The following is a 56,452-nucleotide window of genomic DNA, read 5'->3' as shown; positions in this document are numbered from 1 at the left end:
TCCGCAAGGAGCTGCGCGAGCTGAACGGCGACGGCGGCGACGGCGGCGAGGAGTCCGACGACTACCGGGCCCGGGTGGAGGCCGCCGACCTGCCCGAGCACGTGCGCACGGCCGCCCTCAAGGAGGTCGACAAGCTGGAGCGCTCCTCCGACCAGTCGCCCGAGGGCTCCTGGATCCGCACCTGGCTCGACACCGTCCTCGAACTGCCCTGGAACGAGCGGACCGAGGACGCGTACGACATCCAGGGCGCCCGCGCCGTCCTGGACGCCGAGCACGCGGGCCTCGCGGACGTGAAGGAACGCATCACCGAGTACCTGGCCGTGCGCAAGCGCCGCGGCGAACGCGGACTCGGCGTGATCGGCGGCCGCCGCGGCGGCGCGGTCCTGGCCCTCGTGGGCCCTCCCGGGGTCGGCAAGACCTCGCTCGGCGAATCGGTCGCGCACGCCATGGGCCGCAAGTTCGTCCGCGTCGCCCTCGGCGGTGTCCGCGACGAGGCGGAGATCCGCGGTCACCGGCGCACCTACGTCGGCGCGCTGCCCGGCCGGATCGTGCGGGCCGTCAAGGAGGCCGGGTCGATGAACCCGGTGGTCCTGCTCGACGAGATCGACAAGGTCGGCTCCGACTTCCGCGGCGACCCGGCCGCGGCCCTGCTCGAAGTCCTCGACCCGGCCCAGAACCACACCTTCCGCGACCACTACCTGGAGGTCGAACTCGACCTGTCGGACGTGGTGTTCCTGGCCACCGCCAACGTCCTCGAAGCCATCCCGGAAGCCCTCCTCGACCGGATGGAACTGGTCCGCCTGGACGGCTACACCGAGGACGAGAAGGTCGTCATCGCCCGCGACCACCTGCTCCCGCGCCAGCTGGAGCGGGCCGGGCTCGCCGATGACGAGGTGACCCTGGAGGAGAGCGCGCTGCGCAGGCTGGCGGGCGAGTACACCCGCGAGGCGGGCGTGCGCACCCTGGAGCGGTCGATCGCCCGGCTGCTGCGCAAGATCGCCGCCCAGCACGAACTGGGCGAGCGCGAACTGCCGTTCACCGTCACCGACGGCGAGCTGCGCGGGCTCATCGGGCGCCCGCACCACGTGCCGGAGTCCGCCCAGGACCCGGCCGAGCGGCGCACCGCGGTGCCCGGCGTGGCCACCGGCCTCGCGGTGACCGGGGCGGGCGGCGACGTGCTCTTCGTGGAGGCGTCCCTGGCCGACCCGGAGACCGGCGCGGCCGGGCTGACCCTGACCGGACAGCTCGGCGACGTGATGAAGGAGTCGGCGCGGATCGCGCTGAGCTTCCTGCGCTCGCACGGCGCCGAACTGGAGCTGCCGGTGGGCGACTTGAAGGACCGGGGCGTGCACATCCACTTCCCGGCGGGCGCGGTCCCCAAGGACGGCCCGAGCGCGGGCGTCACCATGACGACGGCCCTCGCGTCGCTGCTCTCCGGGCGGCTGGTGCGCACGGACGTGGCGATGACCGGCGAGGTCTCGCTGACCGGCCGGGTGCTGCCGATCGGCGGGGTCAAGCAGAAGCTGCTCGCCGCCCAGCGCGCCGGCGTCACCACGGTGATCATCCCCAAGCGCAACGAGGCCGACCTGGACGACGTCCCGGCGGAGGTGCTGGAGAAGCTGGACGTGCACACCGTCACCGACGTCCGCCAGGTCCTGGAGCTGGCGCTCGCACCGGCCAGGAACGGCGCGGCGCCCGGGGTTCCGGCGGCGGCGTGACGGACGCCGGCGGAGAGGAGGAGGCCCCGGCTCCCGGACGGGAGACCCGGGGCCTCCCCGCGTCCCGGGCCGCGTTCACCGCGCCTTGAGAGGCGGGCCGGGCGGCGTCCGTCAGCCGTTGGCCAGCGCGACGACCCGGTCGAGGGCGCCGTTGAACCTGTCGTGGTCGCCGACGGTCGGTCCTGACGACGTGTACTGCCACATCGTGTGGAAGGACCAGCCGGACGGCAGCGTGCCCGGGTCGGAGGCGTAGCGGGCGATCCAGAGCGGGTTGGTGTTCGCGAAACCCGCGTAGTCGCCCGTGCACTGGCTCCACCAGCTCGTGGCCGTGTAGATCACCGCGTCCCGGCCGGTGCGCGAGCGGTAGGCGGAGAGGAAGTCGGCGATCCAGGCGACCATCGCGCTCGCCGACTTGCCGTAGCAGGCGTCGCCGTAGGGGTTCCACTCGATGTCGAGGACCCCGGGCAGCGTCTTGCCGTCCTTCGACCAGCCGCCGCCGTTCGCGACGAAGTAGGCGGCTTGGGTGGCGCCGGTCGTGGTGTCCGGGGTGGCGAAGTGGTAGGCGCCGCGGATCATGCCGACGCCGTAGGAGCCGTTGTACTGCTGGGCGAAGTAGGGGTTCGTGTAGTACGTGCCCTCCGACGCCTTGGTGTAGGCCCAGCGCACCCCGCTGCTCCACAGCGTGGACCAGGCGACGTTGCCCTGGTAGCCGGAGACGTCGACGCCCTCGGTCTGTGCGGCCTCGCGGGTGGTGGGGCCGCCCGCGCTGCCGTCGTGGGCGAGGACGCCCATGCCGAGGTACGCGGAGCCGCGGGCGGGCGTGTCCGCGGCCGAGGCCGGGACCGCGCAGGTCAGACAGAGGGCGGTGAGCAGGGCCGCGCCGAGAAGACGGCGGGCGGGCCGGGGCGGACCGGGTCTGCGCAGGGGCATGGCATGCCTCCGGGGCTGGTGGTGCACGGTGGGGGAGTGTGCTGCGGGGAGCGGGTGCGCGCGTGGCGGGACACGTGCGCTGATGGCGTGCGCATGCCAGTGGGTGCCTGCCGACGACGCTACGCACGTAGACCGGCCACTGGGAAGAGGGGCCGGACGACGCCGTTGGTCTACGCCTGCGAAATACTTGCCGAGCTGCGGCGATGACGGCGCCCGGCGGAAACTTTCAGGACCGGGAAACCGGACCGGGGCACCGGCCGGGACGACCTAGGCAGGGGCTGACGTGCACGGAAGCGGAAGCGGAAACGACGACGACGGGGCCGGAGCGGGGGGCGGGGCGGTGGCGCCCGGCGCCGACCAGGAGTACCTGTCCCTCGAACGCGAGCTGACCGTCCTGCTGCGGCGCGCCCGCGCCAACCAGGGCGAGATGGCCCGCGAGGTCCACCCCGACCTGGAGCCCGCCGCCTACGGCCTGCTCGTCCGCCTCGACGAGTACGGCCGCCAGCGCGCCACCGAACTGGCCGGATACATCGGCGTCGGCAAGGCCACCATGTCCCGGCAGCTCCGCGCCCTGGAGGACCTCGGCCTGGTCGCCCGCGAACCCGACCCGGCGGACGGCCGCGCCTGGCTCGTCCACCTCACCGACGAGGGCCGCACCCGGGTCGGCCTGGTCCGCGAGGCGCGCCGCGCCCGCTACGTCAGCCAGCTCAACCACTGGGACCGCCGCGAGGTCGCCGAACTCGCCCGCCTGCTCGCCCAGTTGAACGGCGTCATGGAACGCTGACGCCCTCCCGTGCGGCGCCCGCACGGCACCGCGGGGATCGGCCCGCACGGCACCGCGGGGACCGGCACCGCGCCGCCGCGTCCCGCCTCCGTGCCCCGCGTCCGCGCCCGTGAGCGCCGCCGCGCGGGCCGCTCACAGCTCCGCCCAGACCACCGTCGCGTCGTCGTGCGTCTTGCTCCGCCGCAGGAACACCCGCTCCGTGTCCGCGCGTTCCAGCTCCCGCACCCGCTCCACCAGCGCGCCCGCGCCCTCCTTGCGGACCACCGCGAGGCACTGCGTCCAGTCGCCCTCGCCGAACTTCTCCACCCAGCGCGTCGCCCCGTCCGTCAGCGCCGCCAGCGACCGCACCGCGGACCTCGGCAGCGTCCCCGTCACCGCGCGTGCGGCCACCGCGGGGTCGGCCGCCGCCGTGAAGAACCCGCCCTCCCGGTTGCGCAGAAGGGCGTCGACCGCCGCCTCGTCGGCCAGCGCCGTGCGGGGCAGCCGGTCCAGCCGGTCGTCGAGCACCGGCGTGACCGTCCCGTCGGGGGCCTCCACCAGCAGCACCGAGTCGGACAGGACCAGGTATTCGACGGTGTCGGACTGCCAGCGCGCCAGCACCACCGTGGCCTGCGGGGTGCGCGGGTGAGAAAGGTCACAGGTGTCCGCGTGGTCCGCCGCCGTCCGTCCGATGGCGCGGGTCAGTGCCTCGGCCAGGGGCATGTCCGGGCGGGAAACGGTCAGTTCGGTCAGCGCCCCGCCGAGCCGCGCGGTGAACCAGGGGACCGGATGCAGACACCCCGTCCCGCCCCTCGGCGGGGTGACCCCGTCCAGGACGACGACCGTGCCGCCCCGGCCGGACGCGGGCAGCAGGACTCCGGCGAAGTCCTCGTTGGGGCGGGCGGGGTCGCCGGGCTCCGACACCAGTTCCGTACGCATCCGGCCAGTCTGCACGATGCCCCCACCAGCGCGTTCGACGGCCGGCACCGCGGCGCGGATCGGCGTACCCGCGCAGGTCGGGCGCCGTTTCGGCGCGGTGGACCACCGGCACCGCCCGGCGCGGCGGCACATAGTGCCATCGCCCGCCGCAGACGTCCAACCCGCCCACCGGCGGCGCCTGTCGGGCCGCGTCAGAAGACTTGCCCGCCAACTCCCCTCCGATGTTCACTCCTTCGGGTGGCGGAGCGGATGATGCGCGGCCACCGCCCACCGGCGCTGGGAAGGTCGGGGCCCGGTGGAGACAGCCCCCGCCCGCCACCACGCCGGGCACCTGGGGGAAGGTGTACGCGGTCGGCATCGTGTGACGCGATGTCACGCGGGTGATGGGTTTCACGAGTCAGGAATGCGAGCACCGGTGCAGAAGACGCGGCCTCGTCGCACAGGCAGGCAGACGGATCCCGCGGTGGGCGCGGAGCGCGTCCCCGAGACCGGCGGACCCGTCATCGGGAAGGGCCGCCCCACCCACGTGCGCAACCGGCTCATCGTCGCCGTGGCCGTCGTGGCCGCCGCCGTCGCCGCGGCGGGAGCGCCCACCGTGCTGGCCGCCTCCGGACGGCTGAAGGACTCCCAGGAGCTGGTGACGCTCTCCGGGCAGACCAAGGACGCCCTCGGCCTCGCCCACGCGCTGGCCGACGAACGCGACGAGGTCACCGCCTGGATCGCGGCCGGACGCGCCAAGTCGAAGGCGCCCACCGAGCAGCGCAGCGCCCGCGTCGACCGGCAGGTCGAGGAGCTGCGCGCCGACAGCGACACCCCCGACGCCCTCCGGGGCGACCTGAACGCCGTCGCCACCCTGCGCCGCTCCGCCCTCACCGGCCGCAGCAGCGCCCTGGAGGCCCACGACGCCTACTCGGCCGCCATCACCGAACTGCACCGGCTCGCCGAGCAGCTCGCCGACCGGATGCCGCCGCGGGCCGGAGCGGGCGCGCACGCCCTCGCCGAACTGGACTCCGCCGTCCAGCAGTCCGCCGCCGCCCGCGGTCTGCTGCTCGCCGCGCTCAGCGTGCCGCGCACCACCCAGTCCGTCATCGACCCGCTCACCGGGCTGCCGACGACGAGCACCTCCTCCAGCGCCTCCGACGCCAAGCAGCGCGACGCCCTCACCGCCGCCGCCCAGCAGGCCAGGCTGCGCTCCGACGCGGCGCTCTCCGACTTCCGCGACGGCGCCCCCAAGGCGATCCGCGCCTCCTACGACTCCACGGTCACCGGACCCGAGGTCAACTCCGCCGAGAAGTACCTCGCCTCCCTCACCGACCAGCCGACGCTCTCCGACACGGAGCTGGGCACCGACGCCACCAAGGCCGGCGCGGCGCTCTCCGCCCGGGTCGACCTGATGCGCGGCGCCGAGTCCGCCCTCTACGAGCGCCGTGCCAAGGACCTCGCGCACCTCCGCGACGACGACGTCACCGCCCTGGAGATCCGGGTGGCGGCCCTCGGCGCGCTGCTGCTGCTCACCCTCGGCGTCGCCACCGCCATGGCCCGCACCCTCACCCGCCCGCTCGCCGTGCTGCGCCTGGGCTCGGCCCGGCTGGCCGACGCCGAGAACCCGGCCGCCGAGGAACCGATCGCCTTCACCGGACGCAACGACGAGTTCGCCCGCGCCATCCGCTCCGTCAACACCCTGCACGCGCACGCCGTCGCCCTGCACGAGCGGGTCACCACGCTGGAGTCCGACCGCAAGCACCTGGTCGGACAGCGCCAGCGGATGGCCGACGCCCGCGAGGAGCTGCGCGCCGAAATCGCCGACTCCAGCGACCAGTTGGACAAGCTGCGGGAGAGCATCGGCTCCACCTTCGTCAACCTCGCGCTGCGCACGCTGGGCCTCGTCGAACGTCAACTCGCCGTCATCGAGGGGCTGGAGGAGCGCGAGCAGGACCCCGAGCGGCTCGCCACCCTCTTCAAGCTCGACCACTTCGCCACGGTGATGCGCAGGCACAGCGAGAACCTGCTGGTGCTGGCCGGTACCGAGCACGTCCAGCAGAGCGCGGGCCCGGTCCCGCTGATCGACGTGGTCCGCGCCGCCGTCAGCGAGATCGAGCGCTACGAGCGGGTGCGCATCTCGGCGCTGCCGCCGCACGCGCACATCGCCGGGTTCGCCGCCGACGACCTCTCGCACCTGCTCGCCGAACTGATGGAGAACTCCACCGCGTTCTCCCCGCCCGACCTGCCCGTCGAGGTCTCCGGCTGGCTGCTGGAGAACGGCGAGGTGATGCTCTCCGTGCAGGACGAGGGCATCGGCATGACCGCCGAGCGGATGGAGCGCCTCAACACCCGCCTCGCCGAGTTCGACCCGGAGTCGCCCTACGACCAGGAGGGCGAGGAGGGCCTCGGCCTCGGTCTGTACGTCGTCGCCCGGCTCGCCCACCGCCACGGGGTGCGCGTCAAGCTGCGCGAGCAGAAGCAGGGCGGGATCGCCGCCGTCGCCGTCCTCCCGGTGACGCTGCTGGCCTCCGCGCCGTCCGCGGCGGTGCCCGCCCAGGCCGCCGCGCCCGCAGCGGCCGCGACCGCGCAGGTCTCGCTGCCCGGCGCCGACGCCGAGGCCAACTCCAACGTCCTGCGCGCCCGCGCCCCGCACGCCGACCCGCTGGTGGCCCTCGCGGAGGACGCCGTCCGCGAGGCCCGCCCCGCTCCGGCCGCCGCCCCCGCCGAGGAGACGGGCACCGCCGCCCAGACCCCCGCCGACGAGACGGACGCCGCCGACGAGACGGCCCCGGCGGGCGAGGCGCACCCCGAGACCACGATGGAACTCCTCGTCCCCGCCCAGGAGCGGGCCGGGGAGACGCCGGACGAGCCCGCGCGGCAGCGCCCGGAGCAGAACCCCGAGCAGGCCGCGCCGGTGGCGGCGGCCGCGCACAGCGAGACGGAGGCGGAGCACCAGCGCGCCGAGGACGACGACGAGGTCACCGACAAGGGCCTCCCCAAGCGCACCCCGAAGATCACCGAACCGGCTCCCCAGCAGCGCCCGCACAACGCGTCCCTGGACGCCGACGCACTCCGCCGCCGTCTCGGTGGCTTCCGCCGGGGGGCGGAGGCCGGTCACCGCGACGTCCGGGCGGAAATCGCCGAGCAGACCGGGGAGGCGACGCCACCCGCCGCGTCCCGCACCGGCTCGGCCACAACAGAAGAAGCCACGGGGGGCCCTGTCGAGGAGGCAAGCAGTTGACCGCGTCCAGCACCTTCGGGCTGAGCAGCGAGGCCCGCAACCTGCACTGGCTGTTGACGAACCTCGTCGAGGAGGTACCCGGTATCGAGTCGGTCGCGGTGGTCTCCTCCGACGGCCTGCTCCTGCTCTCCTCCGACCCCGAGCGCAACGACGAGGCCCGCAGGCCGGGCGCGGCACGGGCGGGCGGCCCGCGCGGCTCCGCCGCCGACCTCGCCACCGTCGTCTCGGGCATCGGCAGCCTCACCGTCGGCACCGCCAAGCTGATGGACTTCGGCACCGTCAAGCACACCATGGTCGCGATGGACGAGGGCAGCCTGTTCGTCATGTCGATCAGCGACGGCTCGCTGCTGGGCGTGCACGGCTCCGCGGACTGCGACATGAGCGTCGTCGCCTACCACATGGCCCTGTTCGTGGGCCGGGCCGGACATGTGCTGACCCCCGAACTCCGCAGTGAGCTACGGAAATCGCTGGAGTCCGAAGCGGCCGGGAGCACCCGATGACCAGTACCCCCAAGTCGCAGCTCCCGGTGCGCGGTTCGGACCGCAAACCGGCCCGGGTGCGCCCCTACTCGCTCACCGGCGGCCGCACCCGCTTCGGACACGTCCTGCTCGTCGAGACGTTCGTGGCGGCGCTCGAAGCCCCGGACGAACGCAAAGAGTTGACGGGGCGTCAGTTATCGGGCCGGGTCATGCCCGAGATGCTGGCCATCGTCGAACTCTGCCGCCGTATGCGCACGGTGGCCGAGATCGCCGCGCTGCTGAAGATGCCGCTCGGCGTGGTCCGCGTGCTCCTGAGCGATCTCGCGGACCAGGGAAAGATCCGTGTGTACGGAACCGGCACCGGACACGGCACAGGCCGTCCGGACCGCGCTCTGCTGGAAAGGGTGCTGAGTGGACTCCGCCGTCTCTGACGTCACCGACGCCGCCCGGGGCGTCACCCCCGCCGCCGGGGGCGCCGCCGACCCCGACGAGAACCTGCGGTCGTGGCAGACGGACCGCACCCGCGCCCCGGTCGCCACGAAGATCGTCGTGGCGGGCGGGTTCGGCGTCGGCAAGACCACCCTCGTCACCTCCGTCTCGGAGATCGCGCCGCTGCAGACCGAGGCGCTGATGACCGAGGCCAGCGCGGAGACCGACGACCTCACCGCCACGCCGGGCAAGCTGACCACCACCGTGGCCATGGACTTCGGCCGCATCACGCTCGACGACGACCTGGTGCTCTACCTGTTCGGCACCCCCGGCCAGCAGCGGTTCTGGTTCATGTGGGACGACCTGGTGCGCGGCGCGATCGGCGCCGTCGTGCTCGCCGACACCCGCCGCCTCAAGGACTGCTTCCCGGCCCTCGACTACTTCGAGAGCTGCGGCATGCCGTACGTCGTCGCCGTCAACCACTTCGACGGCAGCGAGCTGTTCCGCCCCGAGGACGTGCGCGAGGCGCTGACCATCCCCGCCCGCGTGCCCGTCATGATCATGGACGCGCGGCGCCGGATCTCGGCGATCGAGACCCTCCTCGCCCTGGTCGCCCACGCTCTCGAGGAAACCCCCGAGTAGCCGGACGCCCCCGGGCCGCCCCGAGCGGTCCGGGTCCTCCGGCCGCCCCGCCCTCGCCAGCCCCGGTAGGAGACACCACCCGCATGCGGAAGATACTCGTCGTGGGAGCCGGCCAGTCCGGACTCCAGCTCGCCCTCGGACTCCAGTCGAACGGGTACGAGGTCACCCTGATGTCCAACCGGACGGCGGACGAGATCCGCACCGGCCGGGTCATGTCGACGCAGTGCATGTTCCACACCGCCCTCCAGCACGAGCGCGACCTCCAGCTCAACTTCTGGGAGTCGCAGGCCCCGCGGATCGAGGGCCTGGGCGTCTCGGTCGCCGCCCCCGGCACCTTCGACCCCGGCCCCGCGCAGCGCGCCATCGACTGGGTGGGCAGGCTCGACGGGTACGCCCAGTCGGTCGACCAGCGGGTCAAGATGGCGGGCTGGATGGAGACGTTCGCCCAGCGCGGCGGCCAACTCGTCATCCACGGCGCGGCCGTCTCCGACCTCGACTACTTCTCCCGCGCCTACGACCTGGTCCTGGTCTCGGCGGGCAAGGGCGAGCTGGTCTCCATGTTCGGCCGGGACGACGCCCGTTCGCCCTACCGCGAGCCGCAGCGCGCCCTCGCGGTGGCCTACGTGCACGGCCTCGGCCCACGCCCCGAGCACCCCGACCACGACGCCGTCCGCTGCAACCTGGTGCCCGGCGTGGGCGAGCTGTTCGTGATGCCGACGCTGACCACCTCGGGCCGCGCCGACATCCTCTTCTGGGAGGGCGTGCCCGGTGGCCCGCTGGACGCCTTCACCGGGATCAAGGACCCGGCCGAGCACCTCGCGCTGACCCTCGACCTGATGAAGAGGTTCACGCCCTGGGAGCACGACCGTGCCACCAAGGCCGAACTGACGGACGCGGGCGGCACGTTGGCGGGACGGTACGCGCCGACCGTGCGCAACCCGGTGGGCCGGCTGCCCGGCGGCGGCCTGGTCCTGGGCGTCGCCGACGTCGTCGTCGCCAACGACCCGATCACCGGGCAGGGTTCCAACTCCGCCGCCAAGTGCGCCGCCGCGTACCTCGCGTCGATCCTGGAGCACGGTGACAAGGAGTTCGACGAAACCTTCATGCGGGCGACGTTCGACCGCTACTGGGAGACCGCGCGGCACGTCACCAAGTGGACCAACGCGATGCTGTCGCCGCCCCCGGAGCACGTCCTGAACCTGATCGGCGCCGCGGGCCAACTCGCGCCCGCCGCACACCGGTTCGCCAACGCCTTCGACGACCCGTCGGACTTCGAGAACTTCTTCTACGAGCCGGAGAAGACGAACGCCTACCTGGCGTCCCTGTCCGGCGCGTAGCGCCGCCGCGGGCCGCGCCGGGGCCACACCGCCCCGGTCAGCCCGCCGGGTCGGGGCGCACCGCCCCCAGGATCGGGTGCACCGCCATCGGGGAGACCGTGACCTTCTCGCCCGTCCTCGGGGCCTGGACCACCTTGCCCTCGCCCAGGTACAGCGCCACGTGCGTCGCCTCCGGGAAGTAGACCACCAGGTCACCGGGGCGCAGCTCGCCCAGCGGGATGTGCCGCAGCCGCGCCCACTGCTCCTCGCTGGTGCGCGGGATGGGGGTGCCCGCGTGCTCCCACGCCTTGGACGTCAGCCCCGAGCAGTCGTACGTCCCGGGCCCCTCCGCCCCCCACTCGTACGGCTTCCCGAGCTGCCGCAGCGCGTAGTCGACCGCCCTGCCGCCCTGGTCCGACGGCTGCCGGACGGTGCTCACCGCGCCGGACGTCACCAGCTTCCGCTGCTCCCTGTCGACGCCCCGCCGCTCGGCGTCGGCCAGTTCCGTGAGCTGCTGCGGCGTCAGCGCGGCGAGCAGGGCCTCCACGTCCCGCAGCCCGCGCCGGACGTCCTCACGGTCCCGCTGCTGCCTGCGGGCCAGCGCGAGCTGGTCGTCGAGCGCCTTGCGGGCCTTGCGCGCCAGGTCGTCCGCCTTCCGCTCGTCGCCGGTCAGCCGCCCCAGCGCCTCGGCGCGCTCCCGGGCCACCTGCCCGATGACGTGCCCCTGGTCCAGGGCCTGCTGCGGATCGCGGGCCAGCAGCAGCCGCAGGTAGGGGGAGAGGCCCGAGGTGCCCTGGTACTGCTGGCGGGCGAGGCGTCCGGCGGCGCCCTTGCTGTCGCGCAACGAGAGCCGCACGCGCGTCAGTTCACGGTCCAGGCGGGCCACCTCGGCGCGTCCGCGCCGCAGCCGCTCGGCGGTGCCGTTGTAGGTCTCGGTGGCCTGCTCGGCGGTCCGGTACCGCTTCTGAAGCTCCGTCAGCAGCTCGGCGACGGAGCGGTTCGCGAGGTCCGGCGCGGCGGCCGGGCCGGGGAGGCCGTCGGCCTCCGGGGCGGGCAGGGGGTCGTCCGGCCCGGCGGACGGAGCACCGGCGTCGGCGGGGAGAGGGCCGGCGCCGGGCCCGGGGCCGAGCCGCACACCGAGGCCGGTGCCGACGCCGACGCCGAGACCGGGACCGGGGACGGCCGCCGCGGGGAGCGGGGCGAGGACCGCGCAGGCCGTCGCCGCCGCCGTACAGACCAGACGCAGAAGCCTTCCTGACACGTCATCACCTCCGGTGCGCAGCGGCCCGTCCGCTCCGCATCGCGAGCATCAGGTGCGATCGCCGGTCGCGCGCGCCGGGTGCGCGCTTCGGCCCAACCACATCACCCTCCGGTGTCGACCCGCCCACGGACTCGGCGTGTCATCGGCCCGCGGGGCGGAAGGGGTGCACGGGGTGGCGCCGGGACGCGCGTGGACGACCGGGCCGCCCGCGCCTGCGCCCGGGGTCTCGGCCGGTCACAGGGCCGCCCTCTCGGTGCGCTGAGGTCGGCCGGTCGGGCTGCCGGTGCGCGCGTCGGGGCCTCGGCCGGTCATGGGGTCGCCCTCGCGTCGGGGCCGCGGCGGTCGAAGGGGTCGCCCTGGCTACCGGCCCCGGCCAGTCATAGGGCCGTCCCTCCGCCCCCCCCGGAAGTCGGCCGGTCGAGGGGGGCGTCCCCTCCGGTCCCGGACGTCAGTCGGTCGGGGCGTCCGGGGCCGTCCCGTCGCGCGGGGACGGCTTGCTCCAGGGCCAGCGCGGGCCGCCGCGCCCGCGGCCCTCCGGGTCGAAGACGTACTTCCAGCCCTGCGGCACGCCCAGCCGCCTGCTGTGGCCGCGCGCGGTCCGCCGGTAGACCAGCACGGTGGGCGGGCCCCCACCGGCGTCCGGGACGGGAATGCGGTAGGTCTTGGGCGGATGCCCGGTCGGGCCCAGCAGCACGGGCAGCACCCGGCCGTCCATCGGCCCGCCCTCGAAGGGGGTGTCCTGTCTCTTCACCGCTCCAGTGTCAGACATCCCCCGCCAGCGCGTGCACCAGCGCGGCGGTCTGCGGGTCCCGGGCCGCGGTCGCGGTCAGCACCGCCGCGAACTGGTCGACCAGCCAGTCCCGCAGCTCGTCCAGCGGCGGCTGCTTCCCCTCGTCGAGCCAGATCAGCGACGCCGCCTCGACGGAGGTGATCCACACCCGCACGGTCATCCGCAGCCGGGGCCCCGGCTCGGCGGCGTCCAGATGGCTGAGGATGTGCTCGGCCGCGGCCCTGCGCACCCCGTCGACGATGGCCGTCGTGCGGGACGTCTCGACGACGCTGCCGCCCTGGAGCAGCGCGCTGAACCCGGCGTCGTGCTGGTCGACGAAGGCGAGGTACCGGTCGAGGGCGCGGCCGAGCCTGCTCAGCAGCGGGCCCTCGCGCGGCTCGTCGAAGCAGTGCCGCAGCTCCTCGGCGGCGGAGCGCAGGGCGGCCTCGTACAACTGCTGCTTGCCGCCGGGGAAGTAGCGGTAGACCAGCGGTCGCGACACCCCGGCCGCCTCCGCCACGTCGTCGAGCGAGACGTCCTCGGGGACGCGGTGCGCGAAGAGGCCGAGCGCGGCGTCGAGCAGCTGACCGCGGCGCTCCTCGACGCTGAGGCGGCGGTAGGCGGGGGTCGGGGCCGGGGGCGTCATGCTCCGCAGCGTAACCGGACCCCCGGCGCCGGCCGCGTCGGCGGTCGTGACTAGGCCAGCAGCCCGGACGACTTCCACAGGCGCCGTCCGGCACCGCGCAGCACGCCGATGTCGTCCAGGAAGTCGGTCAGCCGCTTCGAGCCGTTCTGCATGACCTCCCTGCGGTGCCCGCTGGCCTTCACCTGGGCCACCGCCGCCCGCCGGTCGAGGCCGACGTTCGTGTAGACCTCGGGGTTGACGAACGCCACCGAGAAGACCCGGGCGAACTCCCCCGAGGTGACCCGGGTGAACTCCTGCGACCACTTCGGGGCCGTCACCATCTGGCGGCGCAGCTCCTCGCGGGCGTACCGGACGTGACGGGCCTCCTCCACGACGTGGATGCGGGTGACCCCGCGGACCAGGGGCTGCACCCGCTCGTCGGGGAAGGTCAGCCGCTGCATCCAGTCCAGCACCTCCTCGCCCAGCAGGGTCGCGGTGAAGGAGCCGGGGGTGGTCGAGATGGTCTTGAACAGCCTGCCCAGGTTCTGGTGGGCGCGGCTGACCGGGTACCAGGGGGTGCCGCCGCGCGAGATGAGCCGCGCGAACATCTTGGAGTGGCGGCACTCGTCCTCGATCTCGGTGAGCGCGTACCGCACGTGCGCGCTGGTCGCCGACTTGTCGTAGATGTGCCGGACCAGCAGCTGCATCAGGATCAGCTCGAACCAGATGCCGAGGGAGGCGAGCGCGGCGGCCTCGTGCTGGGAGAGCAGCAGCCGCTGCTCCTCGCTCATCCGTTTCCACATCGGGGTGCCGTACAGCGAGACCAGCTCCGGCGGCCAGAACCACTTGCCCTCCTCGAAGGGCGCGTCCCAGTCCAGCTCCTTGTCGGGGTCGAAGGAGTGCTTGGCGGATGAGGCGAGCAGTCGCTCGGCCACCTGCTCCCGGTCCTTGAGCAGACCGAGCGCGTCGCGCAGTCCTTCCAGCGCCTCGGTTTCCGTCAGGGTCGTCATGGTTCTCCCACCTTGTTACCCGGGGTCACATCCGCCGACTCTTATGAGACTGCTTGTCAGCAAGACCGTCAATCCCTCGTGCGTGAGGAGTTGGTGGGGAGTGCGGCGACCACGCGGCGGGCGGAGGGGGCTGGGGTCGGGGGTGACGCCGCACGGAGGGGGCGCCGGGGCCGGGGGGTGTGACGCCGTGCGGTGGTTCGGCCGGGCTGGTGCGCGAAGGCCCGGTTGTGCGGCCGTACGGCCATTCGCCCCGATGCAGTAGCGTTTCAGCGTGTCCATGCCGCCACCGCCCCAGAACCCGCACGGCCAGCAGCCGTCCCAGGACCCCTACGGCCAGCAGCCGCCCGCCCAGGGCCCCTACGGTCAGCAGCCGCCGCCCCCGCCGGCTCCCTACGGTCAACAGCCGCCGCAGCAGGGCCCGTTCACCCCTCCGCCCGGTCAACCGCCGTACGGCGCGGCCCCCTACCCGCAGCAGCAGCCGCCCTACGGCTGGGGCGCCCCCATGGCGCCGCCGCCCAGGAAGCGGCGCACCGGGCTGATCCTCGGCATCGTCGGCGGGGCGGTCGCGCTCGTCGTCGTGGGCGTCGTGCTGCTCGCGGTGATCGGCTCCAAGGTCGCCGACAAGGCCCTGCCCGAGGCGAAGTTCACGCTCGACCTGCCCCGCACGCTGGTCGACGACAGCTACGAACTCTCCGAGGACCTCTCGCGGTCCGAGGGGAAGTCGATCGTCGACGAGGCGGACGGCGCCTGGGACGCCAAGGTCGACGGGGCCGCCGTCGGCCGCTACAGCCTCGGCGGCGACGAGACGAAGGGCACCCTGGTGGTGTCCGGCATGTACGGCCGGTTCATGAACACCGACCTGGCCCGCAGGAACATGATGAAGGGCGCCGCCCAGGGCGCGGGCGCCAAGGTGGCCGTCCCGCCGAAGGACTTCCACCCCGGGGGCGCGGACGGCGTCACCGTCACCTGCGAGGTCCTCACCCAGGTGCAGGCGGGGACCGAGCTGACCCTCCCGGTCTGCGGCTGGACCGACGAGAACACCGGTGCCTCGATCGCCGAGGTCACCGCCGAGTCCGTCGTCAAGGACCCGGCCGACATCGACCTGGAGAAGGCGGCGGCGACCACCCTCAAGGTCCGCTCGGAGATACGCAAGGCGATCGACTGAGGAACGGCGGGGCCCGGCCTCCACGCCCGCCGGGCCCCGCCCTCCGGACCCCGTCCCCTGGTCGGACCCCGTCCCCTGGTCGGTCCACGGGCCTTGGTCGGTCCACGGGCCCTGGGCTCAGTTCGCCGGGGACCTCAGAACCGCCTCCATCACCGCCTTCGCGATCGGCGCCGCCACCCCGCCGCCGGTGATGTCCCCGCGGACCGCCGACGCGTCCTCCACCACCACGGCCACCGCGACCCGCGGCTGCACGTCCCGCTCGCCCTGCGCCCAGGAGACGAACCAGGCGTACGGGGTACCGGAGTTGCCCACGCCGTGCTGCGCGGTGCCGGTCTTGCCGCCGACGACGGCCCCGGGGATGGCCGCGTTGGTGCCGGTGCCCTCGCTCACCACGCCCTCCATCAGCTCCCGCATCCGCATCGCCGTCGCCGGGCTCATCACCTGCCGCACCGGCCGGACACCCGGCGTCCCCACGGTGTTCCCGTCGTCCGTGGTGGTCCGCTCCACCAGGTAGGGCCGCCGCAGCAGCCCGTCGTCGGCGACGGCCGCCGACACCATCGCCATCTGCAACGGCGTCGCCCGCGTGTTGTACTGCCCGATCGACGACAGCGCGAGCTGCGCCCGGTCCACCGAGGTGTCGAACGTGGAGCGGGCCACCGCGAACGGCACCCGCAGCCCGCCCTCGTTGAACCCGAACGCCTGCGCCGTGGCCGCCATCCGGGACACCCCCACGTCCACCCCGAGCTTCGCGAACACCGTGTTGCAGGACCACTCGAACGCGGCCCGCAGCGGAGCGTCCTCGCAGCCGTCGCCCTCGTTGGTCAGCGCGGTCGTGGTGCCGGGCAGGGTGTAGGGGACGGGGGAGCGGGTCGCCGCGTCGAGATCGGTCACCGTGCCGCTGTCCAGCGCCGCCGCGGCCGTCACCACCTTGAAGGTCGAACCCGGCGGATACGTCTGCCGGATCGCCCGGTTGAGCATCGGCTTGTCCGGGTCCCGGTTCAGCCGCGCCCAGGCCCGCCCGGTCGACCCCGCGTTCCCCGACAGCTCCGCCGGGTCGTACGACGGCGTCGACACCAGCGCGAGGATGCGCCCGGTCGACGGCTCCACCGCGGCCACTGCGCCCTTGCGCCCGCGCAGCCCGCCGTACGCGGCCCGCTGCGCCGCCGCGTCGAGGGTCGTGACGACGTCGCCGCCCGGGGTCAGCCGCCGGGTCAGGTCGTTCCACAGCGGGAACGGGGTCAGCAGCGGGTCGGTGCCGGACAGCAGCGGGTCCGCCGCGTGCTCCAGGAACGTCGTCCCGTACACCTGCGAGGAGAACCCGGTCACCGGCGCGTACAACGGCCCGTCCCGGTACGTGCGTTCGTAGCGGAGCTGCTCACCGGTGTCCCGCGAGCCCGTGATCCGCTCCCGGCCCACCAGGATGTCGCCGCGCGGCCGCTCGTAACGGGCGATCGCGGAACGGCGGTTGGCCGGGTTGTCGTCGTAGGCGCGCGCCTCGAAGACCTGGACCCGGGCCGCGTTGACGAGCAGCGCCACCAGCAGCAGCGCGCACAGCACCGCCGGATGCCTGATGTACCTGGTCATGACGTGGACCGCCCTTCGCCCTGACCGCGCGCCGAGTCGCTCACCCGGATCAGCAGCGCCACGATCGCCCAGTTGGTGACGACGGACGAGCCGCCCTGCGCCAGGAACGGCATCGCCATGCCGGTCAGCGGGATCAGCCCGGTCACCCCGCCCGCGATCACGAACACCTGGAGCGCCACGATCGACGCGAGCCCCACCGCGAGGAGCCGCCCGAACGGGTCGCGCAGCGCCAGCCCGGCCCGGAAACCGCGCTCCACGAGCAGGCCGTAGAGCAGGAAGATCGCGGAGAGTCCGGCGAACCCCAGCTCCTCTCCCGCGGTCGCCAGGATGAAGTCCGACTTGGTCGCGAAACCGATCAGCACGGAGTGCCCGAGACCGAGCCCGGTGCCCAGGACACCGCCCGCCGCGAACGCGAACAGCGACTGCGCGAGCTGGTTGGGGCCCTGGCCCGCGTCGATCGACGCGAACGGGTGCAGCCAGTCCTCCACCCGGCTGTGCACGTGCGGCTCCAGCCAGCCGACGGCCACCGCGCCGAACGACGCCAGCACCAGACCGACCGCGATCCACCCGGTGCGCCCGGTCGCGACGTACAGCAGCACCACGAACAGCCCGAAGAACAGCAGCGAGGTGCCGAGGTCGCGCTCCAGGACCAGCACCCCGACGTTCAGCAGCCAGACGGCGACGATCGGGCCGAGCACCCGCCCGGTGGGCAGTTGGACCCGCCAGACCCGACGGCCGGTGTAGGCGAGCGCGTTGCGGTTGGCCGCGAGGTAGGCGGCGAAGAAGACGGCCAGCAGCACCTTCGCGAACTCGCCCGGCTGGATGGAGAATCCGGCGATCCTGATCCAGATCCGCGCGCCGTTCACCGCCGGGAAGAAGATGGGCAGGATGAGCAGGGCGAGCGCGGCGGCCACGCACACGTAGGCGTACCGCTGGAGCGTGCGGTGGTCGCGCAGCAGCAGCACGACCACCGTGAACAGGGTCACCCCGAGGGCGGACCAGACCAGTTGGGTGGGGGCGGCCGGATCGGCCGGGGTCTCCAGGTCGAGCCGGTAGATCAGCACCAGGCCGAGACCGTTGAGGAGCACGCCGATCGGCAGCAGCAGGGGGTCCGCGCAGGGCGCGCGCAGCCGGACGGCGATGTGCGCGAGGAGCGCCAGCACACCGAGCCCGGCACCGTAACCGGCCGCGCCGGGCGGGAGGTTGCCGTTCTTCGCGAGGCCGACCGCGCAGTAGCCGTACACGGAGAGCAGGACCGCCAGGACGATGAGCGTGAACTCGATGCCACGGCGCCGGGGGAGGGGACCGGGGCGGCTGCCGGGTCCGCCTCGGCCACGGTGGTTCCGGCGTTGGTCATGTCCGGAACCTACCCAAAGAGGCGTTCTGCTCGGCTCAGGGCGTCAGCACCAGCGTGGCGTCCGCTCGGTGTCGATGTAGCGGGCCGAGCCCCAGGCCCAGGTGCCGTCGGTGAGCAGGTACCAGAGGCGGGTGCCCTCGACATACTGCCCCTTCGTCTGGCAGTCGATCGGGACCCGCTCGCCGCGGTGGGCGACCCGGATCACCTCGCTGTGCCGGTCAGGACGGCTGCGCAGCAGCAGCTCGCTCGCCGTCACCCTGCCCCAGGTGCGGTGCGGACGGTTGGCGTCGCCGCTCCCGTCGTGACGGCTGTGGCCGCCGCCGTCGCCGTCCCAGCCGTCGTCCGCGACGGCCGGGGCGGCGGCGGCCGAGGCGACGAGCACGCCCGCGGCGGTGGCTATGGCGAGGCGGGTGAGCGAGGAGCGCAGGGACATGGGGCACCTCCGTGAAAAGGACGAAGCCGACTGATCGCCACCCTAGGAGCCCCCGCCGCCCCCCGCTCCTCACACTGGGCCATCGGAGCCCCGCCACCCGCACCCGACGGAGAGGGGGGCACGGGAGCGGGGCACGCCGGTGACGGGAGTGACGGGGGCGGGACACCGGAAACGCCGGTGACGCTGGAGGCCGTCAGCCGTCAGCCGTCAGCCGTCAGCCGGTGCCGTTGCCGGTGCCGCTGTCCCCGCCGGTGCTGTCACTGGGGCCCTCGCCACCGCTGCCGCCGCCGTCCGTGCGGTCCGCACTGCGCTCCGCACTGCCGTCCGCGGTGCTGCCAGCGACGGGATCCGCGGTACGGGTACGCTCCGCGCCGCCGTCCACGGACCCGGGCAGGGTCAGCGTGGCCACCGCGCCCCCGCTCCGCCGCGCGCCCCCGCCCGCACCCTTTCCCGCCGCTCCCCGGCCGTCCTCCGCACCGCTCGCCCCCTCCGTGAGGTCCGCGTCCGCGTCGCCGGTGCCGGGCGGCGCGTTGCCGAACTCCAGGCGGGCGCCCAGCACTTCGGCCTGGCCGAGGGCGATGGTCAGCCCGAGGCCGTGCCCGGTCGCGCCGCCCTCGGTGCGGAACCGCTGCGGCCCGTGCGCGACCAGGTACCCGGGATAGCCGTCCCCGTGGTCCCGCACGGTGACGACGGGCCCGTCGACCGTCAGCACCACCGGCCCCCGCCCGTGCCGGTGCGCGTTCGCGACGAGGTTGCCGAGCACCCGCTCCAGCCGCCGCCGGTCGGTCTCCACGCGCGCGTCCCGCACCACGACGACCTCGGTCTCCCCGGCGCCGGTCTGGGCCGCCGCCCGCACCACGCGCCCGGCCACCGCGCCGAGCGCCTCGGTGTCCAGGTCGAGCCGCTCCCGCCCGGTGTCCAGGCGGGAGATCTCCAGCAGGTCCTCGGTGAGGGTGCGCAGCGCCGCCACCCGGTCCCGCACCAGCTCGGTCGGGCGGCCGGGCGGCAGCAGTTCGGCCGCCGCGTGCAGCCCGGTCAGCGGGGTGCGCAGCTCGTGGGCGACGTCCGCGGTGAACCGCTGCTCGCTCAGCAGCTTGCCCTGCAACGACGCAGCCATCGAGTCCAGCGCGACGGCGACGGCGGCCACCTCGTCCTGCGGTCGCGACGGTTCCCGGGCCAGCGGGTCGTCCACCCGCGCGTCCAGGTCGCCCGCGGTGATCCGCCGCGCGACCCGGGCGGTAGCGTGCAGCCGCCGGGTCACCCGGGTCACCGCGAACGCCCCCACCAGCAGCGTCGCCCCGATGGCGAGCAGCGACGACCACAGGATCGCGCGGTCGAGCCCGGCGATGGTCCGGGACTGCTGCGCGTAGTCGACCTCGACGGCCAGCGCGCGGTCGTGGTCGGCGGGCCCGGCCGCCCACATCGTCGGCCGCCCGTCCACCTCGCCGACGAGCGTGCCGCGCTCCCCGCCCACCGCGAGGGCGCGCAGCGAGGCGGGCAGCAGCGGCGGATCGACGGCGGCGCCGGGGGCCAGGGTGTCACCGGCCTCGTACGCCTCGGTCGCGTCTGCCAGCCGGGAGAGCGCGGTCGCGCGGGCCTCGCCGACGGTCTGGTGGGTGACGGAGACGTGCACCAGGACGCCGAGCAGCGCGGCGAGCGCGCAGCACATCACGGTGATGAAGAGGGCCGACTTCACGGCGAGCGCCCCGGCCCACTGGGGGAGCGCGACCTTCATCGCGCGCTCGCGAAGCGTCCGGACGACGGCGGCGGCGAGGACGCCGAAGAAGGCGAGGAGGACGGCGAAGATGGGGCCGAGAACGGCGGGGATGCCGGGGTTGCCGGGGACGGCGGGGATGCCGGGGACGGCGGGGATGTTGGGGACGGTGGGGGAGCGGGGCGCCGGGGCGGCGGGGCGGCGGTGTGCCCCTCGCGCCCGATGCGGATCATCTCGTCGTGGGTGAGGAGCATGAGGTGCTGGTCGGGGTCCCAGGTCCACTGGAAGCGGTACTCGTAGTCCGAGATGTCGGACGGCGCGTGGATGATCACCGACCGCCCGGCCAGCTCGACGGAGCTGATCGCGTCGTCGTTGGACATGACCTGGACCAGTTGTCCCGAGGCGACCGTGTACACGCGGACGGCCGTCTGGTCCCCCGGCAGCAGCCGGAACCCCAGGGTCAGCTCCTCGCGCCCGTCGCCGGTGAGGTCGCGGTAGTACGGCGTGAGGACCGGGCACCGCCCGTGCCCGGCGCCGTCGCCGCAGTCGGCCGTCCGGCGGGCGGTCTCCCGGTAGGCCGCTTTCGGACTGGTGTACGCATTCGGGTGCTGCCGGATCTCCGCCCGGACGACCGCCACCGGGTCCACCCGGCGGATGTCGCCGCCGGGCACGGTGACGCCCCGCATCACCTCGGACCGGCCGTCGTCGTAGTTCCAGGCCGGACTGGACGCGGGCGCGAGATCCGGCCACAACCGGGCCGGACTGGTCGCGGTGGGCGTCGCGCCCGCGCTCTCCAGCTCGCCCGCGTCGCCGCAGCCGACCGCGGCCGCGGCCAGCAGGCCGGCGGCCAGCAGGGCACGCACGGGGCGGAAGCGGGGCACGGTACTCCAGTGGCCGGAAGAAGGGAGGTGACCCGGTACACCCTATTCGTCCGCTACTCGGTCAGCTCCTCCAGCAGTCGCGCGGTGGGCAGACCGGCCCGCAGGTAGTCGACGAACAGGTCGTTGTGCAGGGCCCACGGCGACCGCCTGGTCCTGATCAGCCGGATCGCCTCCTCCGTGGAGCACCCGCCGCGGACCAGGGTGTGCGCCACCACGAGACCGGACCGGTTGTAACCGTGGTAGCAGCGGACCAGCACCTGGCGCCCCTCGTCCAGCGCCTCGTGCGCGGCCCGCGCGAGCCTGATCACCCCGGTCAGCTGCGTCCCGTCCAGCGGACCGTCGGGAATCGGCCACACATGGTGCTCCACACCGGGATCGGGACCCAGCCCCGGCAGCCTCAGCAGACTCTGGACGAGATCGAACTCGTCGCGGACGACGGCGAACTCCCGCTCTCCCGAACTCCCCCTGAACTCGTGCCCGCCCATCCACAGGCCGGGCACGATCTCGCTCCACGGGGCGTCCGGAGCCGGTACGTCGGGTTGCTTCCTGCGGGTACGCAACAACGCCTCCCCCACTGCACCTCAACCGTCCTCAAAGGTAACCGCGTTCTTGCCTCTGGAGCACCCCGCCTGTTCCCATGGTCGGGGGGTGATGCCGGATGAGCGCACTGCGAGTCGTACCGGCCCGGCGGCACGGACAGGAACGGCTCTACGTCTGCCTCACCGACGGCAGGAACGTCGCCTGGTACGACAGGGAGACGGCCAGGGTCAACCTCCTCAGCGAGGCCGACAGGGCCGACGTCCTGGAGGCCCTCGGCCCCTTCCTCACCGGCCGCTACACGGTAGGGCCGCCCCCGGTCCCCACCGCCGCCGACCTGATCAGGCTCTCCCTCCACCCGGACGACGACCTGGCGCCCAACCGTCCGGGCGAGGCCCTGCACACCGCCCTGGACCGCGCCCCCGCCGCCCCGCACCGGCTGCGCCCCGACCCGCGCCGCCGGGCGCTGGAGGCGGAGCAGGCGGTCGGCGGCGCGCTGGACGCCCTGGAGGGCGCGGGCTGGCGCACCCTGCACTCGATCACGCTCCCCGGCGGCGACCGCGTCCACCACCTCGCCATCGGCCCCGGCGGCCTCTACGCCGTCCACACCCTGTACGCCCGCAGACAGCGGGTGACCGTCGCCGACCCCCTGGTCACCGTGGGGCGCCGGGACACCCGCCCGCTGCCGCGCCGGGCCCGTGCGAACGCGGCCCGCGTCTCCTACGCCCTGACGGCCGAGGTGCGTCCCGTGCTCGCCGTCTACGCCGCGGCAGGGATCGCCGTCTCCCCTTCGCCGCGCGGTCTGCGGGTGCTGCGCGAGACCGAGCTGGAGACGGCCCTGGCCAAGGCGGGGGCGTCCCTGAAGCCGTCCGACGTGGAGGCGCTCCACGCGATGGCCAGAGACCGGGGAACATGGCGCGGGGCATGAGAATCCGCGGCCTCCCCGCGGCCTTCAGCCGGTCGGCGGGACGGTTCCGGTGCCGGGGCCGGTCGTGAGGAGCGGCGCGAGCAGATCCCCGAACCGCCGCAGCCGCTCCGGGATGTCGTCGGCCGCGAAGGCGAGCTGCCCCGGGTCGCGGCACTCCTCGACCTCCTGCCAGGTGACGGGCGCCGAGACGGTCGGCTCGTCGCGGGCGCGCAGGGTGTACGGGGTGGCGGTGGTCTTCCGGCCGGCGTTCTGACTCCAGTCGACGAAGACCTTCCCGGCCCGCAGACTCCGCGTCATCCGGTGCAGGACCTGCCGGGGCATGGCCCGCTCGGCCTCCAGGGCCAGCCGCTTGGCATAGGCGCTGACCTCGGCGGACGACGCCCCGCGCACCCCGGCGAGCAGATGCAGCCCCTTGGCCCCCGAGGTCTTGGCGTACGCCTCGATCCCGTCCGCGCGCAGCCGCTCCCGCAGCCACACGGCGACGGCACAGCACTCGACGACGCTCGCGGGCGCCCCCGGGTCGAGGTCGAAGACGATCCGGTCGGCCTCCCCGGGCGCCGCGAGAACCCACTGCGGGGTGTGGAACTCGGTGACCAGGTTGGCGGCCCACATCAGCGCCGCCAGATCGTCCAGGACGACCATTCGCGCGGGGCCCTCCGACCGCGGCACCTCGGCGGTGGTGACCCACTCGGGGGTACCGGGCGGAACGTTCTTGGTGAAGAACCGCTGGCCGCCCGGCCCGTCCGGGTACCGCAGGAACGAGACGGGCCGGTCCCGCAGATGCGGCAGCAGCACGTCGGCGACGACCGCGTAGTAGTGCAGCACCTCGCCCTTGGTGAACCCGGTGGCGGGATAGAGGACCTTGTCCAGATTGCTGACGGAGAGCCGTCTCCCCGCCACGATGGTGATGGGCGACATAAACTAAGAATCCCACGCAGAAGCCGCGTAACACCGGCAGACCTCCTCCACGCGAAGGACGGGCACGTGAGATCCATATGGAACGGCGCCATCTCGTTCGGCCTGGTCAGCATCCCGATCAAGCTGGTGAACGCGACCGAGAGCCACTCGATCTCCTTCCGGCAGATCCACACCGAGGACGGCGGCCGGATCAGGTACCGCAAGTTCTGCGACCTGGAGGACCGCGAGGTCTCGGCGGCGGAGATCGGCAAGGGGTACGAGGACGCCGACGGCAGCATCGTGGCGATCACCGACGACGACCTGGCGAGCCTGCCGCTGCCGACGGCGAAGACGATCGAGATCGTGGCGTTCGTCCCCGCGGACCGCATCGACCCGCTCCAGATGGACGCCGCGTACTACCTCGCGGCGGGCGGCGCCGCCGCGGCGAAGCCGTACACCCTGCTGCGCGAGGCGCTCAAGCGCAGCAACAAGGTGGCGATCGCCAAGTACGCCCTGCGCGGCCGGGAGCGTCTCGGGATGCTGCGGGTGGTGGAGGACGCGATCGCGATGCACGCCCTGCTGTGGCCCGACGAGGTCCGCGCCCCCGAGGGAGTGGCCCCGGAGACCGACGTCACGGTCAACGACAAGGAACTCGACCTGGCGGACGCCCTGATGAACACGCTGGGCGAGGTCGAGCTGACGGACCTGCACGACGAGTACCGGGAGGCCCTGGAGGAGGTCCTGGCGGCGAAGGCGACGGGGGACACCCCGCCGTCCCTGCCCGAACACACGGGCGCGGGCAAGGTGCTCGACCTGATGGCGGCGCTGGAGAAGAGCGTCAAGGACGCGAAGGAGACGAGGACGGAGGAGGCGGAGGTGAAGCCCCTCCACCCCCAGAAGAAGACCGCCCGCACCCCGAAGACCCCGGAGCCCAAGAAGTCGACATCGACAAAGAGAACGACAAAGAAGGCAACACCCCCGAAAAAATCGACGGCATCAACAAAAAAGACAACAGCAAAGAAAACAGCAACACCCCCAAAAAAGACAACCCCACGCAGAAAATCAGCGTGACCGAGGACCTCGCCCGAAGACCGGGACAACCTCGTGGACGTGCGCGGGCAGCATCATCTGTGCGGTCGCCCGTGGACAGCTGAGGTCGGTCATGGAGGCGAGCCGCAGGGCCATGCGGCAGGTGGTCACTGGGTGATGAGCGGCCGCAGCGCTGGGCTTGAGAAACTGGATCTTCTATCTGATTCACCACGTGATCACCGCAAAAGACCTACTCGCGGCACCAATCGCCCTGTAGATACGCGAAGACCCCGTCATCAGCGCTACCGCTGATGACGGGGTCTTCGGGCACTCCTTGCGAAGTGCCCCCGGCAGGATTCGAACCTGCGCACACGGCTCCGGAGGCCGTTGCTCTATCCCCTGAGCTACGGGGGCGTGTCCGCTGCCTTGCTTGGCGGCGACGGGTAGAACCCTACCAGCTCCTTCGGGGTGTTCATGAACGGGTTTACCGGCGTCGCCGCGCCCTTCCCCGCCTGGTCCGGCGGGGTCGCCGTGCCGTCGGACTCCTGCCCCGCCGGCCCTGGTTCCCACCCCAGCCGTCCTGCCGCCGGCTTCCCCCCTCAAGGGGTGGAAGTGAGGAAAAGCCGGACGCGGTGGGGCGTCGCGACCTACTCTCGAGTTGTGCCAGGAGCGTCGGGCCGGGTGCTTGTTGTGGACGACAACAAGGTCATCCGGCAGTTGATCAGGGTCAATCTCGAACTCGAGGGGTTCGAGGTCGTGACCGCGGCCGATGGTGCCGAGTGTCTCGACGTCGTTCACCAGGTGCGGCCGGACGCCGTCACCCTGGACGTCGTCATGCCCCGGCTGGACGGTCTGCGGACCGCCGCCCGGCTGCGTTCCGACCCTCGGACCCATGACCTCCCCCTCGCCATCATCAGCGCGTGCACCCCCTTCGAGGTCGACAGCGGTCTCGACGTGGGCGTCGACGCCTTCCTCCCCAAACCCTTCGAACCCGCCGAACTCGTGCGGCTCGTCACGCGGTTGGTCCACTCCCGGCGGCTCCAGAGGGAGCAGCAGGACCCGCGTGACGGTTCCGACAGCCGCGAGGACCGTGGCGAGGCGGAGGACCGGGACGGCCTCGGCGCCGACGTCCTCGAACTGGGGGAGACCGAGCGGGCCGGGCACTCCGGGGGCTGAACCCCCGCGAGCGGAGCCGCTCCGGTCGGCGCCTCGTCGGTCCGGTCCCGCGTCACACCTCCGCCGCCCGCGCCTTCACCCTTCCGGGGGCGCTCCCACCACCCGGTGCGCCCCCTCCCCGTCCACATCTCGGGACCCCCGTGAAACGGGTCGCGTGATCACCCCCCTTCTCCCCTACGCTGGATCCGTGACCTCCGTCGACCTCTCCCGTACCGTGCTGCGCGCGGTGCGGCGTGCCGTCGATGACGGGGTGCTGCGCGTCGCCGTTCCGGAGCGGGTCGTCGTCACCGTTCCCGGGGCCGGCGGGTGGGGGGACTACGCCACCAACGTCGCGCTCCAGCTCGCCCGGCCCGCCGGGCAGCCCCCGCTGCGGGTCGCCGAACTCCTGCGGCCCCGGCTGGTCGGCCTCGACGGCATCGACGACGTCGTCGTCACCGGTCCCGGGTTCCTGAACATGCGGCTGCGGGACAGCGTCTCCGCCGACCTCGTCGCCGACGTCCTGCGGCACGGGTCCCGGTACGGGTTCGCTCCGAGTGGTGCCCCCGGTGGCTCCGACGGCTCCTCGCAGGTGCTGCTCTGCCCCGGTGACGTCCGTTCCGTCGTCGTCACGGACGTCGTCGCCCGGTTGCTGCGCGCGCAGGGCGCCGTCGTGCGCGCTCGGTGTCCCGACGGGGCACCCGGGGGCGCGTGGACCGACGCGCTCCGGGTCGATGCCGCTCTCTTCCGCGACGACGTCCCCGCGGGGAAGAGCGGGCCGGAGCATCCGGTGCGGGTCCGGCGCTGCTCGGGGGATCCCCTCGTGCTCGGGCGGGACGCCGGGCGGTGGGCCCTGCTGCATCCCGCCCCGCAGGACCGCGTCCGGCTCGGCGGCGAGCACCTGGTGCAGCGGGAGAGCAACCCCCTGTTCCGCGTCAGGTACGCGCACGCCCGCGCCCGTGCCGTCCTGCGGGGCGGCTCCGACCTCGGGCTCCGCCCGCTCCCCGGCGACACCGGTGCCGCCGACGCGGAGCTGCTCGCGCTGCTCGCCGACCACCCGCGGGTGCTGCGCCGCGCCGCGGACACCCGCGCCCCCGACCGGCTCACCCGGCACCTCGTCGCCGTCGCCGACGCCTCGCTGCCGCTGCTCGCCGACGTGCTGCCGCGCGGCGACGAGAAACCCTCGGCCGCCCACCGTGCCCGGCTCGCGCTCGCCGAAGCCGCCGGGGCGGTGCTCGCCGGTGGCCTGTCCCTGCTCGGCATCGACGCACCCGACCACCTCTGAGTCACCCATGGCCACCGCCGACGCCCTCACACCGCCGTGAGCCCCCGCGCGCGCCCTGAGCACAGAGAACCCGTAGAGAGCCAGAGAGCCCAGTCATGAGCCGTTCCGCACACCCCGCCGGTCCCCGGCACGCCGACGTCCTGCCCGAGGGGCACTACTCCGCGCCGCCCACCGACCTCAACTCCCTCGACCCGAAGGTCTGGTCGCAGACCGTCGAGCGGAACGCGGACGGGGTCGTCACCGTCGGCGGCGTCGACGTCAAGGCGCTCGCCGAGGAGTTCGGCACCCCCGCCTACGTCCTGGACGAGGCGGACTTCCGCGCCCGCGCCCGCGCCTGGCGGACCGCGTTCGGGGCCGACGCCGACGTCTTCTACGCGGGCAAGGCGTTCCTGTCCCGGGCCGTCGTGCGCTGGCTGCACGAGGAGGGGCTGAACCTCGACGTCTGCTCCGGAGGCGAACTGGCCACCGCGCTCTCCGCCGGGATGCCCGCCGAGCGGATCGCCTTCCACGGCAACAACAAGTCGCCCGAGGAGATCGAGCGCGCCGTGCGCGCCGGGGTCGGGCGGATCGTCCTCGACTCCTTCCAGGAGATCGTGCGGGTCGCGCACATCGCGCGGTCGCTCGGCAAGCGGCAGCCGGTGCAGATCCGCGTCACCGTCGGCGTCGAGGCGCACACCCACGAGTTCATCGCGACCGCCCACGAGGACCAGAAGTTCGGCATCCCGCTGGCCGGCGGGCAGGCCGCCGAGGCGGTCCGCAGGGCGCTGCAGCTCGACGGCCTCGACGTCATCGGCATCCACTCGCACATCGGCTCGCAGATCTTCGACATGTCCGGCTTCGAGGTCGCCGCGCAGCGCGTCGTCGGACTGCTCAAGGACGTCCGCGACGAGCACGGCGTCGAACTGCCCGAGATCGACCTCGGCGGCGGCCTCGGCATCGCCTACACCAGCGACGACGACCCGCGCGAGCCGCACGAGATCGCCAAGGCGCTGCACGAGATCGTCACGCGCGCGTGCGAGGCCGCGCGGCTGCGCACGCCCCGCATCTCGGTCGAGCCCGGCCGCGCGATCGTCGGCCCCACCGCCTTCACGCTGTACGAGGTGGGCACCACCAAGCAGCTGGAGGGGCTGCGCACCTACGTCTCCGTCGACGGGGGCATGTCCGACAACATCCGCACCGCGCTCTACGACGCCGAGTACAGCGTCGCCCTGGTCTCCCGGACCAGCGACGCCGGACCGATGCTCGCCCGCGTCGTCGGCAAGCACTGCGAGAGCGGCGACATCGTGGTGAAGGACGCGTTCCTCCCCGCCGACCTGGCGCCGGGCGACCTCCTCGCCGTACCGGCGACGGGCGCCTACTGCCGGTCGATGGCCAGCAACTACAACCATGTGCTGCGCCCGCCGGTCGTCGCCGTCCGGGACGGCGAGGCGCGGGTCGTCGTGCGCCGGGAGACCGAGGAGGACCTGCTGCGGCTCGACGTCGGCTGACCGGGCCGGGGCCGGTCTCCCAGGCGGAAGATCTGCGGTCCAGGGCCCACGGCAAAATGGAATAAACGTCTCACAATCCGGACCCGGCGCAGAAAGTCCCGTCCGGTGAGTGAGACTGGTCCCACCGTAGACGGTATGAGGAAACGAGGTCGGATGATGCGTACGCGTCCGCTGAAAGTGGCGCTGCTGGGCTGTGGAGTGGTCGGCTCAGAGGTGGCGCGCATCATGACGACGCACGCCGCCGACCTCGCCGCCCGGATCGGCGCCCCGATCGAGCTGGCCGGGGTCGCCGTGCGGCGCCCCTCCAAGGTGCGCGAGGGCATCCCGGCCGAGCTGGTCACCACGGACGCCACCGCGCTCGTCAAGCGTGGCGACATCGACGTCGTCGTCGAGGTCATCGGCGGCATCGAGCCCGCCCGCTCGCTCATCACCACCGCCTTCGAGCACGGCGCCTCCGTGGTCTCCGCCAACAAGGCGCTGCTCGCACAGGACGGCGCCGCTCTGCACGCGGCGGCCGGCGAGCACGGCCGCGACCTGTACTACGAGGCCGCCGTCGCCGGTGCCATCCCGCTGATCCGCCCGCTGCGCGAGTCCCTCGCCGGGGACAAGGTCAACCGGGTCCTCGGCATCGTCAACGGCACCACCAACTTCATCCTCGACAAGATGGACACCACCGGCGCCGGGTACCAGGAGGCCCTGGACGAGGCGACCGCGCTGGGGTACGCCGAGGCCGACCCGACCGCCGACGTCGAGGGCTTCGACGCCGCCGCCAAGGCCGCCATCCTCGCCGGGATCGCCTTCCACACCCGGGTGCGCCTCGACGACGTCTACCGCGAGGGCATGACGGAGGTGACCGCCGCCGACTTCGCCTCCGCCAAGAACATGGGCTGCACCATCAAGCTGCTGGCCATCTGCGAACGGGCCGCCGACGGCGCCTCGGTCACCGCGCGCGTGCACCCCGCGATGATCCCGCTGACCCACCCGCTGGCCTCCGTGCGCGGCGCGTACAACGCCGTCTTCGTCGAGTCCGACGCGGCCGGGCAGCTGATGTTCTACGGTCCGGGCGCCGGTGGCGCCCCGACCGCCTCCGCCGTGCTCGGCGACCTCGTCGCCGTGTGCCGCAACCGTCTCAACGGCGCGACGGGACCGGGCGAGTCGGCGTACGCGGCGCTGACCGTGTCGCCGATGGGTGACGTCGTCACCCGCTACCACATCAGCCTCGACGTCGCCGACAAGCCCGGCGTCCTGGCGCAGGTGGCCACCGTCTTCGCGGAGCACGGGGTGTCGATCGACACCGTCCGGCAGAAGGGCAAGGACGGCGAGGCATCGCTCGTCGTCGTCACCCACCGCGCGTCCGACGCCTCCCTCAGCGGGACCGTCGAGGCGCTGCGCAAGCTCGACACCGTGCGGGGTGTCGCCAGCATCATGCGGGTTGAAGGGGAGTAACGAGCAATGACCCACCAGTGGCGCGGAATCATCGAGGAGTACCGGGACCGGCTGCCCGTCTCCGACAGCACGCCGGTCGTGACGCTCCGCGAGGGCGGCACGCCGCTCGTCCCCGCGCAGCTCCTCTCCGAGCGCACCGGCTGCGAGGTCCACCTGAAGGTGGAGGGCGCCAACCCGACCGGCTCCTTCAAGGACCGCGGGATGACGATGGCCATCACCCGGGCCAAGGAGGAGGGCGCGAAGGCGGTCATCTGCGCCTCCACCGGCAACACGTCGGCGAGCGCCGCCGCGTACGCGGTGCGGGCCGGGATGGTCTGCGCCGTGCTGGTCCCGCAGGGCAAGATCGCGCTCGGCAAGATGGGCCAGGCCCTCGTGCACGGCGCGAAGATCCTCCAGGTCGACGGCAACTTCGACGACTGCCTCACGCTGGCCCGCTCGCTCAGCGACAACTACCCGGTGGCGCTGGTCAATTCGGTCAACCCGGTGCGCATCGAGGGCCAGAAGACGGCCGCCTTCGAGATCGTCGACATGCTCGGCGACGCCCCCGACATCCACGTGCTGCCGGTCGGCAACGCGGGCAACATCACCGCGTACTGGAAGGGCTACCGCGAGTACGCGGCCGACGGCATCGCCACCAGGACCCCGCGGATGTGGGGCTACCAGGCCTCCGGCAGCGCCCCGATCGTGCGCGGCGAGGTGGTCAAGGACCCCTCGACGATCGCCACCGCGATCCGCATCGGCAACCCCGCCTCCTGGCAGTACGCGCTGGCCGCGCGGGACGAGTCGGGCGGCCGCATCGACGAGGTGACGGACCGTGAGATCCTGCGCGCCTACCGGCTGTTGGCGGCGCAGGAGGGCGTCTTCGTGGAGCCCGCGTCGGCCGCGTCGGTCGCCGGTCTGCTGAAGGCCGCCGAGGAGGGCAGGGTCGACCCGGGCCAGCGCATCGTCTGCACCGTGACCGGCAACGGGCTCAAGGACCCCGACTGGGCCGTGGCCGGTGCCCCGCAGCCGGTGACCGTCCCGGTCGACGCGGTGACGGCGGCCGAGCGCCTCGGTCTGGGCTGACCGCTCCGTCCCCGGGGTGCTCCGGGCGAGGCGCCGAGCCGCTTCGCCGGGGGCGCTCCGGGCGGACCCGGGACGGGAAAGCGCTGGGAAAGGGGCACGAGGGGCTTACGACACGCATCGTGCGCCTCCTGTGCGCCCTATGTCGCCACAGAACCTTCCTTCGATAGGCTGTACCGAACCCGCCCGCAGCATATGCCTCCGCATATCCGCGGTGCCTCGCCGTTTCCGCGGCCCCTGGGTCTCCCCGTACGTATCGAATGTCATCGAGTGTCTTCGACAATCACGCAGCTCAAGGAGAGTCATCGAGCGATGGCCGGTCCCGCCTTCCGCGCCGCCGCCGTCCGGGTGCGCACCCCCGCCACCAGCGCCAACCTCGGTCCCGGCTTCGACGCCCTCGGCCTGTCGCTGGGGCTCTACGACGACGTGGTCGTCCGGGTGGCCGACTCAGGGCTGCACATCGACATCGCCGGTGAGGGCGGCGCGACGCTGCCCCGCGACGAGAACCACCTGCTCGTCCGCTCCCTGCGCACCGCCTTCGACCTGCTGGGCGGACAGCCCCGGGGCCTGGAGATCGTGTGCGCCAACCGCATCCCGCACGGCCGCGGCCTCGGCTCCTCGTCGGCCGCGATCTGCGCCGGCATCGTCGCCGCCCGTGCCGTGACGATAGGCGGCGAGTCCAGGCTCGACGACGCCGCGCTGCTGGAGCTGGCCACCGAGATCGAGGGGCACCCGGACAACGTGGCCGCCTGCCTGCTCGGCGGGTTCACGCTCTCCTGGATGGAGTCGGGCGCCGCGCGCGCGATCAGGATGGAGCCCGCCGATTCCATCGTTCCGGTGGTTTTCGTGCCGGGCAAGCCGGTGCTGACGGAGACCGCGCGCGGTCTGCTGCCGCGCTCCGTGCCGCACGTCGACGCCGCCGCCAACGCGGGCCGGGCCGCGCTGCTCGTCGAGGCCCTCACCCGCCGTCCCGAACTGCTGCTGCCCGCCACCGAGGACCGGCTGCACCAGGAGTACCGCGCCCCGGCGATGCCGGAGAGCGCGGCGCTGGTGGAGCGGCTGCGGGTCGACGGCGTGCCGGCCGTCATCTCCGGCGCGGGCCCCACGGTCCTCGCGCTGGCGGACGCGGCGAGCGCCGACAAGGTCGCCCATCTGGCGGGCGAGGGCTGGGCCGCGAACCGGTTGCAGCTCGACGCCCGGGGAGCGAGCGTGCTCCCGCTTGCGCCCTGACACCCGGTTGCCGGATTTCGAGAGGGGGAATGTTTGTTGGATCCGGTAGTGTTAATCTCAAGTCTGCACCCGACCCCACCATGGCGAGGTGCTTCGTGTCCCCGTCCGGGACAGACATTCTTCCGGGAGCCTCCCAAGCCGCACGGTGTTCCGTACGACGTACCTGAGCGGTACCTCGTGCGTCGGCACTGAGCGACTTGCCGGGCACGCTCCGGAACTGGTGCGACCAAGCCTCGTGACACGGACACTCGGTGCCACGTCTTCGGGAAGCGCCATCACCAGAAATTTCCTCCGCCGCCAAGGCGGTACACCGCCCCGGCACGGTCCACACAGCAAGGACCGCAGCCGGACAGCACAACCGGTCGCCGAGCCAGACAGGCCGACGTCCGCTCCAGGGAAGGACCCTTCGTGAGCGACACCACCGATCTGATGGGCGCGCGTGTCGAGGAGACCGCTGCCGCGCCCGCCACGGACGCCTCCGCGCCTGCCACCGGTGCCGGCTCCCGGCGGCGCCGCGGTACCGGCCTCGACGGCATGGTGCTGGCCGAGCTTCAGCAGGTCGCCTCGGGCCTCGGCATCAGGGGCACCGCGCGGATGCGCAAGAGCCAGCTGATCGAGGTCATCAAGGAGGCGCAGGCGGGCGGCTCGGCCGCTCCGGCCAAGGCCGACGCCGCCCCCGAGACCAAGCCGAAGCGCCGGGCCACCTCCAAGGCCCGCACCGGCGAGGAGTCCGCCGCCGTCGCGGAGAAGAAGGCGGCCGCCGAGGCCCCCGCCGACAAGGCCGCGGCCCAGCAGCAGATCGACATCCCCGGCCAGCCGGCCGGCGGCCCCTCGCGCGCGGGCGACGCCGAGCGCGCCGGGGACGACGCTCCCGCCGAGCGCCGTCGCCGCCGTGCCACCGCCGACGCGGGCAGCCCCGCGGGCGCCGAGAACGCCGCCGAGGCCAAGAGCGAGCCGAAGGCCGAGGCGCAGGGCGACGCCGGGGACGCCGAGGGCCGTGGCCGCCGCGACCGCCGGGACCGCGACCGCGGCCGGGACCGCGACCGCCGCGGCAAGGGCGACGACCAGCAGGGCCAGGGCGGCCAGGGTCAGGGCGGCCAGCGCCAGCAGCAGGGCGGCGGCCGTCAGGACCGGCAGGAGCGCCAGGACCGCGGCAACGGCCCGCAGGACCGCAACAACGGCCCGCAGGACGACGACGACTTCGAGGGCGGCCGCCGTGGCCGTCGCGGCCGCTACCGCGACCGCCGCGGTCGCCGTGGCCGTGACGACGTCGCCGAGCCGCAGGTCGCCGACGACGACGTGCTGATCCCCGTCGCGGGCATCCTCGACATCCTCGACAACTACGCGTTCATCCGCACCTCCGGCTACCTGCCGGGCCCGAACGACGTGTACGTCTCCCTCGCGCAGGTCCGCAAGAACGGTCTGCGCAAGGGCGATCACGTCACCGGCGCGGTCCGGCAGCCGAAGGAGGGCGAGCGCCGCGAGAAGTTCAACGCGCTGGTCCGCCTCGACTCCGTCAACGGCATGGCGCCCGAACACGGCCGCGGGCGGCCGGAGTTCAACAAGCTGACGCCGCTCTACCCGCAGGACCGCCTCCGGTTGGAGACGGACCCGGGCGTGCTGACCACCCGGATCATCGACATGGTGTCGCCGATCGGCAAGGGCCAGCGCGGTCTGATCGTGGCCCCGCCGAAGACCGGCAAGACCATGATCATGCAGGCGATCGCCAACGCGATCACGCACAACAACCCCGAGTGCCACCTGATGGTCGTCCTGGTCGACGAGCGTCCGGAAGAGGTCACCGACATGCAGCGGTCGGTCAAGGGCGAGGTCATCTCCTCGACCTTCGACCGTCCCGCCGAGGACCACACGACCGTCGCCGAGCTGGCCATCGAGCGCGCCAAGCGCCTGGTGGAGCTGGGGCACGACGTCGTCGTCCTGCTCGACTCGATCACCCGCCTGGGCCGCGCGTACAACCTCGCCGCCCCGGCCTCCGGCCGCATCCTGTCCGGTGGTGTCGACTCGACGGCCCTGTACCCGCCGAAGCGCTTCTTCGGTGCGGCCCGCAACATCGAGGACGGCGGTTCGCTGACCATCCTCGCCACCGCCCTGGTGGACACCGGGTCCCGCATGGACGAGGTGATCTTCGAGGAGTTCAAGGGCACCGGCAACATGGAGCTCAAGCTCGACCGGAAGCTCGCCGACAAGCGCATCTTCCCCGCGGTGGACGTCGACGCGTCCGGCACCCGCAAGGAGGAGATCCTGCTCGGTGCCGAGGAGCTGGCCGTGGTCTGGAAGCTGCGCCGGGTGCTGCACGCGCTCGACCAGCAGCAGGCGATCGAGCTGCTGCTGGACAAGATGAAGCAGACGAAGTCCAACGGCGAGTTCCTGATGCAGATCCAGAAGACGACGCCCACCCCCGGCAACGGCGACTGACCGTCCTCACCGGCGCGCAGGCGGCCCCCGTCACCTCGGTGACGGGGGCCGCCTCTTTCGTGCGTCCGGGGCGCCCCGCGGGCGAGACCTCTGCCACATGTGCCCGGGTACGCGGGGGAACGGGACCCGGTGGCACGCGGTGCCGTCACCCCAGGTCGGCGAGGCGTGTCCGGGTCCTCCGGTCACCGGCCGTGTCCGCTTCGGCACCGGGTGTCCATGGGGTGCCGTGCAACGCTTTCTCCGGTTTCCCCGTCTGACCTGGCGGGGTGAGGATGGTCCGGTAAGGGTCGAAAAGACCAGACCTGTCCCTGAACGCAGGGGGTAACCGACCGGGACGAGATGCGAGGAGCACATGTCCGCCGAGAGCACGCCGGAGCCCGGCATACCGGGCGCCACCGGGCCCACCGGCCCACGACGCCCCAGCAGGGGCCGCAGGCGCAGGCCGCGCAGCAGGCGCCGCACGGCCCTGCTCGTGACGGCGTGGACCGCCGCGGGCATCGTCCTGCTGGGCGGCACCGGGGCCGGTTACGTCTACTACAAGCTCAACGGCAACATCAGGAGCGTCGACATCAACCAGCTCCTGGGCGCCGACCGGCCCAAGAAGGTCGACAACGGCTCGGAGAACATCCTCGTCCTCGGCTCGGACTCCCGCTCCGGCGCCAACAAGGGGCTCGGCGGCGGCGCCGACGACGGCAGCGCCCGCTCCGACACCGCGATGATCGTGCACGTCTACCAGGGCCACCGGAAGGCCACCGTGGTCTCCGTCCCGCGCGACACCCTCGTCGACCGGCCCGCCTGCACCGACTCCGGGGGCACCGAGCACCCCGCCGCGTCCGGGGTCATGTTCAACTCCGCGTACTCCACCGGCGGCGCCACCTGTGCCGTCAAGACCGTCGAGTCGCTCACCGGCATCCGCATGGACCACTACCTGGAGGTCGACTTCAGCGGCTTCCAGAAGCTGATCGACGAGCTGGGCGGCGTCGACGTCACCACCACCCGGGCGATCGAGGACCCCGAGAGCCACCTCGACCTGACCGCGGGCACCCACCGCCTCGACGGGCAGCAGGCCCTCGGCCTGGTCCGCACCCGGCACGGCGTCGGCGACGGCTCCGACCTCGGGCGCATCCAGCTCCAGCAGGCCTTCGTCAAGGCCCTCGTCGACCGGGTCAAGGGCATCGGGGTGCTCACCGACCCCACCAAGCTCTACGGCCTCGCCGACACCGCCACCAAGACCGTCACCACCGACTCCGACCTCGGCTCGGTCAACGCGCTGGTCTCCTTCGCCGAGGGCCTCAAGGGCATCTCCTCCGCGCACATGACCATGGTCACCATGCCGGTCCGCTACGACCCCGCCGACCCCAACCGGGTCCTCGTCGAGGACGCCAAGGCCCGGCAGGTCTGGACGGCGCTGGAGAACGACCGGGCCGTCCCGCGGTCGGCCACCGAGGGCGCCGCCACGGGCGAGGCCCAGGGCGTCGTCGGCGGCGGCTAGCACCCCCGGCGGCGAACGCCCGGGGCCGGGGGAGCGGGAACGGGGCGGCGCGGCGCGAGCGGGCTCCGGCGGGGCACGGGGGAATAGATCACCATGACCCCCCGTTTTGGGGGATGGCTCCAGTCCTGGCAGACTGGTACGTCGGCTCCGGTTCACGCCTCCGCATCCCGCGGCTGCGACCCGGCGCCCTCCCGAACCTAGGAGACACCTTGAAGCGCGACATCCACCCCGAGTACGTCGAGACGCAGGTCAGCTGCACCTGTGGCGCCTCGTTCACCACCCGTAGCACCATCGACTCCGGCACCGTCCGGGCCGAGGTCTGCTCCGAGTGCCACCCGTTCTACACGGGCAAGCAGAAGATCCTCGACACCGGTGGCCGCGTGGCCCGCTTCGAGGCCCGCTTCGGCAAGGCTGCCGCCGGCTCCAAGAAGTAGCGAGCCCCATATCGCCGGTCCACGGACGCGCCCCGCACGGGGCGCGCCGGGACCGGCGTTTTTGGTCGCCCGCCTGCCCCTCACCCGCAGTATTCAGGAGCCCAAGATGTTCGAGGCCGTCGAGGAACTCGTCGGTGAGCACGCCGACCTGGAGACGAAGCTCGCCGACCCGTCGGTCCACGCCGACCAGGCCAACGCGCGCAGGCTGAACAAGCGTTACGCCGAGCTGACCCCGATCGTCGCCACGTACCGCTCCTGGAAGCAGACCGGCGACGACATCGAGACCGCGCGTGAACTCGCCGCCGAGGAGCCGGAGTTCGCCGCCGAGGTCAAGGAGCTGGACAAGCAGCGCGAGCAACTCACCGAGAAGCTCAGGCTGCTGCTCGTCCCCCGCGACCCCAGCGACGACAAGGACGTCATCCTGGAGGTCAAGGCGGGCGCGGGCGGCGACGAGTCCGCGCTCTTCGCCGGGGACCTGCTGCGGATGTACCTGCGCTACGCGGAGCGGGTCGGCTGGAAGACCGAGATCATCGACGCCACCGAGTCCGAGCTGGGCGGCTACAAGGACGTCCAGGTCGCCGTGAAGACCAAGGGCGGCCAGGGCGCCACCGAGCCCGGCCAGGGCGTCTGGGCCCGCCTGAAGTACGAGGGCGGGGTGCACCGCGTGCAGCGGGTGCCCGCGACCGAGTCCCAGGGCCGCATCCACACCTCCGCCGCCGGTGTCCTCGTGACCCCGGAGGCCGAGGAGGTCGACGTCGAGATCAACCCGAACGACCTGCGCATCGACGTCTACCGCTCCTCGGGCCCCGGCGGGCAGTCCGTCAACACCACGGACTCCGCCGTGCGCATCACGCACATCCCCACCGGAGTCGTCGCCTCCTGCCAGAACGAGAAGAGCCAGCTCCAGAACAAGGAGCAGGCGATGCGTATCCTGCGCTCCAGGCTGCTCGCGGCCGCGCAGGAGGAAGCGGAGAAGGAGGCCGCGGACGCCCGCCGCAGCCAGGTCCGCACCGTCGACCGCTCCGAGAAGATCCGCACCTACAACTTCCCGGAGAATCGCCTCTCGGACCACCGCGTCGGCTTCAAGGCCTACAACCTCGACCAGGTCCTGGACGGCGACCTCGACGCGGTCATCCAGGCCTGCGTCGACGCCGACTCGGCCGCGAAGCTGGCGGCCGCGTAAGAACGACAGACGCACCGCGCACGAGTACGACACGGAGGACTTGCGTGAACCTGCTGCTCGCAGAGGTGGCACAGGCCACCCAGCGGCTGGCCGACGCCGGCGTGCCCTCGCCGCGCAACGACGCGGAGGAACTCGCCGCGTTCGTGCACGGTGTGAAGCGGGGCGCGCTGCACTCCGTGAAGGACCCGGACTTCGACGCCCGGTACTGGGAGGTCATCGCCCGGCGCGAACAGCGCGAGCCGCTCCAGCACATCACCGGGCGCGCCTACTTCCGCTACCTGGAGCTCCAGGTCGGACCCGGCGTCTTCGTGCCCAGGCCGGAGACCGAGTCGGTGGTCGGCTGGGCCATAGACGCCGTGCGCGCCATGGACGTCGTCGAACCGCTCATCGTCGACCTGTGCACCGGATCGGGCGCCATCGCGCTCGCCCTCGCCCAGGAGGTGCCGCGCTCGCGCGTGCACGCCGTGGAGCTGTCCGAGGACGCCCTGGTGTGGACCCGCAAGAACATGGCCGACTCCCGGGTCGACCTGCGCCAGGGCAACGCCCTCGACGCCTTCCCCGACCTCGACGGCCAGGTCGACCTGGTCGTCTCCAACCCGCCGTACATCCCGCTCACCGAGTGGGAGTACGTCGCGCCCGAGGCCCGCGACTACGACCCCCAACTCGCCCTGTTCTCGGGGGAGGACGGGCTCGACCTGATCCGCGGCCTGGAGCGGGCCGCGCACCGCCTGCTGCGCCCCGGCGGGGTCGTCGTCGTCGAGCACGCCGACACCCAGGGCGGCCAGGTGCCGTGGATCTTCACCGAGGAACGGGGCTGGGCCGACGCTGCCGACCACCCCGACCTCAACAACCGGCCGCGCTTCGCGACCGCGCGCAAGGCGCTGCCGTGAGCACGCGCCCCACCCCCATCCCGCAGCACGTGTACGAGGAGGCCCGCTAGATATGGCACGGCGATACGACACCAACGACGCGACCGACCGCACGACCGGTCTGCGCGAGGCCGCGTCCGCCGTCCGCCGTGGCGAACTGGTGGTCCTCCCGACCGACACGGTGTACGGCATCGGCGCCGACGCGTTCTCCTCCGAGGCCGTCGTCGACCTCCTCGCCGCCAAGGGCCGGGGCCGCAACATGCCCACGCCCGTCCTCATCGGCTCCCCGAACACCCTGCACGGCCTGGTCACCGACTTCTCCGAGCTGGCCTGGGAACTCGTCGACGCCTTCTGGCCGGGCGCGCTCACCCTCGTCGCCAAGCACCAGCCGTCCCTCCAGTGGGACCTCGGCGACACCCGGGGCACGGTCGCGATCCGGATGCCGCTGCACCCCGTCGCCATCGAGCTGCTGACCGAGTTCGGCCCGATGGCCGTCTCCTCCGCCAACCTCACCGGCCACCCCGCGCCGGAGACCTGCGAGGCCGCCCAGAACATGCTGGGCGACTCCGTCTCCGTCTACCTCGACGGCGGCCCGACGCCCGGCAACGTCCCGTCGTCGATCGTCGACGTCACCGGCCAGGTCCCGGTGCTGCTGCGGGCCGGCGCCCTGACGGCGGAGCAGCTGCGGAAGGTCGTACCCGACCTCGAGGTGGCGAATTGACGGCCCCTGACGCGGGGCGTGGCATATGGGACGGGGAAGAGACGCGGACCTTCACGGGGCTGCCGCGTGACACCTTCCGCATCCTCCACGTCAGCACCGGCAACGTGTGCCGCTCGCCGATCACCGAGCGGCTGAACCGGCATGCCCTCGCGGACCGGCTCGGCGGCCCCCACCCCGGCCCCGCCGGGGGGAGCCCCATGGGCGGCCTGGTCGTGGAGAGCGCGGGCACCTGGGGCCACGAGGGCGCTCCCATGGAGGCCAACGCCGAGGCGGTCCTCGCCGACTTCGGCGCCGACGCCTCCGGGTTCGTCGGCCGGGAGCTGCTCGACGAGCACGTCATCATGGCCGACCTGGTGCTCACCGCGACCCGCGACCACCGCGCCCAGGTCATCTCCATGGGCCACTCCGCGGGCCTGCGCACCTTCACCCTGAAGGAGTTCACCCGCCTCGTGCGGGCCATCGACACCGCCACCCTGCCGCCCCTGGAGGACGGCCTGGTGATCCGCGCCCGCGCCCTGGTCCGGGCCGCCGCCGCGCTGCGCGGCTGGCTCCTCGCGCCCACCGCCGACGCCGACGAGGTGCACGACCCCTACGGCGCCCCGCTGCCGTTCTTCCGCTCCATCGGCGACGAGATACACCAGGCCCTCGACCCGGTGGTCACCGCTCTCACCGGCGTCCCCGCCCGGATGTGACGACACCGCGCACCCCACCCGCCCCGGGCCTACATTGGACGTACGTCACCGTCGACGCCCGGAGCCCCTCATGCCGGTCACCCGCACCCCCGCCGCCGCCACCGACGTCCTGCGCCGCCAGGACCCGGAGCTGGCCGGAGTGCTGCTGGGGGAGACGGCACGGCAGTCGACCACGCTCCAGCTGATCGCCGCCGAGAACTTCACCTCGCCCGCCGTGCTGGCCGCCCTCGGCTCGCCGCTCGCCAACAAGTACGCCGAGGGCTACCCCGGCGCCCGCCACCACGGCGGCTGCGAGATCGTCGACGTCGCCGAGCGGATCGCCCGCGACCGGGCGACGGCCCTCTTCGGCGCCGCGCACGCCAACGTCCAGCCGCACTCGGGCTCCTCCGCGGTCCTCGCCGCCTACGCGGCCCTGCTGCGGCCGGGCGACACCGTCCTGGCCCTCGGCCTGCCCCACGGCGGCCACCTCACGCACGGGTCGCCCGCCAACTTCTCCGGCCGCTGGTTCGACTTCGTCGGCTACCGCGTCCACCCCGACACCGGTCTGATCGACCACGAGCAGCTGCGCGCCCTGGCCCGCGCGCACCGCCCCAAGGCCATCGTCTGCGGCTCGATCGCCTACCCGCGGCACATCGACTACGCCCTGTTCCGGGACGTCGCCGACGAGGTCGGCGCGTATCTGATCGCGGACGCGGCGCACCCGATGGGGCTGATCGCCGGGGGAGCCGCGCCGAGCCCGGTGCCGTACGCGGACATCGTCTGCGCCACCACCCACAAGGTGCTGCGCGGGCCGCGCGGCGGGATGATCCTGTGCGGCGAGGACCTCGCGGAGCGGGTGGACCGGGCGGTGTTCCCGTTCACCCAGGGCGGTGCGCAGATGCACACGATCGCCGCCAAGGCCGTCGCCTTCGGGGAGGCGGCCACCCCCGCCTTCGCCGGGTACGCCCACCAGGTGGTGGCCAACGCGCGGGTGCTGGCGGCCGGGCTCGGGCAGGAGGGGCTGGTGGTGACGACGGGCGGCACGGACACCCACCTGATCACCGCCGACCCCGCGCCGCTGGGCGTCGGCGGCCGGGAGGCGCGGGCGGTGCTGGCCGCCGCCGGGATCGTGCTGGACTCCTGCCCGCTGCCCCGAGCGGACGAGCGCGGCCTGCGCCTGGGCACCGCCGCCGTGACCACCCAGGGGATGCGCGAGCGGGAGATGGCGGGCGTCGCGGCCCTCGTCGCGGGGGTGCTGCGCGGCCGGGTGGAGGCGCGGCGGGCCCGCGCGGAGGTGCGGGAACTGGTCACCGCGTTCCCGCCCTACCCGGGCTGACCCGCGGCGAGCGGGTACGGTGTGCGGCGCGGGCCCGGCGCGGGCCCGGTGACACGGAGTGGGCGGCGCCGTCGGAGGCGACCGCTGTGCGCGGACGCACAGCCACCCGTGCAACCATCGTCGCTACCCGGTAGTCCCCACACATATGCGCCGCGTGCCGGTAGATCGCTAGTGTGTGGGGCTGAGATGGCCAGCGAGACCTGTGGGGAAGCCCGTGCGTGAATACCTGCTGACGCTCTGCATCACGGCCGCGGTGACGTATCTGCTGACAGGGCCGGTACGGAAATTCGCGATCGTGGCCGGAGCGATGCCGGAGATCAGGTCCCGTGACGTGCACCGGGAACCGACTCCGCGGCTCGGCGGGATCGCGATGTTCTTCGGGCTCTGCGCGGGCCTGCTGGTCGCGGACAAGCTGACCAACCTGAACGAGGTCTTCGAGAAGTCGAACGAGCCGCGGGCGCTGCTCTCCGGCGCCGCCCTGATCTGGCTGATCGGCGTGCTGGACGACAAGTTCGAGATCGACGCCCTGCTGAAGCTGGGCGGCCAGATGATCGCCGCCGGCGTGATGGTCATGCAGGGGCTCACCATCCTGTGGCTGCCCGTGCCGACCGTCGGCACCGTCGCGCTCACCCAGTGGCAGGGCACCCTGCTCACGGTGGCGCTCGTCGTCATCACGATCAACGCGGTGAACTTCGTCGACGGCCTGGACGGTCTCGCGGCCGGGATGGTGACCATCGCGTCGGCCGCGTTCTTCATGTACACGTACCGCATCTGGTACTCGTACGGCATCGAGGCCGCGGCTCCCGCGACGCTCTTCGCGACCATCCTGATGGGCATGTGCCTGGGCTTCCTGCCGCACAACATGCACCCGGCGCGGATCTTCATGGGCGACTCCGGGTCGATGCTGATCGGCCTGGTGCTGGCCGCGGGTGCGATCTCCGTCACGGGGCAGGTCGATCCGGACAACCTCTTCGGCGGCTCCGAGCGCAGCACCGTCCACCAGATGGTGCCGGTCTACATCCCGCTGCTGATGCCCCTGACGATCATCGCGGTCCCGGCCGCCGACCTGGTGCTGGCGATCGTGCGCAGGACCTGGCGCGGCCAGTCGCCGTTCGCCGCGGACCGCGGGCACCTGCACCACCGGCTCCTGGAGATCGGCCACTCGCACAGCAGGGCGGTGCTGATCATGTACTTCTGGTCGGCGCTGATCGCCTTCGGCGCGCTCGCCTACTCGGTCAACTCGGCTTCCATGTGGATCGTGTTGGGGATCGTGTTCCTCAGCGCGATCGGTCTGGTGCTGCTCCTGCTGCCGCGCTTCACCCCGCGGGCCCCGCGCTGGGCCGAGTCCTTCGTGCCGCCGCGCTACCGCCGCCGCAGGGCCGTCGCCCGCGAAGTGCCGCCGCCCGTGGGGGAGGTGGCGCAGGAGAGTGCCGACGCGTCCCGAACTCCCGTGGCCGCGGGGGCCGCGCGCTTCAACGGGGCGACCGCCGTGGGGGGCCGTACGCGGTTCCTGGAGCGGCGCGGGGCGGACGCCGCGCCCTCGGGCCCGGCCGCTCCCGCGGTGCCTCCCGCGCCGTCCTCGCCGTCATCGTCGCGCTGACCCGGCAAGGTAAGAATCTGACGAGAGCATTGCCAACTCGTGGGGGAGTAAACCTCCCGAATACCAGACAAGTTACCCCTGTTTCCGCGCAGACGCGCACTGTCACTCTCATGTGTGACAGCAGGCACACCCACTTGGTAAAGACCGCATCAAATAGTTTGTGATACGGTTCACGAGAACCCCCGGACAGAGCCGAAGGGCCGCAGTGCGACGGCCCATTGGCGTGAGGTTCTCTCTCGCTCCGGGATTACGCTCGTCCATGACGACACCCTGCCCCCCTGCGAAAGCGGAGTTGCCGCCATGCCGTCCAATGACGCCCGGAACCTGGCCCAGGCCGCCGTGCCCACGGCTGTCGTCGGCGCGCTCGCCGCCGTCGTCAGCGCCGTGGTCGCCGGTGGCGAGGGCGCGGTCGGCGCGGTCGTCGCGACGCTCATCGTGATCGTCTTCATGGGGCTCGGGCTCTACGTCCTCCAGCGCACCGCCGTATCGCTTCCGCACCTGTTCCAGGCGATGGGACTGATGCTGTACTCGGCGCAGATCCTGCTGCTGTTCATCTTCGTCGCGCTCTTCAAGGACACGACGTTGTTCAACCCCAAGGCCTTCGCTCTCACGCTCGTCGCCACCACCCTCGCCTGGATCGGTGCGCAGACGCGTGCTCACATGAAGGCCAAGATCCTCTACGTCGAGCCCGAGAAGTCGGGGCACTCGTCGTGAGGGGTAGGGCCGGGATAAGTGCGCATGAGAGACCCTGCTATCGTCCGGTGCCAACTGCGGCATCGCGGGCGCGGGCATCTGAGCTGACGCCTGCTCAATCGCGAGGCGAGATGCCCCCAAGCCGCACCCACATCCGTAACACCAGTCCGGTGCCGAACCGCGGCCCTGTGCCGCGCCGACACAACGAGGTTGCCGTACCCATGCGCCACGCAGAAGGAGCCCGCGGTGAGTGCTGACCCGACGCAGGTGCTCGCCTTCGAGACCGACTGCCACATCTTCGACGGCTGTGGCTTCCCCGCTCCGGGCCTGCACTCGTTCCTGTTCGAGCCCCTCTGGGGCGACGGCGACAGCAACGTCTACTTCAACAAGACGATGCTGCTGGCCCTGCTCGGTTCGATCATCATCGTCGGATTCTTCTGGGCCGCCTTCCGCAAGCCGAAGGTCGTCCCCGGCAAGCTCCAGATGGTGGCCGAGACCGGCTACGACTTCATCCGGCGCGGAGTCGTCTACGAGACGATCGGCAAGAAGGAGGGCGAGAAGTACGTCCCCCTGATCGTCTCGCTGTTCTTCTTCGTCTGGATGATGAACCTCTGGTCGGTCATCCCGCTCGCCCAGTTCCCGGTGACGTCGATCATCGCGTACCCGCTCGTCCTCGCGCTGATCGTCTACATCCTCTGGGTGTCGCTGACCTTCAAGCGCCACGGATTCGTCGGGTTCTTCAAGAACGTCACCGGCTACGACAAGTCGCTCGGCGCGGTGCTGCCGCTCGCCATGCTCATCGAGTTCTTCTCGAACCTGCTGGTGCGCCCCTTCACCCACGCCGTCCGGCTCTTCGCGAACATGTTCGCGGGCCACACGCTGCTGCTGCTCTTCACGATCGCCAGCTGGTACCTGCTGAACGGCATCGGGATCGCCTACGCCGGCGTCAGCTTCGTCATGACCATCGTGATGACGGCCTTCGAGCTCTTCATCCAGGCTCTGCAGGCGTACGTCTTCGTGCTGCTGACGTGCACCTACATCCAGGGCGCTCTCGCCGAGCACCACTGAGCGTCCCGCCTCCTACCCCCTGATCGTCCGGTGGCCAACCCCCACCGGTCCGTAAAGAAGAAGGAAGAACTGGCATGTCCCAGACCCTTGCCGCCGTCTCCGGTTCGCTCGGTTCCATCGGTTACGGCCTGGCCGCCATCGGCCCCGGCGTCGGCGTCGGCATCATCTTCGGCAACGGCACCCAGGCCCTGGCCCGTCAGCCCGAAGCGGCCGGCCTGATCCGCGCCAACCAGATCCTCGGCTTCGCCTTCTGTGAGGCTCTCGCCCTCATCGGCCTGGTCATGCCGTTCGTCTACGGCAAGTAGTCCACGGCCGATCAGCGACAGCCCACTAGACGAAAGGCACTGATATGAGTTCGATGCTCATTCTGGCGGCCGAGGAGATGGAGAATCCCCTCGTCCCGCCGATCCCCGAGCTCGTCATCGGCCTGATCGCCTTCGTCATCGTCTTCGGCTTCCTCGCCTGGAAGCTTCTTCCGAACATCAACAAGGTTCTGGAGCAGCGTCGCGAGGCCATCGAGGGCGGTATCGAGAAGGCCGAGGCCGCGCAGACCGAGGCCCAGAGCGTCCTTGAGCAGTACAAGGCACAGCTCGCCGAGGCCCGCCACGAGGCCGCGCGCCTGCGCCAGGAGGCACAGGAGCAGGGCGCCACGCTCATCGCCGAGATGCGCGCGGAAGGCCAGCGGCAGCGCGAGGAGATCGTCGCCGCCGGTCACACCCAGATCGCGGCCGACCGCAAGGCAGCCGCGTCCGCGCTGCGCCAGGACGTCGGCAAGCTCGCCACCGACCTGGCCGGCAAGCTCGTCGGCGAGTCCCTCGAGGACCACGCCCGGCAGAGCCGCGTCATCGACCGCTTCCTCGACGAGCTCGACGAGAAGGCGACGAAGGCCGAGGCCGCCCGATGAACGGCGCCAGCCGCGAGGCCCTGGCGGCCGCACGTGAGCGTCTGGACACGTTGACGGACTCCACCTCCGTCGACGCCGGGACGCTCGCCGACGAGCTGGCCGCCGTCACCGCGCTGCTCGACCGCGAGGTGTCCCTGCGCCGGGTCCTCACCGACCCGGCGCAGGCCGGCGAGGCGAAGGCCGCGCTGGTCCGGCGTCTGCTCGGCACCCAGGTCGGCGGCCCCGCCGCCGACCTGGTCTCCGGCCTGGTGTGCTCCCGCTGGTCGCAGTCGCGCGACCTGGTGGACGCCCTGGAGGAACTGGCGAACATCGCGGACCTCACCGCCGCGGAGCGCGCGGCCACGCTCGACGACGTCGAGGACGAGCTGTTCCGGTTCGGCCGGATCGTCTCCTCCAGCACGGGTCTGCGTGCCGCGCTCACCGACCGCAAGGCCACCACCGCGGCCAAGGCCGAGCTGCTGCACCGGCTGCTCGGCGGCCGGGCGAAGGCCGTCACCGAGCGGCTGGTCACGCGACTGGTCACCGCGCCCCGTGGACGTAGCCTGGAGTCGGGACTCGAGTCCCTGTCCCGGCTGGCCGCGGAACGCCGGGACCGCATGGTCGCCGTCGTCACCTCGGCGGTACCGCTGAGCGACCCGCAGAAGCAGCGCCTGGGCGCCGCCCTCGCGAAGCTCTACGGCCGCCGGATGCACCTCAACCTCGACGTGGACCCCGAGGTCGTCGGCGGAGTGCGGGTGCAGGTCGGCGACGAGGTCATCAACGGCTCCCTCGCGGACCGTATCGAGGACGCCGGCCGCCGCCTGGCGAGCTGAACAGCAACTCAATACGCAGTACGAATCACTACGGCCCTGGTTGGGCCGTGCAGAAGAATCCTGGGGGTCGCCCCCAGACCCCCAAAGTGAAACTTCGGGCCCAACAAGGAGAGCAGGGAACCCAGATGGCGGAGCTCACGATCCGGCCGGAGGAGATCCGGGACGCGCTGGAGGACTTCGTCCAGTCGTACAAGCCGGACGCGGCCTCGCGCGAGGAGGTCGGTACGGTCACCCTTGCCGGCGACGGCATCGCGAAGGTCGAGGGCCTCCCCTCGGCCATGGCCAACGAACTGCTGAAGTTCGAGGACGGCACCCTCGGCCTCGCGCTGAACCTGGAAGAGCGCGAGATCGGCGCCATCGTCCTCGGTGAGTTCAGCGGCATCGAGGAGGGTCAGCCGGTGCAGCGCACCGGTGAGGTCCTCTCCGTCGCGGTCGGCGAGGGTTACCTCGGCCGCGTCGTCGACCCGCTCGGCAACCCGATCGACGGCCTCGGCGAGATCGAGACGTCCGGCCGCCGCGCGCTGGAACTTCAGGCCCCCACGGTCATGCAGCGCAAGTCGGTGCACGAGCCGATGGAGACCGGCTACAAGGCCGTCGACGCCATGACCCCGGTCGGCCGCGGCCAGCGTCAGCTGATCATCGGCGACCGCCAGACCGGCAAGACCGCCCTGGCCGTCGACACGATCATCAACCAGCGGGACAACTGGCGCACCGGCGACCCGAACAAGCAGGTCCGCTGCATCTACGTCGCCATCGGCCAGAAGGGCTCCACCATCGCGTCCGTGCGCGGCGCGCTGGAGGAGAACGGCGCGCTGGAGTACACGACGATCGTGGCGGCCCCGGCGTCCGACCCGGCCGGCTTCAAGTACCTCGCGCCGTACACCGGCTCGGCCATCGGCCAGCAGTGGATGTACGAGGGCAAGCACGTCCTGATCATCTTCGACGACCTGTCGAAGCAGGCCGACGCCTACCGCGCCGTGTCGCTGCTGCTGCGCCGCCCGCCGGGCCGTGAGGCCTACCCGGGCGACGTCTTCTACCTGCACTCGCGTCTGCTGGAGCGCTGCGCCAAGCTCTCCGACGCCGAGGGTGCCGGATCGATGACCGGTCTGCCGATCGTCGAGACGAAGGCCAACGACGTCTCGGCGTTCATCCCGACCAACGTCATCTCCATCACCGACGGCCAGTGCTTCCTGGAGTCGGACCTCTTCAACGCCGGTCAGCGCCCCGCGCTGAACGTCGGTATCTCCGTCTCCCGAGTCGGTGGTTCCGCGCAGCACAAGGCGATGAAGCAGGTCTCCGGCCGACTGCGCGTGGACCTCGCCCAGTTCCGTGAGCTGGAGGCGTTCGCCGCCTTCGGTTCCGACCTGGACGCGGCCTCGAAGTCGCAGCTCGAGCGCGGTCAGCGCATGGTCGAGCTGCTGAAGCAGGCCCAGTACCAGCCGATGTCGACCGAGGACCAGGTCGTCTCGGTGTGGGCCGGCACCACCGGCAGGATGGACGAGGTGCCGGTCGCCGACATCCGCCGCTTCGAGAAGGAGCTCCTGGAGTACCTGCACCGCAAGGAGCAGGGCCTCATGACCTCCATCCGCGAGGGCGGCAAGATGTCGGACGACACCCTCACCGCCATTGCCGACGCGATCGCCGACTTCAAGAAGCAGTTCGAGACCTCGGACGGCCAGCTTCTCGGCGAGGACGCCCCGGCCGCGGCCAAGTGACGTAAGGAAGGGACCTGACTCATGGGAGCCCAGCTCCGGGTCTACAAGCGTCGCATCCGATCCGTCACCGCGACCAAGAAGATCACCAAGGCGATGGAGATGATCGCCGCCTCGCGTGTCGTCAAGGCGCAGCGCAAGGTGGCGGCCTCCACGCCGTACGCGAAGGAACTGACCCGCGCGGTGACGGCGGTCGGTACCGGCTCGAACACGAAGCACCCGCTGACCACGCAGGCCGACACGGTCGTGCGGTCCGCGGTGCTGCTCCTGACGAGCGACCGCGGTCTCGCCGGTGCCTTCAACTCCAACGCCATCAAGGCTGCCGAGCAGCTGACCGGGCGCCTGGAGCGGGAGGGCAAGGAGGTCGAGATCTACGTCGTCGGCCGCCGCGGCCTCGCCCACTACAACTTCCGTGAGCGCAAGGTCGCGGATTCGTGGAGCGGGTTCACCGACGAGCCGACGTACGCGGACGCCAAGAAGGTCGCGGCGCCGCTGATCGAGGCGATCGAGAAGGACACGGCGGACGGTGGTGTGGACGAGATCCACATCGTCTTCACCGAGTTCGTCTCGATGATGACGCAGACGGCTCTCGATGACCGTCTGCTGCCGCTCAGTCTCGAGGACGTGGCGAAGGAAGCAGCCCCCAAGGGCGAGATCCTCCCGCTGTTCGACTTCGAGCCGTCGGCGGAGGACGTCCTCGACGCCCTGCTGCCGCGCTACGTCGAGAGCCGCGTCTACAACGCGCTGCTCCAGTCGGCCGCTTCGAAGCACGCCGCCACGCGGCGCGCGATGAAGTCGGCGACCGACAACGCGGGTGAGCTCATCGAGACGCTCTCCCGTCTTGCCAACGCGGCCCGCCAGGCCGAAATCACCCAGGAAATCAGCGAGATCGTCGGTGGCGCCAGCGCCCTGGCCGACGCGACCGCGGGGAGTGACCGCTAATGACCACCACTGTTGAGACCGCGACGGCCACGGGCCGCGTCGCCCGGGTCATCGGCCCGGTCGTCGACGTGGAGTTCCCCGTCGACGCGATGCCGGACATCTACAACGCGCTGCACGTCGAGGTCGCCGACCCGGCGAAGGACGGCGAGAGGAAGACGCTGACCCTGGAGGTCGCCCAGCACCTGGGTGACGGCCTGGTCCGCACCATCTCGATGCAGCCGACCGACGGTCTGGTCCGCCAGGCCGCGGTGACCGACACGGGCTCCGCCATCGCCGTGCCGGTCGGCGACTTCACCAAGGGCAAGGTCTTCAACACCCTGGGTGAGGTGCTCAACGTCGACGAGAAGTACGACGGCGAGCGCTGGCCGATCCACCGCAAGGCCCCGAACTTCGACGAGCTCGAGTCGAAGACCGAGATGTTCGAGACCGGCGTCAAGGTCATCGACCTGCTGACCCCGTACGTCAAGGGCGGCAAGATCGGTCTGTTCGGTGGTGCCGGTGTCGGCAAGACGGTGCTCATCCAGGAGATGATCTACCGCGTCGCCAACAACCACGACGGTGTCTCCGTGTTCGCCGGTGTCGGCGAGCGCACCCGTGAGGGCAACGACCTCATCGAGGAGATGTCCGAGTCGGGCGTCATCGACAAGACCGCCCTGGTCTTCGGTCAGATGGACGAGCCGCCGGGCACCCGTCTGCGCGTCGCGCTGGCCGGCCTCACCATGGCCGAGTACTTCCGTGACGTCCAGAAGCAGGACGTGCTGTTCTTCATCGACAACATCTTCCGCTTCACGCAGGCCGGTTCCGAGGTCTCGACCCTGCTCGGCCGTATGCCCTCCGCGGTGGGCTACCAGCCGAACCTGGCCGACGAGATGGGTCTCCTCCAGGAGCGCATCACCTCGACCCGCGGTCACTCGATCACCTCGATGCAGGCGATCTACGTCCCCGCGGACGACCTGACCGACCCGGCCCCGGCCACCACCTTCGCCCACCTCGACGCGACGACGGTGCTCTCCCGTCCGATCTCCGAGAAGGGCATCTACCCGGCCGTGGACCCGCTGGACTCCACGTCCCGGATCCTGGACCCGCGCTACATCGCGCAGGAGCACTACGACGCCGCCATGCGCGTCAAGACGGTCCTGCAGAAGTACAAGGACCTCCAGGACATCATCGCGATCCTCGGTATCGACGAGCTGGGCGAAGAGGACAAGCTCGTCGTCCACCGTGCCCGTCGCGTGGAGCGCTTCCTGTCCCAGAACACCCACGTCGCCAAGCAGTTCACCGGCGTCGACGGGTCGGACGTCCCGCTGGACGAGTCGATCACGGCCTTCAACGCGATCATCGACGGCGAGTACGACCACTTCCCGGAGCAGGCGTTCTTCATGTGCGGTGGCATCGAGGACCTCAAGGCCAACGCCAAGGAGCTGGGCGTCTCCTGAGCCCTGAGCTCGTCGAGGGGGCGGGCGCGTCCCGCCCCTCTGCCACGCCCACTAGACTTGTAACCAACACCCGGCAGACGCCGGGTGGTGACCCGAGGAGCCACTCATGGCTGCTGAGCTGCACGTCGCGCTGGTCGCGGCCGACCGAGAGGTCTGGTCCGGCGAGGCCACCCTGGTCGTCGCGCGCACCACGTCCGGCGACATCGGCGTCATGCCCGGTCACCAGCCGCTGCTCGGTGTGCTGGAGTCGGGCCCGGTGACCATCCGTACGAGTGACGGTGGCACGGTCGTCGCCGCGGTGCACGGCGGTTTCATCTCGTTCGCCGACGACAAGCTGTCGTTGCTGGCCGAGGTCGCCGAGCTGTCCGACGAGATCGACGTCCAGCGCGCCGAGCGCGAGCTGGAGCGTGCGAAGACCGAGGGCGACGCCACCGCCGAGCGTCGCGCCGACGTACGACTGCGTGCGGCGGCGCGTTGAACCAGCGCACCATGTGATGACGTCACTCAGCCGCGGTCGGCACCGGAGCCATCCGGAGCCGACCGCGGCTGAGGCAGATCTGGATGTTTTTCCTTTCCGTTACCCGCACGGGTACCTAGGAGACGAGGAGGTCGGTGCCGATGGTCCTCGCTCTGACTGTGTGCGGAACCGTCGTCGCCGTCGTGGTGGTGGGGCTGTTCGTCTTCGGCCTGCGCCGCAGACTCATCCAGCGCTCCGGTGGCACCTTCGACTGTTCGCTGCGCTGGGACGTGCCCGAGAAACCCGACACCAGCGGCAAGGGCTGGAGCTACGGGGTCGCCCGCTACAGCGGGGACCGGATCGAGTGGTACCGGGTCTTCTCCTACGCCTACCGGCCGCGCCGGGTGCTGGAGCGCGCGGCGATCGAGGTCGCCGGCCGCCGGTTGCCCGAGGGGGAGGAGGAACTGGCGCTGCTCTCCGACGCCGTCGTCCTCACCTGTCTGCATCGGGGCACCCGCCTGGAACTCGCGATGGGCGAGGACGCCCTCACCGGTTTCCTCGCCTGGCTCGAAGCGGCTCCGCCCGGCCAGCGGGTGAACGTGGCATAGCCGCGGTTCACCTGCCGACCGGGCGGAGTGCCGTCCGGAGCGGTCCGCCTACTGCAGGCCGCTGCTGATGGCGCTCACCAGCTCACCGTTGCCGGTGTCGCCGCTGAACTCCCAGAAGAACGCGCCGCCCAGACCCTGGGTCTTGGCCCACGCCATCTTCGTCCCGATGGTCGCCGGGGTGTCGTACGACCACCAGTTGGAGCCGCACTTCGCGTAGGCGGTGCCCGCCACGGTGCCGGTCGCCGGGCAGGACGTCTTGAGGACCTTGTAGTCCTCGATGCCCTGCTCGTAGGTGCCCGCCGCGGGTCCGGTGGCGGTGCCGCCGGGGGCGTCCTGGGTGACGCCGGTCCAGCCGCGGCCGTAGAAGCCGATGCCGATGAGGAGCTTCTTCGCGGGCACGCCCGCCGCCTTGAACTTGGCCATCGCGTCGGCCGTGGTGAACCCGGCCTTCGGGATGCCGGTGTACGAGGTGAGCGGGGAGTGCGGGGCGGTCGGGCCCTGCGCGTCCCAGGCGCCGAAGAAGTCGTACGTCATCACGTTGTACCAGTCGACGTACTGGGCGGCGCCGCCGTAGTCGGCCGCGTCGACCTTGCCGCCGCTGGTGCCGTCCGCGGTGGTGGCCGCGGTGACCAGGTTGCCCGTGCCGAACTTGGCGCGCAGGGCCTGCATCAGGTTCTTGTAGGCCGCGGCGCCGCTGGTGTCGCAGGTCAGGCCGCAGGCGTTCGGGTACTCCCAGTCGATGTCGATGCCGTCGAAGACGTCGGCCCAGCGCGGGTCCTCGACCAGGTCGTAGCAGGACTGCGCGAACGCCGCCGGGTTCTTGGCCGCCTCGCCGAAGCCGCCGGACCAGGTCCAGCCGCCGAAGGACCACAGCACCTTGATCTTCGGGTACTTGGCCTTCAGCTGCCGAAGCTGGTTGAAGTTGCCGCGCAGCGGCTGGTCCCAGGTGTCGGCGGTGCCGCTGACCGACTGGTCGGCGGTGAACGCCTTGTCGTAGTCGGCGTAGGAGTCGCCGATCGCGCACTTGCCGCCGGTGACGTTGCCGAAGGCGTAGTTGATGTGCGTGATCTTCGCGGCCGAGCCGGACGTCACCAGGTTCTTGACGTTGTAGTTGCGGCCGTAGATGCCCCACTCGGTGAAGTAGCCGAGCTTGACCTTGTCACCGGTGGGCGGGGGAGTGGTGCCGCCGCCCGTGGTGTGCACCGCGACCGCGCCGCTGACCGGTCCGGTCTGGTCGGCGGTGTCGCGGGCCTGCACGGTGTACGAGTAGTCGGTGCCCGCGGTGAGGCCGGTGTCCGTGTACGAGGTCGTCGTCACGGTGGCGACCTTGGCGCCGTCGCGGAGCACGTCGTAGTTCTTGACGCCCTTGTCGTCGGTGGCGGCCGACCAGCTCAGCTTCACCGAGGTGTCGGTGATCGCGGACGCGGTGGGGGTGCCGGGGGCGGAGGGCGCGGAGTCGCCGGGGACCGAGGTGCCGTCACAACTGCTGCCGTTGAGCTTGCAGTTGGAGGGCGAGCCGGAGCCGGCGCCGTTGAAGCCGAAGGAGACGGAGGCACCGGGGGCGATGCTGCCGTTGTACGACTTGTTCTTGGCGGTCCAGTGGGTGCCGGACGAGGTGACGTCCGCGTCCCAGGCCGAGGTGACGGACGTGCCGGAGGGGAAGTCCCACTCGACGGTCCACGAGGCGATGGCGCTGGTGCCGGTGTTCTTGACGGTCCACTGGCCGCCGAATCCGGTGCCCCAGTCGCTGGACTTGGTGTAGGTGGCGGTGGCGGTGGTCGCGGCCTCTGCGGGGCTCGCCAGACCGACCAGGCCCGCCAGGGGGAGCAACAGGGTCGCGAACCCGGCCGCGGCTCTGTGTCTGAAGCGCATGCGCGCCTCCCTCGGTGAAAGGGGGTTGGGGGCGCGACTGAGCCTTCGCGCCCACGGTGCCGCGAGAATAGAAAGGTCTGGACCATAGGTCAATAGGTCTGGACCACTACCCGAGAGGTTCGGGTCGTTCCCCAACTCGCCTACGGCCGGGCCCGTTTGGACCCGCCCCCGCCGTCAGGCCGGGTCATGCCCCGCCCGCGCCCCGATGACACCTGCCGCGCCCCCGTGGGCGGTCAGCGCTCGCCGCCCGGCACCCACAGCACGTCCCCGGCCTCCTTGTTCGCCGTGCGGGCCAGGATGAACAGCAGGTCCGACAGCCGGTTCAGATAGGTCGCGGTGAGCGGGTTCATCGTCTCGCCGTGCGTCTCCAGGGCCGTCCAGGTGGAGCGTTCGGCCCGGCGGACGACCGTGCACGCCTGGTGGATCAGGGCCGCGGCCGGGGTGCCGCCGGGCAGGATGAACGAACGGAGCTTCTCCAGCTCCTCGTTGAAGCGGTCGCAGTCCGCCTCCAGCCGGTCGATGTAGAACTGCTCGACGCGCAGCGGCGGGTACTCGGGCTCCGCGACGACCGGGGTGCACAGGTCGGCGCCGACGTCGAACAGGTCGTTCTGCACCCGGGTGAGGACGGCGGTGACGTCCTCGGCGGGGCGGCCCAGGGCGACGGCGGTGCCGATCGCCGCGTTGGCCTCGTTGGCGTCGGCGTACGCCGCGATCCGCGGGTCGGTCTTCGGGACCCGGCTCATGTCCCCGAGCGCCGTGGTGCCCTGGTCGCCGGTCCTGGTGTAGATGCGCGTCAGATTGACCATGCGGCCAGCGTAGTGAGGGCCCGGCCGCCGGTGCGGGGCCGTGTCCGCCGGGCGGCCCAACGCCGACGTCCCGTCAACTACGCCGTCCGGGGCGCCCGGTGGACCACGTCGGTGTGATGTCCGCCAGTTGAGACGTGACGCGCGTTACTAACCGGTCACACAGGACGTCATGGACGCTAGGGTCCGCGGCAGGAGAGATATCCGAAGACAGCCGTACCGTCAGCGTGCAGCGCGTTTCAAAGGGGAGTCGCACAGTGGCACGGAAGCTTGCCGTCATCGGCGCCGGACTCATGGGGTCCGGGATCGCCCAGGTGTCCGCCCAGGCCGGTTGGGACGTCGTGCTGCGCGATGTCACCGACGAGGCGCTGAAGCGCGGCACCGACGGCATCAAGGCCTCCTACGACAAGTTCGTGGCCAAGGGCCGGATGGAGGCGCACGACGCCGACGCCGCCCTCGCCCGCATCACCACCACCACCGACCTGGACGCGGTCGCGGACGCCGACCTCGTGGTCGAGGCCGTGTTCGAGAAGCTGGAGGTCAAGCACGAGATCTTCCGCGCGCTCGACACCCTCGTGCGCGAGGACGCCGTGCTGGCCTCCAACACCTCCGCGATCCCCATCACCAAGATCGCGGCGGCCACCGCGCACCCGGAGCGGGTCGTGGGGGTGCACTTCTTCTCGCCGGTGCCGATGATGCAGCTCGTCGAGCTGGTGCGCGGCTACAAGACCAGCGACCGGACCCTGGCCACCGCACGGGAGTTCGCCGAGTCGACGGGCAAGACCTGCATCGTCGTCAACCGCGACGTCGCCGGGTTCGTGACGACCCGTCTCATCTCGGCGCTCGTCGTCGAGGCCGTCAAGCTCCACGAGTCGGGCGTCGCCACCGCCGAGGACATCGACCTCGCCTGCAGGCTCGGCTTCGGCCACGCGATGGGCCCGCTGGCCACGGCCGACCTCACCGGCGTCGACATCCTGCTGCACGCGGCGGGCAACATCTACGCCGAGTCCCAGGACGAGAAGTTCGCGCCGCCCGAGCTGATGCGCCGGATGGTTGACGCCGGTGACATCGGCCGCAAGAGCGGGCAGGGCTTCTACACGTACTGAACGACCGGCGCGGACGTACCGGCGCGCCGGTACGGACCGCCGGGAAACCGCACACTCCCCGAAAGCATCACCCGCAGGGGTGAATTCGGTATCGGTTCGCTTACAGACGGCAACCAGTTGGCCGCGGAAGCAGTCAGACGTTGCACAGTCACAGTCACCGCCATGGAGTACGCCACCGCATCCACGGGAGCGCATATGCACATCAGGGGCGACCACGTCGAGCTGGTCGTCGGGGGCCGCCTCGACGTCCGCAGCGCGGCGGACGCCCGTACGGTCCTGCACACGGCCGTCGACGACGGAGTCGGCGACCTGGTCCTGGACCTGTCCGAACTCGACTCGTGGGACGCCACCGGGCTCGGGGTGATCATGGGCGTCCACCGCCGCGCCGGCCGGTGCGGCCGGCGCCTGGTGCTGCGCGACGTACCCCCGCAGATGCAGCGCCTGCTGGTGGCCACCCGGCTGCACCGCATCCTCGCCATCGAGGGCGGCATCGGCCTGGAGTCGCTGCCCCGCGTCTGACCCCGCACCCCGGCGAAACGTCACGTCGTGCCCAATCCCGCTGAGACCGTGACGTCTCGGGCGGTACGGCACCCCGGGCTGTCGTGGATACTGAACACGGTCTAGGGTTCGGGGCGCCCGCTGCCCACAACCCCGTGAGCGGGCCCGGACCAGAAGCGACAGCGCAGTGTGCAGCAAGGCCGGGAGGGACTTCCGCACACGACGCTTTTGGGGGGCTTGGACCTATGGACCCGATCGACCGGGAACCCGAGGAGTACGGCCAGGACGGCGACGGCGCCATGCCGCGCCCGCGCCCGCCCAGGGAACCCCTCACCACCGACTTCGCCTCGCCGTCGCCCGCACCGGCCCGCACCACCCGGCTGATCGCGGGCGAGCACCTGCTCACCGTCAACCCGGTGGACGGCAGCGAGATAGCCGCCTGCCCGCCCGGCGAACGCCCCGCGCGCCCGGTCAAGCGCACCGCCGCCGACCGCGCCGAGGCCGACCG

Annotated in this window: 50 protein-coding genes, 1 tRNA gene and 3 pseudogenes (1 of these 54 cut by a window edge); 38 read left to right on the top strand and 16 right to left on the bottom strand. The window is 72.1% G+C overall.

Annotated features, from left to right (window positions below; genetic code table 11):
* Positions 1 to 1,718, top strand: the 3' portion of a protein-coding gene (gene lon, locus GA0115242_RS31355; protein ID WP_093834495.1) for an endopeptidase La. The gene continues 712 nt to the left of window position 1, outside the view; 1,718 of the gene's 2,430 nt are visible here — the last part of the coding sequence; its start codon lies off the left edge, out of view; it ends in the stop codon at positions 1,716 to 1,718.
* 111 nt (positions 1,719 to 1,829) lie between these two features.
* Here lon and GA0115242_RS31350 read toward each other — a convergent pair whose 3' ends face one another.
* On the bottom strand, positions 1,830 to 2,648 hold the full coding sequence (locus GA0115242_RS31350; protein ID WP_093834493.1) for a lysozyme: 819 nt from the start codon (positions 2,646 to 2,648) through the stop codon (positions 1,830 to 1,832).
* 283 nt (positions 2,649 to 2,931) lie between these two features.
* Here GA0115242_RS31350 and GA0115242_RS31345 point away from each other — a divergent pair, with 283 nt between their 5' ends.
* On the top strand, positions 2,932 to 3,432 hold the full coding sequence (locus GA0115242_RS31345; RefSeq protein WP_370672335.1) for a MarR family winged helix-turn-helix transcriptional regulator: 501 nt from the start codon (positions 2,932 to 2,934) through the stop codon (positions 3,430 to 3,432).
* A 132-nt stretch (positions 3,433 to 3,564) separates the two neighbouring features.
* Here GA0115242_RS31345 and GA0115242_RS31340 read toward each other — a convergent pair whose 3' ends face one another.
* Positions 3,565 to 4,350, bottom strand: a complete 786-nt coding sequence (locus GA0115242_RS31340; protein ID WP_093834489.1) for a protein phosphatase 2C domain-containing protein — start codon at positions 4,348 to 4,350, stop codon at positions 3,565 to 3,567.
* Positions 4,351 to 4,753: 403 nt separating this feature from the next.
* Here GA0115242_RS31340 and GA0115242_RS31335 point away from each other — a divergent pair, with 403 nt between their 5' ends.
* The 5 genes from GA0115242_RS31335 to GA0115242_RS31315 all read left to right on the top strand — a co-directional run bounded on the left by GA0115242_RS31335 (position 4,754) and on the right by GA0115242_RS31315 (position 10,460).
* Entirely contained in the window at positions 4,754 to 7,573 is a 2,820-nt protein-coding gene (locus tag GA0115242_RS31335) for a sensor histidine kinase (RefSeq protein ID WP_202556048.1), read from the top strand.
* A complete protein-coding gene (locus GA0115242_RS31330) occupies positions 7,570 to 8,073 on the top strand; it encodes a roadblock/LC7 domain-containing protein (protein WP_093834485.1) in 504 nt (167 codons plus the stop codon). The genes GA0115242_RS31335 and GA0115242_RS31330 overlap by 4 nt, the downstream gene beginning before the upstream one ends.
* Positions 8,070 to 8,483 (top strand): DUF742 domain-containing protein, encoded by a 414-nt coding sequence (locus GA0115242_RS31325; protein WP_093834483.1) that lies wholly within the window; start codon positions 8,070 to 8,072, stop codon positions 8,481 to 8,483. The genes GA0115242_RS31330 and GA0115242_RS31325 overlap by 4 nt, the downstream gene beginning before the upstream one ends.
* Complete coding sequence (locus GA0115242_RS31320; protein ID WP_093834481.1) at positions 8,464 to 9,123, top strand: GTP-binding protein; 660 nt, start codon at positions 8,464 to 8,466, stop codon at positions 9,121 to 9,123. Before GA0115242_RS31325 ends, GA0115242_RS31320 begins: the two co-directional genes overlap by 20 nt.
* An 83-nt stretch (positions 9,124 to 9,206) precedes the next feature.
* Positions 9,207 to 10,460, top strand: a complete 1,254-nt coding sequence (locus GA0115242_RS31315) for a styrene monooxygenase/indole monooxygenase family protein (protein ID WP_093834479.1) — start codon at positions 9,207 to 9,209, stop codon at positions 10,458 to 10,460.
* A 37-nt stretch (positions 10,461 to 10,497) separates the two neighbouring features.
* Here GA0115242_RS31315 and GA0115242_RS31310 read toward each other — a convergent pair whose 3' ends face one another.
* The 4 genes from GA0115242_RS31310 to GA0115242_RS31295 form a co-directional block, all read right to left on the bottom strand.
* Positions 10,498 to 11,700, bottom strand: coding sequence for a C40 family peptidase (locus GA0115242_RS31310; protein WP_256089800.1), 1,203 nt, complete (start codon positions 11,698 to 11,700; stop codon positions 10,498 to 10,500).
* A 448-nt stretch (positions 11,701 to 12,148) separates the two neighbouring features.
* Complete coding sequence (locus GA0115242_RS31305) at positions 12,149 to 12,451, bottom strand: hypothetical protein (RefSeq protein ID WP_093834477.1); 303 nt, start codon at positions 12,449 to 12,451, stop codon at positions 12,149 to 12,151.
* A 10-nt stretch (positions 12,452 to 12,461) separates the two neighbouring features.
* The gene (locus GA0115242_RS31300) at positions 12,462 to 13,115 is read right to left on the bottom strand and encodes a TetR/AcrR family transcriptional regulator (protein ID WP_093834475.1); all 654 of its coding nucleotides are present in this window, start codon (positions 13,113 to 13,115) and stop codon (positions 12,462 to 12,464) included.
* A gap of 50 nt (positions 13,116 to 13,165) precedes the next feature.
* Positions 13,166 to 14,104 (bottom strand): AurF N-oxygenase family protein, encoded by a 939-nt coding sequence (locus GA0115242_RS31295; protein WP_093834473.1) that lies wholly within the window; start codon positions 14,102 to 14,104, stop codon positions 13,166 to 13,168.
* A 277-nt stretch (positions 14,105 to 14,381) separates the two neighbouring features.
* On the opposite strand from GA0115242_RS31295, the gene GA0115242_RS31290 reads away from it, so the two are divergent.
* Complete coding sequence (locus GA0115242_RS31290) at positions 14,382 to 15,269, top strand: hypothetical protein (RefSeq protein WP_202556057.1); 888 nt, start codon at positions 14,382 to 14,384, stop codon at positions 15,267 to 15,269.
* Between the two features lie 117 nt (positions 15,270 to 15,386).
* On the opposite strand, the gene GA0115242_RS31285 is transcribed toward GA0115242_RS31290, so the two are convergent.
* From GA0115242_RS31285 to GA0115242_RS31260, 6 genes and pseudogenes are all read right to left on the bottom strand, one after another.
* Entirely contained in the window at positions 15,387 to 16,853 is a 1,467-nt protein-coding gene (locus GA0115242_RS31285) for a penicillin-binding transpeptidase domain-containing protein (RefSeq protein WP_093834469.1), read from the bottom strand.
* Positions 16,850 to 18,210, bottom strand: a pseudogene (locus GA0115242_RS31280) (FtsW/RodA/SpoVE family cell cycle protein). Before GA0115242_RS31280 ends, GA0115242_RS31285 begins: the two are co-directional and overlap by 4 nt.
* Before the next feature lie 43 nt (positions 18,211 to 18,253).
* Positions 18,254 to 18,643, bottom strand: coding sequence for an SH3 domain-containing protein (locus tag GA0115242_RS31275; RefSeq protein ID WP_093834465.1), 390 nt, complete (start codon positions 18,641 to 18,643; stop codon positions 18,254 to 18,256).
* A gap of 517 nt (positions 18,644 to 19,160) precedes the next feature.
* Positions 19,161 to 20,378, bottom strand: a pseudogene (locus GA0115242_RS31270) (histidine kinase dimerization/phospho-acceptor domain-containing protein); the annotation flags it as partial.
* On the bottom strand, positions 20,375 to 21,238 hold the full coding sequence (locus tag GA0115242_RS31265; RefSeq protein ID WP_093834461.1) for a hypothetical protein: 864 nt from the start codon (positions 21,236 to 21,238) through the stop codon (positions 20,375 to 20,377). The pseudogene GA0115242_RS31270 and the gene GA0115242_RS31265, both read right to left, overlap by 4 nt.
* 53 nt (positions 21,239 to 21,291) lie before the next feature.
* On the bottom strand, positions 21,292 to 21,798 hold the full coding sequence (locus tag GA0115242_RS31260; protein WP_093834459.1) for a protein-tyrosine phosphatase family protein: 507 nt from the start codon (positions 21,796 to 21,798) through the stop codon (positions 21,292 to 21,294).
* 98 nt (positions 21,799 to 21,896) lie between these two features.
* On the opposite strand from GA0115242_RS31260, the gene GA0115242_RS31255 reads away from it, so the two are divergent.
* Positions 21,897 to 22,703 carry a nuclease-related domain-containing protein gene (locus GA0115242_RS31255; RefSeq protein ID WP_093834457.1) on the top strand — a complete coding sequence of 269 codons (807 nt, stop codon included), beginning with the start codon at positions 21,897 to 21,899 and terminating at the stop codon, positions 22,701 to 22,703.
* A gap of 24 nt (positions 22,704 to 22,727) precedes the next feature.
* On the opposite strand, the gene ligD is transcribed toward GA0115242_RS31255, so the two are convergent.
* Positions 22,728 to 23,621, bottom strand: coding sequence for a non-homologous end-joining DNA ligase (gene ligD, locus GA0115242_RS31250; RefSeq protein ID WP_093834455.1), 894 nt, complete (start codon positions 23,619 to 23,621; stop codon positions 22,728 to 22,730).
* A gap of 66 nt (positions 23,622 to 23,687) precedes the next feature.
* Between ligD and GA0115242_RS31245 the strand changes: the two genes are divergently transcribed.
* Positions 23,688 to 24,671: a non-homologous end joining protein Ku gene (locus tag GA0115242_RS31245; RefSeq protein WP_093834453.1), complete on the top strand. Its 984-nt coding sequence runs from the start codon at positions 23,688 to 23,690 to the stop codon at positions 24,669 to 24,671.
* Between the two features lie 300 nt (positions 24,672 to 24,971).
* Here the strand turns inward: GA0115242_RS31245 and GA0115242_RS31240 are convergent.
* Positions 24,972 to 25,043, bottom strand: a tRNA-Arg gene (locus GA0115242_RS31240).
* Positions 25,044 to 25,310: 267 nt separating this feature from the next.
* Between GA0115242_RS31240 and GA0115242_RS31235 the strand changes: the two genes are divergently transcribed.
* The 25 genes from GA0115242_RS31235 to GA0115242_RS31115 all read left to right on the top strand — a co-directional run bounded on the left by GA0115242_RS31235 (position 25,311) and on the right by GA0115242_RS31115 (position 51,665).
* Positions 25,311 to 25,805 (top strand): response regulator, encoded by a 495-nt coding sequence (locus GA0115242_RS31235; RefSeq protein ID WP_370672334.1) that lies wholly within the window; start codon positions 25,311 to 25,313, stop codon positions 25,803 to 25,805.
* Between the two features lie 187 nt (positions 25,806 to 25,992).
* The gene (gene nrtL, locus GA0115242_RS31230; protein WP_093834450.1) at positions 25,993 to 27,066 is read left to right on the top strand and encodes an ArgS-related anticodon-binding protein NrtL; all 1,074 of its coding nucleotides are present in this window, start codon (positions 25,993 to 25,995) and stop codon (positions 27,064 to 27,066) included.
* Between the two features lie 95 nt (positions 27,067 to 27,161).
* Positions 27,162 to 28,553: a diaminopimelate decarboxylase gene (gene lysA, locus GA0115242_RS31225; protein ID WP_093834448.1), complete on the top strand. Its 1,392-nt coding sequence runs from the start codon at positions 27,162 to 27,164 to the stop codon at positions 28,551 to 28,553.
* Between the two features lie 153 nt (positions 28,554 to 28,706).
* On the top strand, positions 28,707 to 29,999 hold the full coding sequence (locus GA0115242_RS31220) for a homoserine dehydrogenase (protein WP_093834446.1): 1,293 nt from the start codon (positions 28,707 to 28,709) through the stop codon (positions 29,997 to 29,999).
* A gap of 6 nt (positions 30,000 to 30,005) precedes the next feature.
* Positions 30,006 to 31,064 carry a threonine synthase gene (gene thrC, locus GA0115242_RS31215; protein ID WP_093834444.1) on the top strand — a complete coding sequence of 353 codons (1,059 nt, stop codon included), beginning with the start codon at positions 30,006 to 30,008 and terminating at the stop codon, positions 31,062 to 31,064.
* Positions 31,065 to 31,373: 309 nt separating this feature from the next.
* Positions 31,374 to 32,291 (top strand): homoserine kinase, encoded by a 918-nt coding sequence (thrB, locus tag GA0115242_RS31210; protein WP_093834442.1) that lies wholly within the window; start codon positions 31,374 to 31,376, stop codon positions 32,289 to 32,291.
* A 408-nt stretch (positions 32,292 to 32,699) separates the two neighbouring features.
* Positions 32,700 to 34,727 (top strand): transcription termination factor Rho, encoded by a 2,028-nt coding sequence (gene rho, locus GA0115242_RS31205; RefSeq protein ID WP_093834440.1) that lies wholly within the window; start codon positions 32,700 to 32,702, stop codon positions 34,725 to 34,727.
* Positions 34,728 to 35,079: 352 nt separating this feature from the next.
* Positions 35,080 to 36,219, top strand: coding sequence for an LCP family protein (locus tag GA0115242_RS31200; protein ID WP_093834438.1), 1,140 nt, complete (start codon positions 35,080 to 35,082; stop codon positions 36,217 to 36,219).
* A 209-nt stretch (positions 36,220 to 36,428) separates the two neighbouring features.
* On the top strand, positions 36,429 to 36,653 hold the full coding sequence (gene rpmE, locus GA0115242_RS31195) for a 50S ribosomal protein L31 (RefSeq protein ID WP_093834436.1): 225 nt from the start codon (positions 36,429 to 36,431) through the stop codon (positions 36,651 to 36,653).
* Between the two features lie 106 nt (positions 36,654 to 36,759).
* Positions 36,760 to 37,836, top strand: a complete 1,077-nt coding sequence (gene prfA, locus GA0115242_RS31190) for a peptide chain release factor 1 (protein ID WP_093834434.1) — start codon at positions 36,760 to 36,762, stop codon at positions 37,834 to 37,836.
* Between the two features lie 44 nt (positions 37,837 to 37,880).
* The gene (prmC, locus tag GA0115242_RS31185; RefSeq protein ID WP_093834432.1) at positions 37,881 to 38,726 is read left to right on the top strand and encodes a peptide chain release factor N(5)-glutamine methyltransferase; all 846 of its coding nucleotides are present in this window, start codon (positions 37,881 to 37,883) and stop codon (positions 38,724 to 38,726) included.
* 52 nt (positions 38,727 to 38,778) lie between these two features.
* Positions 38,779 to 39,426, top strand: a complete 648-nt coding sequence (locus GA0115242_RS31180; protein WP_093834430.1) for an L-threonylcarbamoyladenylate synthase — start codon at positions 38,779 to 38,781, stop codon at positions 39,424 to 39,426.
* Positions 39,423 to 40,118: an arsenate reductase/protein-tyrosine-phosphatase family protein gene (locus tag GA0115242_RS31175; protein ID WP_093834427.1), complete on the top strand. Its 696-nt coding sequence runs from the start codon at positions 39,423 to 39,425 to the stop codon at positions 40,116 to 40,118. The genes GA0115242_RS31180 and GA0115242_RS31175 overlap by 4 nt, the downstream gene beginning before the upstream one ends.
* Positions 40,119 to 40,188: 70 nt before the next feature.
* Positions 40,189 to 41,433, top strand: a complete 1,245-nt coding sequence (gene glyA, locus GA0115242_RS31170) for a serine hydroxymethyltransferase (protein ID WP_093834425.1) — start codon at positions 40,189 to 40,191, stop codon at positions 41,431 to 41,433.
* Positions 41,434 to 41,647: 214 nt separating this feature from the next.
* Positions 41,648 to 43,033 carry an MraY family glycosyltransferase gene (locus tag GA0115242_RS31165; protein WP_256089799.1) on the top strand — a complete coding sequence of 462 codons (1,386 nt, stop codon included), beginning with the start codon at positions 41,648 to 41,650 and terminating at the stop codon, positions 43,031 to 43,033.
* Between the two features lie 300 nt (positions 43,034 to 43,333).
* Positions 43,334 to 43,747 (top strand): hypothetical protein, encoded by a 414-nt coding sequence (locus tag GA0115242_RS31160; RefSeq protein ID WP_093834423.1) that lies wholly within the window; start codon positions 43,334 to 43,336, stop codon positions 43,745 to 43,747.
* 225 nt (positions 43,748 to 43,972) lie between these two features.
* Positions 43,973 to 44,794 carry a F0F1 ATP synthase subunit A gene (gene atpB, locus GA0115242_RS31155; protein ID WP_093834421.1) on the top strand — a complete coding sequence of 274 codons (822 nt, stop codon included), beginning with the start codon at positions 43,973 to 43,975 and terminating at the stop codon, positions 44,792 to 44,794.
* 74 nt (positions 44,795 to 44,868) lie between these two features.
* Positions 44,869 to 45,099: an ATP synthase F0 subunit C gene (gene atpE, locus GA0115242_RS31150; RefSeq protein ID WP_024884520.1), complete on the top strand. Its 231-nt coding sequence runs from the start codon at positions 44,869 to 44,871 to the stop codon at positions 45,097 to 45,099.
* A 44-nt stretch (positions 45,100 to 45,143) separates the two neighbouring features.
* On the top strand, positions 45,144 to 45,698 hold the full coding sequence (locus GA0115242_RS31145; RefSeq protein ID WP_093834419.1) for a F0F1 ATP synthase subunit B: 555 nt from the start codon (positions 45,144 to 45,146) through the stop codon (positions 45,696 to 45,698).
* Positions 45,695 to 46,510, top strand: coding sequence for a F0F1 ATP synthase subunit delta (locus GA0115242_RS31140; RefSeq protein WP_093834417.1), 816 nt, complete (start codon positions 45,695 to 45,697; stop codon positions 46,508 to 46,510). Before GA0115242_RS31145 ends, GA0115242_RS31140 begins: the two co-directional genes overlap by 4 nt.
* A 125-nt stretch (positions 46,511 to 46,635) precedes the next feature.
* The gene (gene atpA / locus GA0115242_RS31135) at positions 46,636 to 48,225 is read left to right on the top strand and encodes a F0F1 ATP synthase subunit alpha (RefSeq protein WP_093834415.1); all 1,590 of its coding nucleotides are present in this window, start codon (positions 46,636 to 46,638) and stop codon (positions 48,223 to 48,225) included.
* 21 nt (positions 48,226 to 48,246) lie between these two features.
* Positions 48,247 to 49,164, top strand: coding sequence for a F0F1 ATP synthase subunit gamma (locus GA0115242_RS31130; RefSeq protein ID WP_093834413.1), 918 nt, complete (start codon positions 48,247 to 48,249; stop codon positions 49,162 to 49,164).
* Positions 49,164 to 50,600 (top strand): F0F1 ATP synthase subunit beta, encoded by a 1,437-nt coding sequence (gene atpD / locus GA0115242_RS31125; protein ID WP_093834411.1) that lies wholly within the window; start codon positions 49,164 to 49,166, stop codon positions 50,598 to 50,600. The genes GA0115242_RS31130 and atpD overlap by 1 nt, the downstream gene beginning before the upstream one ends.
* A gap of 106 nt (positions 50,601 to 50,706) precedes the next feature.
* Positions 50,707 to 51,078, top strand: a complete 372-nt coding sequence (locus GA0115242_RS31120) for a F0F1 ATP synthase subunit epsilon (RefSeq protein WP_093834409.1) — start codon at positions 50,707 to 50,709, stop codon at positions 51,076 to 51,078.
* Positions 51,079 to 51,218: 140 nt separating this feature from the next.
* Positions 51,219 to 51,665, top strand: a complete 447-nt coding sequence (locus tag GA0115242_RS31115; RefSeq protein ID WP_093834407.1) for a DUF2550 domain-containing protein — start codon at positions 51,219 to 51,221, stop codon at positions 51,663 to 51,665.
* A gap of 48 nt (positions 51,666 to 51,713) precedes the next feature.
* On the opposite strand, the gene GA0115242_RS31110 is transcribed toward GA0115242_RS31115, so the two are convergent.
* Both GA0115242_RS31110 and GA0115242_RS31105 read right to left on the bottom strand, forming a co-directional pair.
* Positions 51,714 to 53,537 (bottom strand): glycoside hydrolase family 18 chitinase, encoded by a 1,824-nt coding sequence (locus GA0115242_RS31110; protein WP_093834405.1) that lies wholly within the window; start codon positions 53,535 to 53,537, stop codon positions 51,714 to 51,716.
* Between the two features lie 233 nt (positions 53,538 to 53,770).
* Positions 53,771 to 54,343, bottom strand: a complete 573-nt coding sequence (locus GA0115242_RS31105; protein ID WP_093834403.1) for a cob(I)yrinic acid a,c-diamide adenosyltransferase — start codon at positions 54,341 to 54,343, stop codon at positions 53,771 to 53,773.
* Between the two features lie 254 nt (positions 54,344 to 54,597).
* On the opposite strand from GA0115242_RS31105, the gene GA0115242_RS31100 reads away from it, so the two are divergent.
* The 3 genes and pseudogenes from GA0115242_RS31100 to GA0115242_RS31090 form a co-directional block, all read left to right on the top strand.
* Complete coding sequence (locus tag GA0115242_RS31100) at positions 54,598 to 55,446, top strand: 3-hydroxyacyl-CoA dehydrogenase family protein (RefSeq protein ID WP_093834401.1); 849 nt, start codon at positions 54,598 to 54,600, stop codon at positions 55,444 to 55,446.
* A 195-nt stretch (positions 55,447 to 55,641) separates the two neighbouring features.
* Positions 55,642 to 55,965, top strand: coding sequence for an STAS domain-containing protein (locus tag GA0115242_RS31095; RefSeq protein ID WP_093834399.1), 324 nt, complete (start codon positions 55,642 to 55,644; stop codon positions 55,963 to 55,965).
* Positions 55,966 to 56,189: 224 nt separating this feature from the next.
* A pseudogene (locus GA0115242_RS31090) lies at positions 56,190 to 56,452 on the top strand (ATP-binding protein); the annotation flags it as partial.

The organism is Streptomyces sp. SolWspMP-5a-2 (assembly GCF_900091845.1).
Lineage (GTDB): Bacteria > Actinomycetota > Actinomycetes > Streptomycetales > Streptomycetaceae > Streptomyces > Streptomyces doudnae.
Note: the sequence above shows the minus strand (reverse complement) of the source record. Positions and strands in the feature narration are given on the sequence as shown.

What these genes read in the sequence shown, in the direction of transcription:
- GA0115242_RS31145 (WP_093834419.1), top strand. Translation starts at nt 45,144, where the DNA reads ATGAGTTCGATGCTCATTCTGGCGGCCGAGGAGATGGAGAATCCCCTC.
- GA0115242_RS31095 (WP_093834399.1), top strand. Translation starts at nt 55,642, where the DNA reads ATGCACATCAGGGGCGACCACGTCGAGCTGGTCGTCGGGGGCCGCCTC.
- atpA (WP_093834415.1), top strand. Translation starts at nt 46,636, where the DNA reads ATGGCGGAGCTCACGATCCGGCCGGAGGAGATCCGGGACGCGCTGGAG.
- GA0115242_RS31275 (WP_093834465.1), bottom strand. Translation starts at nt 18,643, where the DNA reads ATGTCCCTGCGCTCCTCGCTCACCCGCCTCGCCATAGCCACCGCCGCG.
- GA0115242_RS31325 (WP_093834483.1), top strand. Translation starts at nt 8,070, where the DNA reads ATGACCAGTACCCCCAAGTCGCAGCTCCCGGTGCGCGGTTCGGACCGC.
- GA0115242_RS31140 (WP_093834417.1), top strand. Translation starts at nt 45,695, where the DNA reads ATGAACGGCGCCAGCCGCGAGGCCCTGGCGGCCGCACGTGAGCGTCTG.
- GA0115242_RS31315 (WP_093834479.1), top strand. Translation starts at nt 9,207, where the DNA reads ATGCGGAAGATACTCGTCGTGGGAGCCGGCCAGTCCGGACTCCAGCTC.
- GA0115242_RS31200 (WP_093834438.1), top strand. Translation starts at nt 35,080, where the DNA reads ATGTCCGCCGAGAGCACGCCGGAGCCCGGCATACCGGGCGCCACCGGG.
- thrB (WP_093834442.1), top strand. Translation starts at nt 31,374, where the DNA reads ATGGCCGGTCCCGCCTTCCGCGCCGCCGCCGTCCGGGTGCGCACCCCC.
- prfA (WP_093834434.1), top strand. Translation starts at nt 36,760, where the DNA reads ATGTTCGAGGCCGTCGAGGAACTCGTCGGTGAGCACGCCGACCTGGAG.
- GA0115242_RS31290 (WP_202556057.1), top strand. Translation starts at nt 14,382, where the DNA reads ATGCCGCCACCGCCCCAGAACCCGCACGGCCAGCAGCCGTCCCAGGAC.
- GA0115242_RS31350 (WP_093834493.1), bottom strand. Translation starts at nt 2,648, where the DNA reads ATGCCCCTGCGCAGACCCGGTCCGCCCCGGCCCGCCCGCCGTCTTCTC.
- atpE (WP_024884520.1), top strand. Translation starts at nt 44,869, where the DNA reads ATGTCCCAGACCCTTGCCGCCGTCTCCGGTTCGCTCGGTTCCATCGGT.
- GA0115242_RS31160 (WP_093834423.1), top strand. Translation starts at nt 43,334, where the DNA reads ATGCCGTCCAATGACGCCCGGAACCTGGCCCAGGCCGCCGTGCCCACG.
- GA0115242_RS31180 (WP_093834430.1), top strand. Translation starts at nt 38,779, where the DNA reads ATGGCACGGCGATACGACACCAACGACGCGACCGACCGCACGACCGGT.
- thrC (WP_093834444.1), top strand. Translation starts at nt 30,006, where the DNA reads ATGACCCACCAGTGGCGCGGAATCATCGAGGAGTACCGGGACCGGCTG.
- GA0115242_RS31105 (WP_093834403.1), bottom strand. Translation starts at nt 54,343, where the DNA reads ATGGTCAATCTGACGCGCATCTACACCAGGACCGGCGACCAGGGCACC.
- GA0115242_RS31340 (WP_093834489.1), bottom strand. Translation starts at nt 4,350, where the DNA reads ATGCGTACGGAACTGGTGTCGGAGCCCGGCGACCCCGCCCGCCCCAAC.
- GA0115242_RS31110 (WP_093834405.1), bottom strand. Translation starts at nt 53,537, where the DNA reads ATGCGCTTCAGACACAGAGCCGCGGCCGGGTTCGCGACCCTGTTGCTC.
- glyA (WP_093834425.1), top strand. Translation starts at nt 40,189, where the DNA reads ATGCCGGTCACCCGCACCCCCGCCGCCGCCACCGACGTCCTGCGCCGC.
- GA0115242_RS31255 (WP_093834457.1), top strand. Translation starts at nt 21,897, where the DNA reads ATGAGCGCACTGCGAGTCGTACCGGCCCGGCGGCACGGACAGGAACGG.
- GA0115242_RS31120 (WP_093834409.1), top strand. Translation starts at nt 50,707, where the DNA reads ATGGCTGCTGAGCTGCACGTCGCGCTGGTCGCGGCCGACCGAGAGGTC.
- ligD (WP_093834455.1), bottom strand. Translation starts at nt 23,621, where the DNA reads ATGTCGCCCATCACCATCGTGGCGGGGAGACGGCTCTCCGTCAGCAAT.
- GA0115242_RS31220 (WP_093834446.1), top strand. Translation starts at nt 28,707, where the DNA reads ATGATGCGTACGCGTCCGCTGAAAGTGGCGCTGCTGGGCTGTGGAGTG.
- atpD (WP_093834411.1), top strand. Translation starts at nt 49,164, where the DNA reads ATGACCACCACTGTTGAGACCGCGACGGCCACGGGCCGCGTCGCCCGG.
- GA0115242_RS31300 (WP_093834475.1), bottom strand. Translation starts at nt 13,115, where the DNA reads ATGACGCCCCCGGCCCCGACCCCCGCCTACCGCCGCCTCAGCGTCGAG.
- lysA (WP_093834448.1), top strand. Translation starts at nt 27,162, where the DNA reads ATGAGCCGTTCCGCACACCCCGCCGGTCCCCGGCACGCCGACGTCCTG.
- GA0115242_RS31335 (WP_202556048.1), top strand. Translation starts at nt 4,754, where the DNA reads ATGCGAGCACCGGTGCAGAAGACGCGGCCTCGTCGCACAGGCAGGCAG.
- GA0115242_RS31295 (WP_093834473.1), bottom strand. Translation starts at nt 14,104, where the DNA reads ATGACGACCCTGACGGAAACCGAGGCGCTGGAAGGACTGCGCGACGCG.
- GA0115242_RS31115 (WP_093834407.1), top strand. Translation starts at nt 51,219, where the DNA reads ATGGTCCTCGCTCTGACTGTGTGCGGAACCGTCGTCGCCGTCGTGGTG.
- GA0115242_RS31285 (WP_093834469.1), bottom strand. Translation starts at nt 16,853, where the DNA reads ATGACCAGGTACATCAGGCATCCGGCGGTGCTGTGCGCGCTGCTGCTG.
- GA0115242_RS31130 (WP_093834413.1), top strand. Translation starts at nt 48,247, where the DNA reads ATGGGAGCCCAGCTCCGGGTCTACAAGCGTCGCATCCGATCCGTCACC.